The organism is Curtobacterium sp. PvP017, assembly GCF_054060195.1.
On the sequence record NZ_JBSSCY010000002.1, the window covers coordinates 561,448 to 619,118 of the forward strand.

Annotated in this window: 48 protein-coding genes (2 of these 48 only partly in view); 28 read left to right on the forward strand and 20 right to left on the reverse strand. The window is 71.3% G+C overall.

What is annotated here, in order from left to right:
* The 6 genes from ACVKXF_RS06785 to ACVKXF_RS06810 all read left to right on the forward strand — a co-directional run.
* Positions 1–1,991 carry the 3' portion of an ATP-dependent helicase gene (locus ACVKXF_RS06785; RefSeq protein ID WP_456795257.1) on the forward strand. The gene continues 454 nt to the left of window position 1, outside the view, so the window shows 1,991 of its 2,445 coding nt (coding positions 455–2,445); its start codon lies off the left edge, out of view; it ends in the stop codon at positions 1,989–1,991.
* A 231-nt stretch (positions 1,992–2,222) separates the two neighbouring features.
* On the forward strand, positions 2,223–3,581 hold the full coding sequence (locus ACVKXF_RS06790) for a pyridoxal phosphate-dependent decarboxylase family protein (RefSeq protein ID WP_456795341.1): 1,359 nt from the start codon (positions 2,223–2,225) through the stop codon (positions 3,579–3,581).
* Complete coding sequence (locus tag ACVKXF_RS06795; protein ID WP_456795258.1) at positions 3,578–4,951, forward strand: lysine N(6)-hydroxylase/L-ornithine N(5)-oxygenase family protein; 1,374 nt, start codon at positions 3,578–3,580, stop codon at positions 4,949–4,951. Before ACVKXF_RS06790 ends, ACVKXF_RS06795 begins: the two co-directional genes overlap by 4 nt.
* Entirely contained in the window at positions 4,948–7,323 is a 2,376-nt protein-coding gene (locus ACVKXF_RS06800; protein WP_456795259.1) for a GNAT family N-acetyltransferase, read from the forward strand. Before ACVKXF_RS06795 ends, ACVKXF_RS06800 begins: the two co-directional genes overlap by 4 nt.
* Positions 7,324–7,497: 174 nt before the next feature.
* Positions 7,498–8,037: a hypothetical protein gene (locus ACVKXF_RS06805; protein WP_456795260.1), complete on the forward strand. Its 540-nt coding sequence runs from the start codon at positions 7,498–7,500 to the stop codon at positions 8,035–8,037.
* Between the two features lie 393 nt (positions 8,038–8,430).
* A complete protein-coding gene (locus tag ACVKXF_RS06810; RefSeq protein WP_456795261.1) occupies positions 8,431–8,907 on the forward strand; it encodes a hypothetical protein in 477 nt (158 codons plus the stop codon).
* A 16-nt stretch (positions 8,908–8,923) separates the two neighbouring features.
* Here ACVKXF_RS06810 and ACVKXF_RS06815 read toward each other — a convergent pair whose 3' ends face one another.
* From ACVKXF_RS06815 to ACVKXF_RS06860, 10 genes are all read right to left on the reverse strand, one after another.
* On the reverse strand, positions 8,924–9,559 hold the full coding sequence (locus ACVKXF_RS06815; RefSeq protein WP_456795262.1) for a pyridoxine/pyridoxamine 5'-phosphate oxidase: 636 nt from the start codon (positions 9,557–9,559) through the stop codon (positions 8,924–8,926).
* Positions 9,560–9,577: 18 nt separating this feature from the next.
* Entirely contained in the window at positions 9,578–10,228 is a 651-nt protein-coding gene (locus ACVKXF_RS06820) for a hypothetical protein (RefSeq protein ID WP_456795263.1), read from the reverse strand.
* Positions 10,225–11,805 (reverse strand): nicotinate phosphoribosyltransferase, encoded by a 1,581-nt coding sequence (locus ACVKXF_RS06825; protein WP_123311829.1) that lies wholly within the window; start codon positions 11,803–11,805, stop codon positions 10,225–10,227. Before ACVKXF_RS06825 ends, ACVKXF_RS06820 begins: the two co-directional genes overlap by 4 nt.
* Complete coding sequence (locus ACVKXF_RS06830; RefSeq protein ID WP_456795264.1) at positions 11,802–12,653, reverse strand: phosphoribosyltransferase family protein; 852 nt, start codon at positions 12,651–12,653, stop codon at positions 11,802–11,804. Before ACVKXF_RS06830 ends, ACVKXF_RS06825 begins: the two co-directional genes overlap by 4 nt.
* 24 nt (positions 12,654–12,677) lie before the next feature.
* Positions 12,678–13,268, reverse strand: a complete 591-nt coding sequence (locus ACVKXF_RS06835; RefSeq protein ID WP_456795265.1) for a hypothetical protein — start codon at positions 13,266–13,268, stop codon at positions 12,678–12,680.
* A 5-nt stretch (positions 13,269–13,273) separates the two neighbouring features.
* The gene (locus tag ACVKXF_RS06840; RefSeq protein ID WP_340197742.1) at positions 13,274–13,954 is read right to left on the reverse strand and encodes a hypothetical protein; all 681 of its coding nucleotides are present in this window, start codon (positions 13,952–13,954) and stop codon (positions 13,274–13,276) included.
* On the reverse strand, positions 13,954–14,817 hold the full coding sequence (locus ACVKXF_RS06845; protein ID WP_456795266.1) for a hypothetical protein: 864 nt from the start codon (positions 14,815–14,817) through the stop codon (positions 13,954–13,956). The genes ACVKXF_RS06840 and ACVKXF_RS06845 overlap by 1 nt, the downstream gene beginning before the upstream one ends.
* Positions 14,814–16,700 carry a putative T7SS-secreted protein gene (locus tag ACVKXF_RS06850; RefSeq protein WP_456795267.1) on the reverse strand — a complete coding sequence of 629 codons (1,887 nt, stop codon included), beginning with the start codon at positions 16,698–16,700 and terminating at the stop codon, positions 14,814–14,816. The genes ACVKXF_RS06845 and ACVKXF_RS06850 overlap by 4 nt, the downstream gene beginning before the upstream one ends.
* 2 nt (positions 16,701–16,702) lie before the next feature.
* Positions 16,703–17,032, reverse strand: a complete 330-nt coding sequence (locus ACVKXF_RS06855) for a hypothetical protein (RefSeq protein WP_456795268.1) — start codon at positions 17,030–17,032, stop codon at positions 16,703–16,705.
* Between the two features lie 107 nt (positions 17,033–17,139).
* Entirely contained in the window at positions 17,140–17,436 is a 297-nt protein-coding gene (locus ACVKXF_RS06860; protein ID WP_071404660.1) for a WXG100 family type VII secretion target, read from the reverse strand.
* Positions 17,437–17,543: 107 nt separating this feature from the next.
* Here ACVKXF_RS06860 and ACVKXF_RS06865 point away from each other — a divergent pair, with 107 nt between their 5' ends.
* Positions 17,544–21,965, forward strand: a complete 4,422-nt coding sequence (locus ACVKXF_RS06865) for an FtsK/SpoIIIE domain-containing protein (protein ID WP_456795269.1) — start codon at positions 17,544–17,546, stop codon at positions 21,963–21,965.
* 12 nt (positions 21,966–21,977) lie between these two features.
* Here the strand turns inward: ACVKXF_RS06865 and ACVKXF_RS06870 are convergent, their stop codons facing one another.
* The 6 genes from ACVKXF_RS06870 to ACVKXF_RS06895 form a co-directional block, all read right to left on the reverse strand.
* Positions 21,978–22,586, reverse strand: coding sequence for an FHA domain-containing protein (locus ACVKXF_RS06870; RefSeq protein ID WP_456795270.1), 609 nt, complete (start codon positions 22,584–22,586; stop codon positions 21,978–21,980).
* Positions 22,586–23,194: a hypothetical protein gene (locus tag ACVKXF_RS06875; RefSeq protein WP_456795271.1), complete on the reverse strand. Its 609-nt coding sequence runs from the start codon at positions 23,192–23,194 to the stop codon at positions 22,586–22,588. Before ACVKXF_RS06875 ends, ACVKXF_RS06870 begins: the two co-directional genes overlap by 1 nt.
* Before the next feature lie 5 nt (positions 23,195–23,199).
* The gene (locus ACVKXF_RS06880; RefSeq protein WP_456795272.1) at positions 23,200–24,003 is read right to left on the reverse strand and encodes an oxygenase MpaB family protein; all 804 of its coding nucleotides are present in this window, start codon (positions 24,001–24,003) and stop codon (positions 23,200–23,202) included.
* Positions 24,004–24,095: 92 nt separating this feature from the next.
* Entirely contained in the window at positions 24,096–24,461 is a 366-nt protein-coding gene (locus tag ACVKXF_RS06885; RefSeq protein ID WP_456795273.1) for a hypothetical protein, read from the reverse strand.
* A 47-nt stretch (positions 24,462–24,508) separates the two neighbouring features.
* A complete protein-coding gene (locus ACVKXF_RS06890) occupies positions 24,509–24,802 on the reverse strand; it encodes a hypothetical protein (RefSeq protein ID WP_123311852.1) in 294 nt (97 codons plus the stop codon).
* A gap of 197 nt (positions 24,803–24,999) precedes the next feature.
* Positions 25,000–26,631: a RecQ family ATP-dependent DNA helicase gene (locus ACVKXF_RS06895; RefSeq protein WP_456795274.1), complete on the reverse strand. Its 1,632-nt coding sequence runs from the start codon at positions 26,629–26,631 to the stop codon at positions 25,000–25,002.
* 178 nt (positions 26,632–26,809) lie between these two features.
* On the opposite strand from ACVKXF_RS06895, the gene sucC reads away from it, so the two are divergent.
* The 8 genes from sucC (at position 26,810) to ACVKXF_RS06935 (ending at position 37,993) form a co-directional block, all read left to right on the forward strand.
* On the forward strand, positions 26,810–27,979 hold the full coding sequence (gene sucC / locus ACVKXF_RS06900; protein WP_456795275.1) for an ADP-forming succinate--CoA ligase subunit beta: 1,170 nt from the start codon (positions 26,810–26,812) through the stop codon (positions 27,977–27,979).
* 11 nt (positions 27,980–27,990) lie between these two features.
* Positions 27,991–28,878, forward strand: coding sequence for a succinate--CoA ligase subunit alpha (gene sucD / locus ACVKXF_RS06905; RefSeq protein ID WP_123311858.1), 888 nt, complete (start codon positions 27,991–27,993; stop codon positions 28,876–28,878).
* Positions 28,879–28,982: 104 nt separating this feature from the next.
* Positions 28,983–30,977: a cell division protein PerM gene (locus ACVKXF_RS06910; RefSeq protein WP_456795276.1), complete on the forward strand. Its 1,995-nt coding sequence runs from the start codon at positions 28,983–28,985 to the stop codon at positions 30,975–30,977.
* Between the two features lie 41 nt (positions 30,978–31,018).
* A complete protein-coding gene (gene purN, locus ACVKXF_RS06915) occupies positions 31,019–31,612 on the forward strand; it encodes a phosphoribosylglycinamide formyltransferase (RefSeq protein ID WP_456795277.1) in 594 nt (197 codons plus the stop codon).
* Positions 31,609–33,243: a bifunctional phosphoribosylaminoimidazolecarboxamide formyltransferase/IMP cyclohydrolase gene (purH, locus tag ACVKXF_RS06920; RefSeq protein WP_456795278.1), complete on the forward strand. Its 1,635-nt coding sequence runs from the start codon at positions 31,609–31,611 to the stop codon at positions 33,241–33,243. The genes purN and purH overlap by 4 nt, the downstream gene beginning before the upstream one ends.
* Positions 33,244–33,820: 577 nt before the next feature.
* Complete coding sequence (locus ACVKXF_RS06925; protein ID WP_340197729.1) at positions 33,821–35,629, forward strand: ABC transporter ATP-binding protein; 1,809 nt, start codon at positions 33,821–33,823, stop codon at positions 35,627–35,629.
* A gap of 92 nt (positions 35,630–35,721) precedes the next feature.
* Complete coding sequence (locus ACVKXF_RS06930; protein WP_123312225.1) at positions 35,722–37,530, forward strand: ABC transporter ATP-binding protein; 1,809 nt, start codon at positions 35,722–35,724, stop codon at positions 37,528–37,530.
* 37 nt (positions 37,531–37,567) lie between these two features.
* Positions 37,568–37,993 carry a DUF805 domain-containing protein gene (locus tag ACVKXF_RS06935; protein WP_456795279.1) on the forward strand — a complete coding sequence of 142 codons (426 nt, stop codon included), beginning with the start codon at positions 37,568–37,570 and terminating at the stop codon, positions 37,991–37,993.
* 39 nt (positions 37,994–38,032) lie between these two features.
* Here the strand turns inward: ACVKXF_RS06935 and ACVKXF_RS06940 are convergent, their stop codons facing one another.
* Entirely contained in the window at positions 38,033–38,380 is a 348-nt protein-coding gene (locus ACVKXF_RS06940) for an MGMT family protein (protein WP_260232983.1), read from the reverse strand.
* A 14-nt stretch (positions 38,381–38,394) separates the two neighbouring features.
* Entirely contained in the window at positions 38,395–38,850 is a 456-nt protein-coding gene (locus tag ACVKXF_RS06945) for a GNAT family N-acetyltransferase (protein WP_123311868.1), read from the reverse strand.
* 85 nt (positions 38,851–38,935) lie between these two features.
* Between ACVKXF_RS06945 and ACVKXF_RS06950 the strand changes: the two genes are divergently transcribed.
* The 3 genes from ACVKXF_RS06950 (at position 38,936) to ACVKXF_RS06960 (ending at position 43,780) form a co-directional block, all read left to right on the forward strand.
* Complete coding sequence (locus tag ACVKXF_RS06950) at positions 38,936–40,183, forward strand: ROK family transcriptional regulator (protein ID WP_396289477.1); 1,248 nt, start codon at positions 38,936–38,938, stop codon at positions 40,181–40,183.
* Between the two features lie 81 nt (positions 40,184–40,264).
* The gene (locus ACVKXF_RS06955) at positions 40,265–41,185 is read left to right on the forward strand and encodes a hypothetical protein (RefSeq protein WP_456795280.1); all 921 of its coding nucleotides are present in this window, start codon (positions 40,265–40,267) and stop codon (positions 41,183–41,185) included.
* Between the two features lie 150 nt (positions 41,186–41,335).
* Complete coding sequence (locus ACVKXF_RS06960; RefSeq protein WP_456795281.1) at positions 41,336–43,780, forward strand: lamin tail domain-containing protein; 2,445 nt, start codon at positions 41,336–41,338, stop codon at positions 43,778–43,780.
* A 159-nt stretch (positions 43,781–43,939) separates the two neighbouring features.
* Here the strand turns inward: ACVKXF_RS06960 and ACVKXF_RS06965 are convergent, their stop codons facing one another.
* Positions 43,940–44,449 carry a hypothetical protein gene (locus tag ACVKXF_RS06965; protein WP_456795282.1) on the reverse strand — a complete coding sequence of 170 codons (510 nt, stop codon included), beginning with the start codon at positions 44,447–44,449 and terminating at the stop codon, positions 43,940–43,942.
* Positions 44,450–44,620: 171 nt separating this feature from the next.
* Between ACVKXF_RS06965 and ACVKXF_RS06970 the strand changes: the two genes are divergently transcribed.
* The 8 genes from ACVKXF_RS06970 to ACVKXF_RS07005 all read left to right on the forward strand — a co-directional run bounded on the left by ACVKXF_RS06970 (position 44,621) and on the right by ACVKXF_RS07005 (position 55,058).
* Positions 44,621–45,463: a PhzF family phenazine biosynthesis protein gene (locus tag ACVKXF_RS06970; protein ID WP_456795283.1), complete on the forward strand. Its 843-nt coding sequence runs from the start codon at positions 44,621–44,623 to the stop codon at positions 45,461–45,463.
* A 190-nt stretch (positions 45,464–45,653) separates the two neighbouring features.
* Entirely contained in the window at positions 45,654–47,012 is a 1,359-nt protein-coding gene (locus ACVKXF_RS06975) for an extracellular solute-binding protein (RefSeq protein ID WP_340197723.1), read from the forward strand.
* Positions 47,013–47,119: 107 nt separating this feature from the next.
* Entirely contained in the window at positions 47,120–48,070 is a 951-nt protein-coding gene (locus ACVKXF_RS06980; protein WP_396289468.1) for a carbohydrate ABC transporter permease, read from the forward strand.
* On the forward strand, positions 48,070–48,969 hold the full coding sequence (locus ACVKXF_RS06985; RefSeq protein ID WP_456795284.1) for a carbohydrate ABC transporter permease: 900 nt from the start codon (positions 48,070–48,072) through the stop codon (positions 48,967–48,969). The genes ACVKXF_RS06980 and ACVKXF_RS06985 overlap by 1 nt, the downstream gene beginning before the upstream one ends.
* A gap of 37 nt (positions 48,970–49,006) precedes the next feature.
* Positions 49,007–52,129 (forward strand): alpha-mannosidase, encoded by a 3,123-nt coding sequence (locus ACVKXF_RS06990; RefSeq protein WP_456795285.1) that lies wholly within the window; start codon positions 49,007–49,009, stop codon positions 52,127–52,129.
* Positions 52,130–52,459: 330 nt separating this feature from the next.
* On the forward strand, positions 52,460–53,431 hold the full coding sequence (locus ACVKXF_RS06995) for a hypothetical protein (RefSeq protein ID WP_456795286.1): 972 nt from the start codon (positions 52,460–52,462) through the stop codon (positions 53,429–53,431).
* A 33-nt stretch (positions 53,432–53,464) separates the two neighbouring features.
* A complete protein-coding gene (locus ACVKXF_RS07000; RefSeq protein WP_340197719.1) occupies positions 53,465–54,205 on the forward strand; it encodes a histidine phosphatase family protein in 741 nt (246 codons plus the stop codon).
* Positions 54,195–55,058 carry an NAD(P)H-hydrate dehydratase gene (locus ACVKXF_RS07005; protein WP_123311890.1) on the forward strand — a complete coding sequence of 288 codons (864 nt, stop codon included), beginning with the start codon at positions 54,195–54,197 and terminating at the stop codon, positions 55,056–55,058. The genes ACVKXF_RS07000 and ACVKXF_RS07005 overlap by 11 nt, the downstream gene beginning before the upstream one ends.
* Positions 55,059–55,210: 152 nt before the next feature.
* Here ACVKXF_RS07005 and ACVKXF_RS07010 read toward each other — a convergent pair whose 3' ends face one another.
* On the reverse strand, positions 55,211–55,648 hold the full coding sequence (locus ACVKXF_RS07010; protein WP_456795287.1) for a YdeI/OmpD-associated family protein: 438 nt from the start codon (positions 55,646–55,648) through the stop codon (positions 55,211–55,213).
* A 198-nt stretch (positions 55,649–55,846) separates the two neighbouring features.
* On the opposite strand from ACVKXF_RS07010, the gene ACVKXF_RS07015 reads away from it, so the two are divergent.
* Both ACVKXF_RS07015 and ACVKXF_RS07020 read left to right on the forward strand, forming a co-directional pair.
* Positions 55,847–56,989, forward strand: coding sequence for an ABC transporter substrate-binding protein (locus ACVKXF_RS07015; protein ID WP_456795288.1), 1,143 nt, complete (start codon positions 55,847–55,849; stop codon positions 56,987–56,989).
* A gap of 5 nt (positions 56,990–56,994) precedes the next feature.
* Positions 56,995–57,671: the 5' portion of an ABC transporter permease gene (locus ACVKXF_RS07020; protein ID WP_456795289.1), read on the forward strand. It continues 304 nt past the right edge of the window; the window shows 677 of its 981 coding nt (coding positions 1–677); its start codon is at positions 56,995–56,997; its stop codon lies beyond the right edge, outside the window.

Genomic DNA, 57,671 nt, shown 5'->3' on the forward strand with positions numbered 1-57,671 from the left:
ACACGCTCGGGCTCACCGTGGGCGCAGCGGCGTCGAAGATCTCGAAGCTCAAGAACGAGCTGCAGGACATCGACTCCTACGCGCGCAACATCAACGTGAACGACCCGCAGGAAGTCATGTTCACCGAGGTCTTCCGTCGGTACACGAACGACCTGCGCCGGGCGAACGCCTTCGACTTCGACGACCTCATCGGCCAGACCGTCTTCCTGTTCCGGGCCTTCCCCGAGGTCGCTGCGCTGTACCAGCGGCGCTTCCGCTTCATCCTGGTCGACGAGTACCAGGACACGAACCACGCGCAGTACTCACTGATCCGCGAGCTCACGCGTCCGGTGCCGGTCGAGCAGGTCGACAAGCTCGAGGACTCCGGCCAGCACGTCGCCCGCATGCGCGAGCGCGACGGCTCGATCGCCGGGGCGTCCCTGACCGTCGTCGGCGACTCGGACCAGTCGATCTACGCGTTCCGCGGGGCCGACATCCGCAACATCGTCGAGTTCGAGCGCGACTTCCCGAACTCCAAGGTGATCCTGCTCGAGCAGAACTACCGGTCGACGCAGACCATCCTCGACGCGGCGAACGCCGTCATCGCGAACAACTTCGACCGTCAAGCGAAGAACCTGTTCACCGACGTCGGCGCGGGCGAGAAGATCGTCGGCTTCACCGGGTACACCGGCCACGACGAGGCACAGTTCGTCGCCGACGAGATCCAGCGCCTGCGTGAGGGCGGCATGGACTACCGCGACATGGCGGTGTTCTACCGGACGAACTCGCAGACCCGTGCGCTCGAGGAGATCTTCATCCGCGCCGCGATCCCGTACCGGGTGCTCGGCGGCACGAAGTTCTACGAGCGTGCCGAGATCAAGGACGCCATGGCGTACCTGATCACCGTCGCGAACCCGGCGGACCCGATGGCGCTCCGTCGTGTGCTCAACGTGCCGAAGCGCGGCATCGGGTCCGTCACCGAGACGACCCTGCAGCGCTACGCCGACGAGCACGAGACCACGATGCGCGATGCCCTGCGGCACGCCGACGAGCTCGGCTTCGGCCCGAAGGTCCGCAACGCCATCACGGCGTTCGCCGCGCTGCTCGACTCCGTGTCCGAGAAGGCCCAGACCCAGCCGGTCGTCGACACCCTGACGCAGTTGCTCGACGGCTCCGGCCTGCTCGAGAACCTGCGGAAGTCGCCCGACGCGCAGGACGCCGCCCGCGCCGACAACATCGACGAGCTCGTGGCGGTGACGCGCGAGTTCCAGAAGAACAACCCCGAGGGCACACTGACGGACTTCCTGACCGAGGTCTCGTTGGTGGCTGCGGCGGACGAGCTCGACGACTCGTCGGGCACGGTGTCGCTCATGACGCTGCACACGGCCAAGGGTCTGGAGTACGAGGCCGTGTTCCTGACCGGGGTCGAGGAAGACCTGCTGCCGCACCGGATGTCCGCGAACGAGCCGGGTGGCCCCTCCGAGGAACGCCGCCTGTTCTACGTCGGCATCACCCGCGCGAAGAAGGTCCTGTTCCTGTCGCTGGCGATGACGCGCGCGCAGTTCGGCGACGTCAACGTCGCGATGCCGTCGCGCTTCCTGCAGGAGATCCCCGAGGGGCTCATCGAGTGGAAGCAGTCGCCGGGCATGGCGAACAGCCGTGGTGGCACGCAGCCCCGCGCGCTGAACGCCAAGCGCGAGGGCGGCATCGGCGGTGGCGGCGGCGGTGGGTACCGCGGTGGCGGCGGTTGGGGCGGTGGCTCGTACGACCGTGCGGCGGCCGCGTCGAAGACCCGCCCGAAGACCGAGTGGGCGAACCGGGTGTCCGGCCAGGTCCGTGACAACGGGGACATGGAACTCGTCGCCGGTGACCGCATCAAGCACGTCGACTTCGGTGAGGGCACGGTGTCCGCGGTGACCGGCCAGGGCGCGAAGCGCATCGCGGAGATCGCGTTCGACTCCGCCGGTCGCAAGAAGCTGCTCATCAAGATCGCGCCGATCGAGAAGCTCTAGCCAGAGCCGGCTGAACGTCCGTACACCCCGCCGGTTCCCCGGCGGGGTGCGTTCGTCGTGGGCACGAGGACGTCGCGCCACGCCCGAGACCTGGGAGTCCACCCCTGTTCGGGTGACACCGAAAACGTGGTGAGGTTAGCCTTACCTAACGTGACAGCTCTCAATCAGACAGCCCCCATCGAGATCCTGACCGCGGCCACCGCCGAGCGCTACCGATCGACGGTCGGGTCGATGGTCGACCGGCTCGCCGACCGCTTCGCCACCGTGGACCGCCCGACGACCGCGACCGACCCGCGTGCGCTCCACGACCGGGTGCGCGCCGTCGACCTGGACGCCGCCCCGGTCGGGACGGAGCAGGCGCTCACCGAACTCGACGACCTGTTCGTCCGCGAGGCGGTGTGGTTCCACGACCCCGGCTACCTCGCGCACCTGAACTGCCCGGTCGCGCTCCCAGCGGTCGCCGCCGAGTCCGTCCTCGCGGCGGTGAACCCGTCGGTCGACACCTGGGACCAGTCCCGCATCGGCACGGACATCGAACGCCACGTGGTCGACTGGCTGGCCCGCCGGGCTGGGTTCGCTGCCGGTGACGGAGTGTTCACCTCGGGTGGCTCGCAGTCCAACCTGCAGGCGCTGCTGTTGGCACGCGAAGCCGTCGGCGTAGCCGGCACCGTGTTCACGACGGCGGAGACCCACTTCAGCATCGCGAAGTCCGCTCGGCTCCTCGGGCTCGAGGCCGTGGTCGACGTCGCCACCGACCACGCCGGTCGGATGCGGCCGGCAGCCCTCGCCGAGGCGATCGCCGTGACCCGGGCGGCGGGCGGGACACCGATCGCGGTCGTCGCGACCGCCGGCACCACCGACCGCGGGGTCATCGACCCGATCGAGCCGATCGCCGACGTGTGCGACCTCGAGGACGTCTGGCTGCACGTCGACGCCGCGTACGGCTGCGGACTGCTCGTGTCCCCGACGCGTCGGCACCTGCTCGCCGGGATCGAGCGGGCGCGCAGCGTGACGACCGACCTGCACAAGTCCTTCTTCCAGCCGGTGTCCTCGAGCGCACTGCTCGTCCGCGACCCGGCCGACCTGCGCCGGACGGCCTGGTACGCCGACTACCTCAACCCCGAGGACGCCGCCGAGCCGAACCAGGTCGACAAGTCGCTGCAGACCACCCGCCGCTTCGACGCCCTGAAGCTCTGGGCCACCTTGCGCGCGACCGGGGCCGACGCGATCGGCACCGCGTTCGACGCCGTCATCGACCTCGCCGCCGCCACCCACCGGATCGTCGAGGAGGACCCCGACCTGGTGCTCGTCGCCCCGACGCAGCTCAGCACCGTGCTGTTCCGCTGGCAGCCGGCCGGGGTGACCGACGACGAGGCCGACGCGCTCGTCGCCCCGATCCGCGCGGCCCTGCTCGCCGAGGGCCGGGTCCTCATCGCGAAGACCGTGATCGACGGCCGCCCGTGCAACAAGCTCACCCTGCTCAACCCCGAGACGACCCCGGCGCAGATGCGTGCCTCGCTCGACCACGTCGCCGCGACGGCAGCACGCGTCCGTGCGACCACCACCGCCCCGGAAGGAGCGACGCGATGACCACCGACCGCACCGTGCACGACCTGATCGGCATCGGCATCGGCCCGTTCAACCTCGGCCTCGCCTGCCTGACCGACCCGCTCGACGACCTCGACGCGGTGTTCCTCGACGCCGCCGACGGCTTCGCCTGGCACCACGGCATGATGCTCGACGACGCCACGATCCAGGTGCCGTTCATGGCGGACCTGGTGACGATGGCGGATCCGACGTCGCCGTTCTCGTTCCTCGCGTGGCTCAAGGAGACCGGCCGCCTGTACCCGTTCTACATCCGCGAGGACTTCCACCCCCTGCGCAGCGAGTACGACGCCTACTGCCGCTGGGCCGCCGACCAGCTCGACACCCTCCGCTGGGGTCGGTCCGTCACGGCGGTCGAGCACGACCCGACGACGGACGTGTTCACGGTGCACGCCGAGACCGATCAGGGTCCCGAGACGTACCGCGCACGCCACGTCGTCGTCGGCATCGGCACGGAGCCGTCGGTCCCCGCCCCGCTGCGCGGGATCGCCGGGCCGGCGATCCACTCCGCCGAGTTCCTGCCGAACCGGGACGCCCTGCGCGACGCCGGGTCGATCGCCGTCGTCGGCAGCGGGCAGTCCGCCGCCGAGGTCTACCGCGAACTGCTCGAGGACATCCGGCAGGACGGCTACCGCCTCGACTGGATCACCCGGTCGCCGCGGTTCTTCCCGATGGAGGACACGAAGCTCACCCTCGAGATGACGAGTCCGGAGTACACGGACCACTTCCATGCCCTGCCCGAAGCCGTCCGCGACCACCTGGGGCGCGAGCAGCGCGGGCTCTACAAGGGCATCAGTGCCGACCTCGTCGACGAGCTCTACGACCAGCTGTACCGGATCAGCGCACGTGGCCCGATCCCGACGAGCCTGCGCACCGAGACCAGTGTCGTCGACGCGGAGTGGCTCGCCGACCGGGGCACGTACCGGCTGACACTCCGCCACGAGCAGCTCGGCGCGACCTACGAGCACGAGGTCGAGCGGCTCGTCCTCGCCACCGGTTACCGCCCACGGGCGCCGCGGTTCCTCGATCCGGTCGAGCACCTCGTCGCCCGGGACTCCCAGGGTCGCCTGGCCGTCGCGCGCAACCACCACGTCGACACGCTCGGCGGGCGCATCTGGGTGCAGAACGCCGAGGAGCACACGCACGGCCTGACCGCGCCCGACCTCGGCATGGGCGCGTGGCGGAACGCGTCGATCATCCGGTCCGTCACGGGGCGCCCCGTGTACGGCCTGGAGGCCCGGATCGCCTTCCAGGAGTTCGGCCTGCCCGACACGGACCAGTCGACGGCCCCGGTCGCCGGCGCGCACCGCGCGCCGGACCGGCAGGTCACCGAGCGCGCGGAGGTGCCCGCATGAGCGCCGATGTGACGAGCACTGCACTGGCCGGTGCGCCCCAGGCGACGGTGTCCGCCGGAGCCGCTCCGGGCCTCCTGACCGTCGAACCCGTGGACCCGGAACGCGACGCCGCCGTCGTCCAGTCGTGGCTCGCCCACCCCGCGTCGTCGTGGTGGGAGATGGGGCAGCTCGACGTCGTGGAGGTCCGCGACTACCTGACCGGCGTGCAGGCGGACCCGGCGCAGGCCGCGTGGCTCGGCCGCCGCGACGGCGAACCGTGCTTCCTGGCCGAGACCTACGACCCCTCGGCCGTCCTGCTCACCGACGTGTGGGCGGCGGAGCCCGGCGACGTCGGCATGCACCTGCTCGTCGCACCGGCGCCGGCCGAGGGCCGCGTGCACGGACTGACGAGCGCCGTGATGCGCGCCGTCGTCGAGCACTGCCGCGACGCCCTCGGGGCACGTCGGGTCGTCGTCGAACCGGACGTGCGGAACACCGCGGTGCAGGCGAAGAACGCCGAGGTCGGGTTCCGCGCGCTGCGAGAGGTCGACGTCGACGGCAAGCGAGCCCTGCTGTCGGTGCTCGAGACCGACCGGATCGGTGTGTCCGACGACGACGAGCCGGCCGCCCACCTGCGGCCCGAACACCTGGAACCCGCTGAGCGGCACCTCGTCGCGAAGGCCATCGCGGAGTTCACCCACGAACGGCTGATCGCGCCCACGCAGGAGGGCGACGGCTGGCGGTTGGACGCGGGTGACTCCACCTACCGGTTCCGGGCGCGGCGGCACGTGCTCGAACACTGGGCGATCGACGAGACCTCGCTGACGCGGACCCGCGGCGGTGCCCCGGTCGCGCTCAGCGCCCAGGACCTCGTGCTCGAACTGCGCGACGTGCTCGGGATCCCGGACGAGCTGCTCGGCACGTACCTGGAGGAGATCGCCTCGACCCTGGCGAGTGCCGCCGCGAAGCACCGGCGGGGTGGGCCCTCGGCCGCGCAGTTGGCGCGCGGGCGGTCCGACGGCGGCGTCGCCGGCGCCACCGCGTCCTTCCAGGACGTCGAGTCGGCGATGACCGAGGGGCACCCGGCCTTCGTCGCCGCCAACGGGCGGATCGGGTTCGGCCTCGACGAGTACCGGGCCTTCGCGCCGGAGTCCGGCGGCCGGTTCCGCTACCGGTGGCTCGCCGCCCGACGCGCGCACACGCACCTGGCGCTCGCCGCCGACCGGACCGAGCAGGCGCACTGGGAGTCGGAGCTCTCCGAGACGGTCGTGGCCGGGTTCCGCTCCACGCTGGAACGTCGATGCCTGGACCCCGACGACTACGTGTGGATCCCCGTGCACCCCTGGCAGTGGCAGCACCGCATCGCCGTGACCTTCGCGCCCGACCTGGGACGGCAGGACCTGGTCGACCTCGGCGAGGGGCCCGACGAGTACCAGCCGCAGCAGTCGATCCGCACCGCGTTCAACCGCACCGATCCGACGCGCTCGTACGTGAAGACGGCGCTCGCCGTGCAGAACATGGGGTTCCTGCGGGGGATGTCGCCCGCCTACATGCGGAACACCCCGGCGGTGAACGACTGGGTCGCGTCGATCGTCGCCGCCGACCCGACGCTCGCGTCCGTCGGGTTCTCGGTGCTGCGGGAGCACGCCGCCATCGGGTACACCGGGGACGCGTACCACCGCGTCGACGTGTCGTCGCCGCAGCGCAAGATGCTCGCGGCACTGTGGCGGGAGAGCCCGATCCCGCGGCTGGCGGAGGGCGAACGGCTGCTCACCATGGCGGCGCTGCTGCACCGAGACGCCTCGGGCGACGCCGTCGTTTCGGCGCTGATCGAGGCGTCGGGACTTCCTGCCGACGCGTGGGTGCGGCGCTGGCTGGACGCCTACCTGTTGCCCGTCGTGCACTGCCTGACCGTGCACGACCTGGTGTTCATGCCGCACGGCGAGAACCTCGTGCTCGTCGTCCGCGACGGCGCCGTGGTCCGTGCCGTGATGAAGGACATCGGGGAAGAGGCCGCGGTGCTCGGGCGGCACGACGACCGTCCGGTGCCGGCCGACATCGACCGGATCGTGCACCCGGTGTCCGACGACGAAGCAGCGCTCGCCGTGTTCACCGACGTGTTCGACGGGGTGCTGCGGTTCGTCGCCGCGATCCTCGACGACGACGGGGTCCTGCCCGAGGGCCGGTTCTGGGAGGTCGTGGGGGAGTGCATCGACACGCACGCTGCCGCACACCCGGACCGCCGTCGACCGTTGGACCTGCGGGTACCGACGTTCGAGCACTCGTGCCTGAACCGGTTGCAGCTGCGGAACACCCTGTCGATGGTCGACCTGGCGGACCAGTCGGCGTCGCTCATCCGGGCGGGGGCGATGGCGAACCCGATCGGGCGGTAGGGCCCGCGCCTCGCCCCAGCCGGAGCGGCGACGAGGCTCTGGTCTTGCAGACGACCCCCGTTGCGTGGCTGTGTAACAAATGTATTTCAGAACATCACCGGTCAGTGGGTGATCCTCTACTGTCGTGCGCACAGGCCGCCGACGGTGGCGGCCCACGAACCGGTAGGGGACGCAATGTCGAAACTGCGGAACACGTTCACTGGTGCTGCGCTCGCTGGCACGCTCGTCGCGGGAGGGCTCGTTGCTGCGCCCGCGGCATCGGCAGCCGAGGTGCCAAAGCCCGTCGTCAATGTCGGAGCAGACCACCTGGAGGTCACGCCAGCGTTGGTGAACGAGGCCATCTCGGAAGCGCGTCGGGCGGGGGCAGTCAAGCGCGAGGACGTGCAACGGGACGGAACTCGTTCGGTCACCATCGACGGAGGCGACGGGTTCGAGTTCACGCTCAACGAGACAGACCCGCGGCAGCGCCTGGGCTTCGGGTCGGACAATCGCGGCGTCTACATCGCCTTCAACACGTTCGACCAGAACGTGATCATCGGCGGGACGGGCGCGGCACTGCTCGTCGGCATCTGCGCGCTCGGGCCGGCTGCTTGTGTGGTCGGCAACGCCGCGGTCATCCTCGGCGCCTCCTACCTCGCCACGCACAGCAAGTGCCCGAGCCCGAAGTCGGTTCGCGTGTACCCCGTCACCAAGAAGTCATCCCGTTGCGTCTAGGCGGAAGTCGGCACGCCGTGACGAAGATCCTGCGCAGCGTTCCGTTCGCTGTCGCGTTCGGTATCGCACTCGTCATCGTCGGAGCAGCGGTCGCAAGTGCCACGGCGGACACGCCGGGCCGTGCTCTCGGAGGTGTCGCCCTCGGGCTCGCAGTCGGTGGAGCCGGATGCTACGTCGGCTTGACGATCCGGTACCGTCGCCGACGCTGATCATCGACGGGAGCGCTCTGTGCTACTCGGCGCAGAGCGCTCTCGTCCGTGGACATGCCTGTGGTCCGCGTCGATGGCCCGCAGCTGGGAAGCTGGTGGGGTGCACACGAGTGGGGACGAGGTCACGGTCGACATCGGGGACGTCATCGACGCGGATCAGACCTTGCGCGGTGCATGCCGGCCAGTGGGGCGGATCCGAGGCGCCGGACTGTTGCTCGGCGGGGCGGTCCTTGTCGGGGGAGTCGTCGTTGCGGACCAGCCGAGTGACCGCGGTACCGCAGCGGTCCTGGTCGGCACGGTGCTGGTTGCCGCAGCGCTCATCGCCCTCGGGTACCTGGTCACGCGACGCCGGCTTCGGCTGGCCCGAGCCGCGCGGACGACGGCCGTCGATGCCGGTGTCGCCCGTGTCCTCACGCAGGCGCGGGCTGCTGGCGTCCCCGAACTCGACCCTGCCAGCGTTCGACGTGTGCTGGTCGAGACCGACAACGGACCGGGGCCCTGGTACGACCCGAAGCTCGGCCCGTACACGTGGCCGGTGTGGCGCATGCTGACCGCGGACCCCACGTCGACGGTGTTCGTGATGGCAAGGAAGTCCGACGACGCCCGGTCGCTGACGATCACCGTCGCGTCCGCGAAGCCGTCGTGGTGGCAGCGGGACTGACCGGGAGCGGACTCGACTACGGCTGCAGGCGGGTAGCCGACCAGACGCCGTCGGCGAGCACGTACTGCAGGCGGAGGTGCATCCGGTCGCGGCTGCCGTGCCAGAACTCCACCACGTCGGGCTCGAGCCGCCACGCCACCCACCCAGCCGGCCGTGGAACGGCGTCGTCGGACTCGTCGAGCAGCACGTTGGCGTCGTCGATCAGGTCCTGCAGCGTCCGGGGTTCGAGCACGGCGGACTGGTCGGCGATGGCGGTGGCTGCGCGGGACTTCGGTGAGCGGTCGGCGAACAGCGCGTCTGATTCGTCGTCGGACAGCTGCACCGCCCGGCCCTCGAAGCGGAGCTGCTGCATCGTCTCGCGCCAGTAGACCTGGAGTGCCGCGTGCGGGTTCTCGGCGAGCTGGCGACCCTTCGGGCTGAGCGTCGAGGTGCCGAACACGAGCCCCCGGTCGTCGAGCCGCTTCACGTCGACGGTGCGGGCGCTGACCCGGCCGTCCGCCCCGGCCGTGGCGAGGGTCATCGACTTCGGCTCGGAGACGTCGCGCTCGTCCGCAGCGTCGAGCCATTGCTGCGCAAGGTCGAGCGGTGACGCCGGAGGTGCGTCGAACTCGGGCAGGTGCAGGGAGTCGTCACCGGACAGGGAGGAGGACATGCGTCCACCCAACCGTGCTCAGTCCTGCCACGTCCAGGCTGCCGGGGGACGCCCACCCCGCGGCCCCGCGCTCGCAGTGGCGTCGACCCGCGCAAGCGCGGTGTTCGTGCGGAGCGTCCGGTTGAGGTTGCCCGGGTCCGGTATCGTCCCCGTCAGCGCGATCCGCAGCCGAGCGGCATCGGCCGTGGTGAAGGGGTCGCCGAGCAGTGCTCGTGTGAACGGCAGGTCGGACCAGAGGAGTACCCGGGCGCGCTCGAGGGCTGCGTCGACGATCCGGTCGTGGTCGAACGGCAGGCCGAGCGGCAGCGAGCCGACGTCGTGCCACGTCGCGTCGGAGTCCGCTGCCGGGTCGATGACCGCGAGGAACGCGATGCTGATCGCGGCGCTCCGCGGATCGCGGTCGGGTCCGTCGAACGCGCCGACCTGTGCGAGGTGGTTCACCGCCGTCGGCCCGACTCCGGTCTTGGCCCGCAGGGCGCGCCGTGCACCGTCGGCGAGGATCTCGGTGCCGTCGAGGAGCACGCCGGGGAGGGCCTGCTCTCCGGCGTACGGGGCGTACGCCCGCCGCGCCGTGGCGACCCGGAGACCGCCCGCCGTCGTGAACGACATCGGGACGACGTCGATCGCGATGAGCGGTTGGTCGCGGATCGCCGCTGCGGCGTCGTTCACGCGGTGGCCGCCCGGCGGGTGGCTCGGGCCGCGCGCTCGTGGCGGAGCGTCTGGCGGACGTCGGCGAAGGACTGGAGGCGCGTGAAACGTCCGTCGACCCACACCGGCTGGAGCAGGCTGGTCGCCTCGTCGTCGGCTGTGGCCTGGTCCGTCTGCCGGATCTCACCGGTCTCGTCGCGGTGCAGGGCGATGCGGCCCTTCGCGCTCTTCTTGCCGCTGCCGGTCTTCGGGTCCTTCTGGATGTCGACGGGCTCGCCGTCGACGAGTGCCCACGTGGCCTTGACCGCGCTGCCGAGGTTGTCGCGGGTCATGTACTGGTACGTGTACGAACCGATGCCGAGCACGATGTTGTCGCTCGAGTACCCCTTGGCGGCCAAGCGCTCGTAGATGCGACGGGCACGGTCGAGCGTGATGCTGTCGCCGTAGATGACACCGATGTGCTGGTCGAGGACCTTGAAGCCCTGCTCGTTCACGGTGTGCCCGAAGATCTCGTCGAGCAGCTCGACGACGCCCTTCTGCTCGTGGCTGCGGTCGGCCGCGAACAGTTCAGCGTCGTCGACGCCGTGCACGGTTCCGGTGACGATGTCGACCGGGTCACCCGAGTCGGGGCGGATGACGAGCTTGCCGTCACGACCGGTGATGCGGTCCTTGAGCTGCGGGAGGGTCTCGGTGATGACCTTGAACAGGTCGAAGCCGTCGCTGACCGCCGAGACGATGCCCGTCGGGTACACGTCGAGGATCTGCTCGAACGTCGCCAGCTCGCCGTCGGCGCCGCGGACGCACATCACGCTGTGCTCGGTGGCGGGCACGCTCGCGGCCACCCAACCGTTGTCGCCCGGGTAGTAGCGGTCGATGAAGTCGAGCGACGGCATCGAGTCGGTGCCGAGGAACGACAGGAGGTGGCCCGCGCCACCCGCTGCGGCCGATTCGATGCTCGACTGCCCACGGAACGAGAAGTCGTGCGCGGCGAAGTCGATGCCGGCCGGGACCGCGCCGGTGCGGGCGGCCCAGTCCTCCATCAGGTCGCGGTACTCGAGTGCCTTCGTGGCGACCGTCGACGGGTGCCAGATCGAGGCGGACAGCGCGGTCTCGATGTAGTTGGGCAGCCAGTAGAACTCGTCGATCGTGTTCTCGACCGTCAGGGTCGCGACGCCGATCGGTGCGAGGGTCCCCTCGGGCAGCGCACGGATCTCGAGGGGCAGGTAGCCGAGGCGGTGCAGGGCCCGGACGTGGTCGGTGCCGATGTGGTTCGGGCCGAAGTAGCTCTGCAGCGCTTCGTCGAACAGCCGGACGACCTCGTCTTCGTCGGCGGCGAAGAACGGTGCCCAGGCTTCGACGAGCGAGCGCTGGATGAACGCCTGCAGCCCGAAGACCACGGCGTGCGTCGACTCGGGCATGTGCGCGTTCGACCGGTTCGTCCAGTTGATCAGGATGCGGGTGGTGCCTGCCGGGTAGACCTGCCGGTGCGAGTGCTTGTAGCCGTCGACGGCCAGCAGCGGCGCGATCGGGCTCGCCGTGGTGATGCGCGGCTCGATCCCGGTGCTCGTGCTGGTCGTGGTGCTCGTGGTCTGCGTCATCGGATCTGCTCCGTCAGGTAGGGGGTGAGTGCGATCGTGCGCAGGCCGTCGATGGCGTTCTGCGCGGGGTACGAGTCGGTGGTGACGATCTCGCCGAAGTGGTCGGCGAGCTGTGCTGCCCGGCCGGAGAAGACGCCGTGCGAGACCCAGAGGCCGAGGCGCTCCTTGGGCAGGCCCGTCGAGCCCGCGAGCCCCATGAACGTGCCGCCGCCGTCGCAGATGTCGTCGACCACCAGGAACCGGCCGGTGTCGGGCAGGGGTTCGCAGGTGAAGCCGTCGAGCTTGCCGGTGTCGGGGTTGCGGTGCTTCTCGGCCCGGTAGAGCGGCAGCCCGCACGCCTCGGCGACCGCGGTTGCCCGGGGGACCGCGCCCTTGTCCGGAGCGATGATGCCGGTGTACGGGTCGCCGCCGTCGTGCTCGGGTGCGCCGACCACGGCGTCACGGACGACCTGCTCGCTCGTGACGACGGTCAGGTTGTCGACCAGGCCGACGATGACCGGCGAGTGCGGGTCGAACGCGATGACCTGGTCGAGGTGGAAGCCGTTGAGGACGTCCGCGTAGACCTTCGCGCCGAACGGCAGGCCGCGGTCCTGCCGGGCTCCGGGCAGGTAGGGGACGAGCGCGACGGACCTCGATCCGCGCTGCCGCACGGCGTCCGCCCACATGCCGAGCATGATCAGGTCGTCGCCGTTCGTGCCGCGCAGGGTCGCGATCTCGGTGAGGCCCCCCGGCTCGGCGGTGTCGTTCGCGACCTTGACGTGGGCTTCACCGGCGGGGAACCGCATGGTGGAGAACGTCGGTGTCGTCTGGTTGCCCTGGGCGTCCCAGGTGCTGAGTTCGACTGCCATGGCTCGACCGTACCACAGTACTTGTCAGAGCGACAAGAACGCGGCTTCGACGGCTGCGTGCGCTCCGGTCCGCCACGGACGCGGCAGCCCTCGGGCACCTTCGACCACGAAGATCGCCGGGTGCGGTCGGTTGCCGAGGGCGTGCACGATCGCCTCAGCCGTCGCTCGGGGGTGCTCAGTCAGCACCACGGGGAGCGACCACCGACCCGAACGGAGCATGAGCGACCGCCCGGGCGAGACGGTGTCGGCGGTGATCGCGGCCCAGAGGCCGGCGGCCGTCCCGAGCGGAGTCGACGTCACGGACCGGAGCGTGGCGAGCACCGGCGGCCGAGGAGGTGGGAGGAACTCCGTACCTGCGCGGGACGGGCCCGCCGGGTCGATGACGAACCGTACCGGGCCTGTGGCCTCGCGCTGGCGGAGCGTGTCGCTGGAGATGCACTGCGTCCCGGCACCGAAGTCGGTCGGACGGTCGGTCGGATCGCTGTAGGCCCACTGCACCGCGGCACCGCGGTCGGCCTGCTCCCGTTCCGGCCGGCCGAGCGAGTCGACGACCAGGTGCAGTTCAACCGGGACGCCGACCCGCTGGACCACGGCAGCCGAGCGTCCACGGTCCATCGATCTCAGCGCCGTTCGACGTGCGCGAGCGGCTGCTGCTGCCGGACCCACGTGGCGTGCTCGACGGGGAGCTCGTCGATCCAGGCGGTGAGGACCGGCACCGGGACGTCGTGCGCGCGTGCGACCTCGAACACGATCTCGGAGAAGGCGAACGCGGCGTCGCGATCCGTCGTCGCCAGCACGACCATCAGGTCCTCGGGCACGATGTCGACACCGTGGCGGAACAGCCACACCCGGACCACGCCCGGCGTGCGTGGCGCCCGTTCGGCGAGTGCGTCGGAGAACCCCTGGGACGCGGACGGTGCCGGGCGGAGCGTGACCTCGGCGCCGTCGGGGAACGGGCCGCCCGCGGCGATGACCGCCTGCTTCTCGTCGGGCTGCACGACCTGCGGGTAGGGCTGGTCGATGTCGAGCACGAGACCCCAGTCAGTCGGCAAGCCGGCGACCAGGCGCGACATCGGCAGCGACAGCGGCGTGGCAGCGACACCTGCCGGGATGCGGGCGACGGCCGCTGCAGGATCGGTGAACGCCAGCGCGAGCGGGGTGCCTTCAGGACTGACGACGCCGAGCGGGATTCCCTGCTCGTCGTGTCGGAGTGCGACGACCTCGGCTGCCGCGAACGCGAAGCGCGAGCGAACCATCAAGGCGCGTCGCTGTGCGGAGGTGATGTTCGTGGTGGTGCTCATCAGGAGAAGATCCTCGCGAACAGGCTCGGTCGTGCCGTCGACGGGGGTGTGAACACGAGCGCGAACGTCGGGTGCAGCGGGTCGCCGGGGTGGGGGATGTCGCGGATGATCGCGTACCCATCGGAGAGTACCTCCGAGTGGATGCCCGGCGGGAACACGAACCGGGCGAGCAGCTCGGTCCAGTCGTCGGCTCCGCGGATCTCGGTGCCCCACGTCGGGCGGACGACACCGGACAGCGTCGTGTACGCACCGAGGTCAGGACGGACGTCGAGCCCCAGTTCCGCGATCGTGCGGACGACCGGCGCGAGCCTGCCCCATCCCTGTTCGTACGGGCCGGTGGACGGCACGGTGTAGGTGCCGCGCCCGTCGACCGGCAGGGGTTCCACGGTCTTCTCGATGCGGGAGACCGTGGTCGGCACCACACCGGGTTCGTGGCGGTCGATCGCTGCTCGGTCCGGGCTCAACGTCGTGCGGAAGCGGCGCACTTCGTACTCGTTCTTCCAGCCGTCCTCGATGTTGACGTCGGTTCGACCGTCGACCGCGAACGATGCAACGTGGAACGAGTCCGCCAGGGCCACCGACTCGAGGACCGCGGGCGCGGACGGCGTGTGGACGAGTGCCGAGCGCGGGACGACGACCTGGCGCCCACGCTCGAAGAGCGTGCCGTCGAGGTCCTCGACCTCGTACCCGTCGGACGACAGGGCGTTGAGCAGTCGCAGGCTCGCGCCGTACTCCGGCCACAGCGGATCGACGGTGTCGGTGATGGTCCACCGGCCGTCCGCGGCGCGCTCGGGCAGGGCGTTCCAGGACGGTGACCGGTCCAGGAGCTCGTGACCCGCCGGGGTGACGCCGCTCCGGGTCACCGCAGTCGGTCCTGGACGGACTGCGTTGCCTCGCTGATGTCCCACGGTGCCGTCACGATGCCTGCCGCGACCGCCGGCCCACGGGCGCCGAGGTCCTGCAGCGCGTTCGCGTACTGGTGCGTCGTGAGGACCCCCGGCTGCGGACTCCGCGTGGCCGGGTCCATCAGCACCTGGTTCATCCCGTCGGGGACGACGTTCCCCGCCTGGTCGACCGGGCTGAGCACGCCGGCGTTCACGAGGTCGTTCGTCGACTTGTCCGTGAACAGCTGGTGCTGCCCGCCACCGCCGAACTGGGTGTTCGCCTGCGCGGTGCCCTCGGCGTGCGGCAGCGGCTGGTTCACCAGGTAGCTGTCGCCCGTGTTGCGGTAGTCGGAGTGCGTCTGTGCCCCTGCAGGCACGCCGTCGTGTCCGGCTGGCGACTGCACGCCCACCTGCACGGACTCGCTGTAGTTCGAGGCACTGCCACCGGCGTGCATGGTGCCGTCAGGGACGTAGAAGTTGCCGTGGCCAGGACCGCTGATCTGGAGCGTCTGCCCGACGAGCGAGTCGGCGTCGCCGTTCGCCCAGCGGTCGACACCCAGGTAGCCACTCTGGAAGCCGCCCTTGCCGCCCTGCCAGTGCCGTGCGAGTTCTGCGAGCGACGAGCCGCCGTTGTCCCAGTACGCCTGCGTCGCTTTGTTCGCGATCTCCGGCATCGATCGGACCGAGGCGATGAAGCCGTCCCCAGGGCGCCGGAGGGAACCGACCGCCGCCGACCCACCGTGGACGGCGAGGGCGCGGAGCGACTCGACCGAGCGCAGTGCGGCACCGTGGCGCAGGTTGTTGACCAGGTGCAGACCCGGTGCGAACAGCTGTCGGCTCTCCGATGCGACGTGCCGACCGGCTGAGCTGAACTTGGCGGCGAGCGAGGCGCCCTTCGCGAACTCCTCACCGATCTTCGCCGCGGTGGTGATGCCCTTCATCCCGGGGATGCAGTCGAGCAACGCGAAGGCGAGGTCCCACCCGTCGGCGGTGCCCTTCGACATCTTGTACAGGGTGTCGGCGAGCACGAGCAGGGCGGCGCCGAGGACGATCCAGGCGAGTGGCCCGCCGATGATCATGACGATGATGCCGCCCACGGCGACGACGACCTTCGCGATGGAGACGATGGTCTCCCACGCCTCGGACCCGAAGATCTTGTCCCACGTGGACTGCTTCCCGAGCCCCGCGTCAGCCGCTTCACCGATCTTCGTCGCGGTCCGCTGCTCCGCGTCCTGCCAGTCGCCCTTCGCATCGGCGACGAGTCGCTTCGCCGCGTCGATCCGGGACTGCGCCGCCGCGATGTCGCCCTGCGCGGACGACACGGAGCCCTGCGCGACGGAGGCGTTGTCGGACGCCGCCCGCAACTGCGCCGGCGAAGGAACGTCCACCCCGTCCGGCACCTCGGAGCCGGCCGGATACTTCTCCGCGACCTTCGACAGGTCCTTCGATGCCGACTGGTAGTGCGACAGGGTCGACTGCGCATCGGAGAGCCGGTCCTGCGCCGCGGCGAGGTCCCCGGAGGCGTCCTTAGCGTCCGCGAGCGCACCGTCGGCGCGGTACTGGGTGTCGTCGACGGTGTCCGCCCACCCCGACAACGCCGTCGCGGCCGCCTCGTACGAGGCCACGAGCTTGGCCAGGTCCGACGGGGTGTCCTCGATCGCGTCGACGAAGACGTCGGCGGCCTCGCCCTCCCAGTTGGTGAGCCACCCGGACCCCTTCACGGAATTCAACCGGGTCGAGGCATCATCGGCTGCGTCGGAGATGCGCTGGTACTCCCGCGACATCATCCGCAACGTCGACGGATCACCCTTGACCGGGTCGTCACCCTGATCGACGACGTCCCACCCCGATGGTCGCCCCATGACTACACCGCCCTCGAGGCAGCGGGTCCGCCGCTGCCGTTCTCGTCGTTGACCTGCAGCGCCTGTGCAAGCTGCGCGTCGGTCTCGGTGTAGGTCTCGACGGATGCGCCGAGCATGTCCGCCAACGCCTTCGTCGAGTCACTGATCTTGTCGCGCTTGTCGCCCCAGCGGTGGTCGAAGTCGTGCAGGGCGTTCTGGACCGTCCCCGACCCGATCTCGTCGTCGGACGCGTCGACGCGCTTGTGCGCCTGTTCGAGCGTGCTGTGCACGGTCGTCAGGTCGGTCTGGAGCTCCCCGAGCCCCATCAGGTCAACCAGCAGTCTGCCTGCCACGGAACAATCCCTCCCCGATCACGAACCGGCGCCGCCACGACGGCGCCACAGGAACCGCGACGACCCCGTGCCCCACGCGATCGCGGGGCACGGGGTCGACGACGGTCTCAGCCCTTGAGGCCGGAAGCGAGCGACTCGTCCGTCTCGGACAGGGTCTGCGACGCCTTCGACAGGAACGTCGACAGGCCCTCGAGGCCCTGGACGGTCTGGGTCACGCCACGGTTGAACTCGTCGTAGGACTCACCGAACGCGACGGACGACTTGTCGGTGACGTAGCCGTCGGAGATGAGCTGCTGGATCTTGCGCTGCAGTGCGGAGAGGCGGTCTTCGATGTCCGCCTGGCCCGCCTTGAGGTCGGAGGCTGCTGCCTCGAGGTCTGCGTACGAGACGTTGATGTTCGCCACGGTGTGACTCCCTTTCCCCGGAGTTTCGTCATGTCCCCCCAACGGGGCGTGTTGCAGGGGACACTACCATCGTCCTGCGACATGTAGTCAACGCTACGGGGGATGCCATGACCTTCACGTTCACGATGGTCGACCGCGAGAGCGGCCAGACCGCCAACGTCTACGTCGACGGGGACGACACCCGTGCGGTCGGCGAGCTCGTCGCCGAGGCCGAACGCCTCATCGCGACGGACGTGGTGGCATCCGGACGGACCCCGGCGTACTTCGTCGGCGAGCAGCCGCTCGACCTGGCCGCGACGGTCGCCGAGTCCGGTGTGCGCGAGGGCGTGGTGGTGGCGCGCAGCCTCGAGCAGGTGCCGCCGCAGCCGCTCCGTCCACTGACCGATGCCGAGATCCGGATCGTGTCCGGGCTGCACGCCGGGACCATCGTGCGGGTGGGCACCGGCACGGTGACGATCGGCACGGCGACGAACGCCACGGTCCGTGTGCCGGTGAGCACCACCGACGAGGTCGAGGCCGAGGCGTCCGGAGCCGACACCGTTCCGGAGGTCGCCCTGCTCGTCTCGGTCACGGCCGACGGCGCCAAGGTCCGTCCGGCGAACGGCTTCGCCGGGGCGGTGCTCGACGGTGCTGCCGTCACCGAGGAGACGGACTGGCCGGAGACCGCGCAGCTCGCGATCGGCGGGGTCCTGCTCGGGTTCGGTCGCGCGCCGGACCGCGGGGCGCACCTGTCGCTGGCCGACGACGGCATGTCGCTCGAGTACAACCGGCCGCCGCGCATCCTGCCGCCCGACGAGCACACCCGCTACCAGCTCCCGGCCCCGCCGACCGAGCCCCCGGCGCGGGCGCTGCCCATCCTGATGGCGCTGGCGCCGATGGGCATGGCCGTGATGTTCGTGTCGACCACCGGTCGCTGGATCTACCTGCTCATCGCCCTGCTGTCACCGATCCTGATGATCATCACGGGCCTCCAGGGCCGCCGGCAGGGCAAGAAGACGTACCGCCAGCGGATCGTGGAGTACGAGGACACCAAGGCGCGCATCGAGGCGGACGCGACCGAGAGCCTCCAGTCCGAGCGGGCGCGCTGGATCGCGAGCGCCCCCGACCCGGCTGCCGTCTACGAGACCGCGGTGACACCGCTGCCGCGCCTGTGGGAGCGACGCCGGACGGACCCCGACCACCTGCTCGTCCGTGTCGGCACGGCGACGCAGCGGTCCGAGGTGACCATCGAGGACCCGGAACAGCTGTCGCACAAGCGGACCGTCGCGTGGGACGCGACCGACGTGCCGGTCCGCATCCGCCTGGCGGAGCGTGGCGTGATCGGCATCGCCGGTCCGGACGACGACGCCCGCAGGCTGGCGAACTGGGTGGTCGCGCAGCTCGCGACGCTGCAGAGCCCCAAGGACGTCACCTTCACGCTGCTCACCGACACCACCCGCACCGCGCTGTGGGAGTGGATGTCCTGGTTGCCGCACGTGCGCCGCGACGGCGCCGACCAGCCGATGACGAGCATCGCGTCGAACGCCGCGACGACCGCGCGCGCCATCGCCGAGCTCGCCGCGATCATCGACGCCCGCAAGGAGGCGGGGATCGGCAAGAAGACCCCGCCGGCCGACGAGATCGTCGTCGTGATGGACGGTGCCAGGCGCCTGCGTGCGATGCCGTCACTCGTGCAGGTGCTCAAGGAGGGGCCGGCGGTCGGGGTCTTCAGCATCTGCCTCGACCTGGACGAGCGGCTCCTGCCCGAGGAGTGCGACGCCGTGGTCGTCGTCCGCGACGACCGGATCCGCGTCACCCAGCAGCGCAGCGAGCGCATCGACGACGCCCGACCCGACCTGGTCGACCAGGACTGGCTCGAGTGGGTCGCCCGCTCGCTGTCGCCGATCGTCGACGCCAGCCCGGACGTGCAGGACGGCGCCATCCCGTCGTCCGCGCGGCTGCTCGACGTCCTCCAGCTCGAACCGCCGACGTCCGAGGCCGTACAGGCCCGGTGGCTGCTCGGCGGGCGCAGCACGACCGCCGTCATCGGCGCGTCGATCGACGGGCCGTTCGCCATCGACCTGCGGAACGACGGCCCGCACGGACTCGTCGCGGGCACCACCGGCTCCGGCAAGTCGGAGCTGCTGCAGACGATCGTCGCGTCGCTCGCCGTCGCGAACCGGCCGGACGAGATGAACTTCGTGCTCGTCGACTACAAGGGCGGTGCGGCGTTCAAGGACTGCGTCGACCTGCCGCACACCGTCGGCATGGTCACCGACCTCGACACCCACCAGGTGGAGCGTGCGCTCGAGTCGCTCGGCGCCGAGCTCCGTACCCGCGAGCACGCCCTGGCCGAGGTCGGTGCGAAGGACCTGGAGGACTACCAGGACCTGCAGGCGAAGCGCGCCGCGTCGGGCGACGCGATCCCGAGCCTGCCGCGGCTGCTCATCGTCATCGACGAGTTCGCCTCGCTCGCCCGCGAGCTGCCCGACTTCGTCAAGGGCCTGGTCAACATCGCCCAGCGCGGACGGTCGCTCGGCATCCACCTCGTGCTCGCCACGCAGCGTCCCGGCGGTGTCGTGTCGCCCGAGATCCGCGCGAACACGAACCTCCGGATCGCGTTGCGTGTCACCGACCAGTCCGAGAGCCAGGACGTCATCGGCGCGAACGACGCCGCGCGGATCGCGAAGACCACGCCGGGGCGTGCGTACGTGCGGCTCGGTGCTGCCTCGTTGCTGCCCTTCCAGTCCGGTCGGGTGGGCGGCCGCCGGCCCGGCACGGACGACCAGGAGGCCCGGCCCGCCCTGGTCCGCGAGCTCACCTTCGCCTCGTACAGCGAACCAGCCCCCCGCCCGGCAGCCGTCGAGGCCGCCGCCAGCGACGTGGAGGTCACCGACCTGAGCGTCCTCGTCGCGTCGATCGGCGACGCCACCCGTGCCCTCGGCACCCCCGAGCAGCGGAAGCCCTGGCTGCCCCCGCTCGGCGCGGTCGTCGGGCTCGACGACGTCGAAGCCGCCGGTGCTGCCGACACCGCGGACCTGCCGCCGCTCGCCGTGGCCTGGGGCATCGAGGACCACCCCGGCGACCAGCAGCAGCGCCCCGCGGTGTTCGACCTCGACGCCGACGGGCACCTGTTCGTCATCGGGTCGCCGCGCTCCGGCCGCAGCCAGACGCTCCGCACCCTGGCCGGTGCGATGGCCCTGCGCCTCGGCGTCGGCGACGTGCACCTGTACGGGATCGACTGCGGCAACGGCGCCCTGCTCGCGCTCGGTGCCCTGCCGCACTGCGGTGCCGTGGTGCAGCGGCACGAGCCCGACCGGGTCTCACGGCTGCTCGGCATCCTGCTCCGCACCGTCCAGGAGCGCCAGGCGGCGTTCGCGAGCGGCGGCTACTCCTCCATCGCCGAGCAGCGGTCCGACGAGCACACCACCCCGCTGCCGCACGTCGTCGTGTTCCTGGACCAGTGGGAGAGCTTCATGGCGACCCTGGCCGACGCCGAGAACGGTGCGCTGCACGACGCCGTCCAGACGCTGCTGCGCGAGGGTGTCGGCGTCGGAGTGCACCTGATCGTCTCCGGCGACCGCACCCTGACCTCCGGCCGGATGTCGAGCCAGGTGGAGCGGAAGCTGCTGCTCGCCCTGGCCGACCGCGGCGACTACAACTACGAGGGCATCAACGGCAAGAAGCTGCCGGAGTCGATCCCGCCCGGCCGCGGCTTCCGGAACGCCACGGCGACGGAGACCCAGGTCGCCGTGCTGCCCGGCGGCCTCGGTGGACGCGACCAGGCGGCGGCGCTCCGCGGCATCGGCGACGAGGTCCGCGCACACGTCCCCGCGACCGTGCCGAAGCCGTTCCGGATCGACGTGTTGCCCAGGTCCATCACCTTCGAGGAGGCCGTGCGGTACCTGCCCTCTGCGGAGGCCTCGGTCGGCCGGGTCGCCCTCGGCGTCGGCGGCGACGAGCTCCGGCTGTTCACGCACGACTTCGTGCAGGACACCCCCGTGTTCATCGTCGCCGGCAGTCCGCGGTCCGGCAAGAGCACGGCGCTCGTCGCGATGGCCCGGCACGTGCTGTCGGCCGGTGGGTCGGTCGTCGCGGTCACGCCGCGGGACTCCCCGCTCCGCGCGCTCGAGGGCGCACCGCGCGCGACCGTCGTCACCGACGCCGGGATCGGGGCCGAGGGGCTCTCGGCCGCGGTCGACACCGGCTCGGACGGCTTCACGCTCGTGCTCGTCGACGACGCCGAGGCGCTCAAGGAGACCCCGGCCGAACCGGTGTTCCGGGCGATCATGGACTCCGACCGGGGCCGTTCGGTCGGACTCGTCATCGCCGGCGACGTCGAGGGCGTCGCGAGCGGGTTCCGCGGCTGGCAGGTCGACGCGAAGAAGGCCCGTCGCGGCATGCTGCTCGCGCCGCTCAGCACCGTCGACGGCGACCTGATCGGCACGAAGCTGTCGAAGAGCCTGGTGACGCAGGACCGGGTGCCGGGACGAGCGCTGCTCAACGACGCCGACCAGGCACTGCGACTCGTGCAGGTGCCCGCCGACTGACGCGAGGCTCCGTCAGCCGAGTGGGGCGTCGCCGACCAGCGCGGTCCGCGGTTCGGCGCGCAGGGTGTGCCCGCCGAACACCACGACGTCGCCCGGCTGCACCACCGTGCGCTGCGCCGGCGGCACCATCGTCGCCGGGAACCCCGGCCGCCGCAGCTCGACCCCGTTCGCCGACGCCGTGTCGAGCACCCAGAGCGAGCCCTCGGCGCCGAACCCGAACTCCAGGTGCGTGCGGCTGAGCAGCTTGTCGGGGTCCTCGAGCGCGATCACGTGCGCGTAGCCGCCGTCCGGGTGGGCGCTCGCCGGGTCGCGGCCGATCAGCCCGCCGCCGGACACGGTCACCCGCTGGTGGTCGTCGAGGACCAGGACCGCGGCAGCGGTCTGTCGCGCCGGAGCCGCGTCGCGTCGAGCCGTCCCACCGGCGGAGCCGAGCGGACGCCCGGGCAGCTGCGCGACGGTCGCCCGCACCCGGTCGGCACTGGCGCGGGGAGCCGGCGGCGGCGTGACGACCGCGCGCGCGAGTTCGCCGCGCTGCGCCATCCGCGCGAGGTCGTCGACGGTGACCCGCTCGACGACGGGCTCGACGGGCTTCCGGCGCTTCCGGAACGGCCAGATCCGCATCAGTCGACCCCACCGCCGACGGTGGCGGAGTCGATGAGCTCGAAGGTGTCGGTCACGGTCTCGAACAGTTCGTACAGGGGCTCGGCCAGGTCGGTCGCGGGCGAGGACACGCTCACCAGTGCGACCTGGTCACCGGCCGGCACGAACGTCTGCATGAGCACGACGTCGAACGAGCCGCGGCCGTCCGGTGCCTGCACGGTCGAGACACCCCAGACACGCGGCACACGGCCGATCCGGGGGACCTCGTGCACGTCGACGTGCATGTCGTCGTCGTCACCACCGAGCGCGGCGACGTGGTCGGTCAGGGCGGCGAGCGGGTCGCCGCCGGCCTCGGGCGCGGGCAGGACCGTGACGGTCAGGGCACCGGAGACGATGCCGTCCTCGCTCGGTTCGGCGAAGGCCGCGCAGTACCGGGCACCGCTGTCCCACGCCGACCGCGCGAACCGGCGGAGCGCCCGGACGATCTCGGTGCGGTGGTCCCAGAGCTCGCGTTGGTCCTCGATGCGCTCCTGCACGAGGGCGCTGATCCGGTCGTCGCGGCGTTCCGGCTCGACGGGCAGCTCGAACCAGGAGCGGGGGACCGTGATGGCGAAGTGGTCGACCGACATGCCCGCTACCGTACCGTGGCGTGTCGCCCGGCCGTCCGGCGCATCGCCCGGAGCAGCAGCGGGCCCGGCAGCCGCAGCAGTGCGCCGGGCAGGACCGATCGCACACCGCCGACCAGCGCGACCGTCCGACCGAACCGCCGCTGCTCGCGCGGCCCCCACGCGAACCCGTACGCGGCGCGCAGCTGCTCCGGCAGCATCCCCACCGTGACGATCCGGACCAGGGGCATCGCAGCGCGCACCCAGAGCGGCGCGAATCGCGGGTGCAGCAGGTCCCGCACCACCTCGCGGGCGTCGTCGGTGACCTCGAGCCGGTCGAGGGTGTCCGCCCAGTACCGGTCGAAGGCGGCGACCGACGTCGGCCAGCGATCGGCGGGCACCCGCAGCGTCGTCGCGATCGGGGCGTAGGCGGCGAGGACGTCCTCCGCCCGCTCCGCCGTGACGGGCACACCGAACAGGTCGTGCGCCCGACGTGCCGAGTCGAACAGGGTCGCGGCCACCCACAGCTGCCGGTCGACGTCGTCCGCGCCGGTCACGGGGACGTGGGCCCGGTTCACGAAGCCGGCGGCGATCGCGGCGTCCTGCTCCGTGCCGGAGACGACGGCGTACGCGAACATCAGGGTGTGGGCCAGCCGCTGCTGCGGTCGTCGTGCGAAGTCCGAGTGCCGGCGGACGCCCGCCGCGACGACCGGGTCGGCGATCTGCAGCAGGATGGCGCGGCCGCCCGCGGCCACGGGAGTGCTGTCGGCGAGGAACCGACGCAGATCGCGGTCGTGGACGCGACCGTGTTGCTGCCGGGAGGTGGGCCCCACCAGCCGGTTCCGGCGCACCGCGCCAGCGGGGTGACGGCCGTGCCTGGAGGGACGGTGCGGGCCCGACACCGGGCCTCCAGACCGTGGGGTGGTCACGGTCCACCCCGTCGGCGTCGCGCCCGCAGGACGGGGACGAGATCAGCGGCGATCGCCGCGAGGAGCGCGACCGCACCGGTCGCGAGGGCGATCACCAGGTACGTGCCGTCGACCCGGACGTCGCCGGTCAGGGCGAGCAGGGTGGCGACGAGCCAGATCGCAGGGAGCGGCCAGCGGCGGCTCGGTGCTCCGGTGACGACGGCTCCGACCACCGCGACCGCGAGGAGCGGGACCCATCGTCCCGCGGGCTCCGACTGCGCGGCGAGGTGCGCCGAGGCCGCGACGAGCAGCATCGCCGCGATCGCCACCAGGCGGGCGGCCGACGGCATGCTGCGGACGCTGGCACGGACACGACGGAACACGGCCCGATGCTACGGGCCGTGTTCCGCGGGTCCCTGGGGACCGCTGGTCAGAGCGGCTTGGTGCCGAGGTCGTTGCCCAGGTCCGGGCGGTCCTCGTCGGCGTCGTGCTCCCACAGGTCGGGCGACCCCTCGCGTGGGGAGCCGCCGGTCGGGCCGTCGTCGGTGCCGTCACCGGGCTGCGGCTCGACGGTCTCGCCCGCAACCGCGTCGTTCGTCACGGTCTCGAGGGACTCCTCGGACTCGTCCACCTCGTACGGGCCGACGTGCTCGCGGTCGATGTCGTCGTCGCGGCGCTGCTGGGCCTCGAAGTCGTCGACGGGGCTGATGCCGGGATCGCTCATGGTGGTTCCTTTCCGTTGCGGGCTTCCTGCCTACCCGCCGGCACCTGGCGACCGTCCGGTTTCGTGTCGCGTTCACCCGGAGGTCACCTGCCGGTCACACCGCCACGGCAGCATCGCCCGTGCTCGGGGGAGTGGAGCGCGGTCGCCGACGGGTGGTCGAGCGACCGCGCCTTCCCCCGCCGGTCAGCGCAGGGGCGTCAGACGCGCTGGAGCAGGTCGCGCTCCGCGACGTCGGCGAGTCCGAGCGTGCGGTACCCGGCGGACTCGAAGAAGACGGTGATGCGGTCCTCCTCCGTGCTCATCACCACGCCGGTGCCCCACTCGGCGTGCTCGACGCGGGCATCCGGCGGCCAGACGTCGTCGTTCGCGCCGTCGGCCACGTGGGCTCCGCCGTCGAGGGCCGTCCCCGACGAACAGGTGTCGCAGTTGCCGCACGGCTCCGGGAGCTCGTCGCCGAAGTAGCCGAGCAGGAACTGCCGTCGGCACCCGGTCGTCTCGGCGAGTTGGCGCATCATCGCGATGCGGGACTCCTCGACCCGTTCGCGCTCCGCCGCGCGGTCCGCCGTTGCGCGGGCCGCGTGGGCCGCGGTCGCCGGGCCGTCCGGCACCCGCGTGACCCCGTCGACGTCGTCGCGCAGGACGCCGGCGTCGAGCAGGGCGTTGAGGGCACGACCGGCGGTGCGTGACGACAGACCGGAGGCCTCCGCGAGCGCCGACCGGGCGATCGGACCGGTGGCCGGGACCGCGTCGAACACGGCGCGGACCGACGCGGGTCGGGGCGAACCGGACGCGAAGAACGTGCGCAGGCCGAAGTCCTCGGCCCGGTAGTGCAGGGTCGCGCCGGCCGGCTCGGCATCCCGGCCGGCCCGCCCGATCTCCTGGTAGTACGCGTCGACCGACTCGGGCACGTCGGCGTGCACGACGAAGCGGACGTCGGGTTTGTCGATGCCCATGCCGAACGCGCTCGTGGCGACCACCACGTCGACGTCGCCGTCGAGGAACCCCGTGTGGACCGCCTCGCGCTCCGTCACTCGCATGCCGGCGTGGTACGGCCGCGCGCGGCGACCGCGGGCGGCCATCGCGTCGGCGTACTCCGTCGTCGCGGCGCGGGTGGCGACGTAGACGACGGTGGCCCCGTCGAGTCCGACGACCTGGTCGACCACGGCCGCTCGCTTCTCGGCGTCCTCGGCGTGCCGGACCACCTCGAGCCGGATGCCGGGGCGGTCGAACCCCGAGGCGAGCACGAACGGGTCACGCATGCCGAGCCGTTCGACGATGTCGTCCCGCACGGGAGCGGAGCCCGTCGCGGTCAGTGCGAGCACCGGCGGCCGGCCGAGGCGTTCCACGACCTCGCCGAGCGCCAGGTAGTCCGGTCGGAAGTCGTGCCCCCAGGACGAGATGCAGTGCGCCTCGTCGACGGCGACGAGCGCGACACCGGCGTCGCGGAGTCGTTCGAGCACGTCGTCCTTCACGAGCTGTTCGGGTGCCAGGAACACGTAGCCGACCTCGCCCGCCGCGACCGCGTCCCAGGCCTCGGCGACGTCCCGGGCCTTCCTCGTGGCGTTCATCGCGACCGCGCGGGGAGCGTCCACGTGGTGCTCGAGTCCGACGACCTGGTCCTCCTGCAGCGCCACGAGGGGCGAGACGACGATGACGACGCCCTCCAGCTCGAGGCCGGCGACCTGGTAGATCGCCGACTTCCCCGAGCCGGTCGGCATCACGGCGAGCGCGTCGCGCCCGTCGAGCACGGCGTCGATGACGGACTCCTGGTCGGGGCGGAGGCGCCAGCCGAACACGTCGGCGGTGCGGGTACGGAGTGCAGCGTTCACCGATCCACCGTGCCGGGAGCTCGCTGGGGAACGGGCCGGGATCGCGCGCACCGGACGTTCACGGTCCGGCGCTAGGCTGGCTCCCGGCCGTTGTCTCGACATCGAGCGACCCTCGATGTGGAGTGCGCGACCGGGAAACCGATGCCGATCGCACGAACCGTGCGGGAAGAAGAACAGCGTGGATCTTTTCGAGTATCAGGCCAGGGACCTCTTCGAGTCCTACGGCGTCCCCGTACTGCAGGGGATCATCGCCGACACCCCGGAAGAGGCGAGAGCGGCGGCCGAGAAGATCGGTGGCGTCGTCGTCGTCAAGGCCCAGGTGAAGGTCGGTGGGCGCGGCAAGGCCGGCGGCGTGAAGGTGGCGAAGACCCCTGACGAGGCGTTCGAGCACGCGCAGGCCATCCTCGGCCTCGACATCAAGGGCCACACCGTCGAGCGCGTCATGATCGCGCAGGGTGCGGACATCGCCGAGGAGTTCTACTTCTCCGTGCTGCTCGACCGGGCCAACCGTTCCTACCTCTCGCTCACCAGCGTCGAGGGCGGCATGGAGATCGAGCAGCTCGCGGTCGAGAAGCCCGAGGCGCTCGCCCGCGTCGAGGTCGACCCGCTCACCGGGATCGACGCGGCCGCCGGTCGCGCGATCGCCGAGCAGGCCGGGTTCCCGGCGGAGCTCGTCGACCAGGTGGCCGACGTCTTCTCGAAGCTCTACGACGTCTACGAGGGCGAGGACGCCACGCTCGTCGAGGTGAACCCCCTCGTCCGCACGGGCAACGGCCAGATCCTGGCGCTCGACGGCAAGGTCTCGCTCGACGAGAACGCCGACTTCCGCCACCCCGCGCACAAGGACCTCGAGGACTCCGCCAGCGAGGACCCGCTCGAGGCCAAGGCGAAGGCGCACGGCCTGAACTACGTCAAGCTCGACGGCCAGGTCGGTGTCATCGGCAACGGTGCGGGCCTCGTCATGTCGACGCTCGACGTCGTCGCCTACGCCGGTGAGCGCCACGGCGGCGTGAAGCCCGCGAACTTCCTCGACATCGGCGGCGGCGCCTCGGCCGAGGTCATGGCCAACGGCCTCGACGTCATCCTCGGCGACCCGCAGGTGAAGAGCGTCTTCGTGAACGTCTTCGGCGGCATCACCGCCTGCGACGCCGTCGCGAACGGCATCGTCGCCGCACTCGGCATCCTCGGTGACGCGGCCACCAAGCCGCTCGTAGTGCGCCTGGACGGCAACAACGTGGAAGAGGGTCGTCGGATCCTGGCGGAGGCAGCGCACCCGCTCGTCACCGTCGCCGCGACCATGGACGACGCGGCCGAGCAGGCCGCCGAACTCGCCGCCGCAGCGGCCTGAAGGGACTGACCATGTCGATCTTCCTCAACAAGGACTCCAAGGTCATCGTCCAGGGCATCACCGGCGGCGAGGGCACCAAGCACACCGCACTGATGCTCAAGGCCGGCACCCAGGTCGTCGGCGGCGTCAACGCGCGCAAGGCCGGCACCACCGTCACCCACGGCGACGTGTCGCTCCCCGTCTTCGGCACCGTGCGCGAGGCCATCGACACCACCGGTGCGGACGTCTCCATCGTCTTCGTGCCGCCGGCCTTCGCCAAGGACGCCGTGCTCGAGGCCATCGACGCCGAGATCCCGCTCGTCGTCGTCATCACCGAGGGCATCCCCGTGCAGGACGCCGCCGAGTTCTGGGCGCACGCCAAGGCGAAGGGCGGCACGACCCGCATCATCGGGCCGAACTGCCCCGGCATCATCACGCCCGGTGAGTCGCTCGTCGGCATCACCCCGGCGACGATCACCGGCAAGGGTCCGATCGGCCTCGTCTCGAAGTCGGGCACCCTGACCTACCAGATGATGTACGAGCTGCGCGACCTGGGCTTCTCGACCGCCATCGGCATCGGCGGCGACCCGGTCATCGGCACGACGCACATCGACGCGCTCGCCGCGTTCGAGGCCGACCCCGAGACCGAGGCCATCGTGATGATCGGTGAGATCGGCGGCGACGCCGAGGAGCGGGCAGCCGAGTTCATCAAGGCGCACGTCACCAAGCCGGTCGTCGGCTACGTCGCGGGCTTCACCGCCCCCGAGGGCAAGACGATGGGCCACGCCGGAGCGATCGTGTCCGGTTCCGCCGGCACCGCCGAGGCGAAGAAGCAGGCGCTCGAGGCCGCCGGCGTCAAGGTCGGCAAGACGCCGTCCGAGACCGCCGCGCTGCTGCGCGAGGTCGTCGCCGCCCGCTAGCGACCACTGCCCGGCAGACGGCCGGGACGAAGCCGGGAGGCTCGGTGCGGGTTCCGCGCCGAGCCTCCCGTCGTTCCGGGGCCGGCTCACGTATCCTCACTGCGATGAACCGCCTGGGAACCGCTCTGCTCGCCGCGATCGAGGCGGTCGTGACGGTCGGCGTCGGCATCGGGATCGCACTGGTGCCGCTCACCCTGCTGTGGGGCTTCGAGTACGGCCTGCAGATCGACTGGGACGTGTTCTGGAAGGCCGCCGGCAGCGTCTGGCTCGTCGGCCACGGCGTCGACGTCTCGTTCCTGCTCGGGTCCGCGCTGGCGAAGAGCTCCGGGGTCAGCGGTGCCGCCGATCCCATCAACGTGACGCTGGCGGCGCTCGGCTTCGCGGTCGTGACCGCCTGGCTCGGCGCCCGTGCCGGTCGACGCTTCGCGGAGACCGAGCACCGCACCACCGGCCTGCTGGTCGGGACGGCGGTCGTCGCGGCGCTCGGCCTCGGCGTCGCGCTGTCGTCGACCTCCGCTGCCACGCAGCCGACGATCTGGCAGGCCGTGGTCTTGCCCGCGCTGTGGTTCGGGATCCCGGCGCTCGTCAGCTCGGAGGTCTGCCGACAACGGCGCGACCTGCCGGCGGACCCCGCCACTCAGCGTGTGCTCGACCTGCTCGACCGCGTGCCCGTGCTCTGGCGTGCGATCGCCGGGTTCGGTCTCCGTGCCGGGACCGCCGCCACCGGAGTCGTCGTCGCGATCGCCGGGGTCGTCGTCGCGTTCCTGCTCTTCACCTCGTTCGCCGAGGTCATCACCCTGTACGAGCAGTCCCACGCCGGTGTGATCGGCGGCATCGCCCTCACCGTCGGGCAGCTCGCGTTCCTGCCGGACTTCGTCGGGTGGGCGACGTCGTGGCTGATCGGCCCCGGGTTCGCCATCGGCACCGGTTCGAGCGTGTCCCCGATCGCCACGACCCTCGGCCCGATCCCCGGACTGCCGGTGTTCGGCGCCCTGCCGACCTCGGGCCACACCTTCGGCCTGGTCTGGATCCTGGTACCGGTGATCGCCGGCTTCGCGATCGGCGGCTCGATGCGCCCGCGACTCGTCCGTGCGCTGGGGAACGCCGACTCCGCACTCCACCGAGCGCTCGCTGGTGTCGCGACGGGCATCGTCGCGGGTGTCCTGACCGGGCTGATCGCCTGGGTGTCGTCCGGATCGTTCGGCCCCGGACGACTGGCCGACGTCGGCCCGCACGCCCTGGTGGTGGGTGGGTTCGCCGCGCTCGAGATCGGCCTGCCGGCGGTCATCGCCCTCGCCGCGGGCAGCGACCTCGTCCGCCTGCCGGACCGGGGCTGGACACGGGAGCGCTGGACCGAGACGGACGACGACGCAGACCGGACCGGAGCCGAGGCCGGGACGGGATCGCTGCTCGCCGCGCTCGACCAGGCCGGCGCGGGACGGACCACCGACGTGCACCGGTTCGTGGTCGAGGAGTCCCACGACGGGTCGACCGCTGCCCGCCCCCGAACCGCCGTGGACAGCCCGACGGAACCGATCGCCGACGAGCCGGTCGCGCCGGCGCCCGTCGCAACGCCTCGGACGCCCCCGCGCGATCCGGACCACGACGTGGAACTGCCGGCCTGGGCGAAGACCGACGCCGTCGCCTCGGAGCGCCTGGCCGACGAGAGCCCGAGCGAACCCCGTTCGTCGGGACGCGCCGCGATGGGTGCCCTCCGCGATCGACTGCACGGTGCCGCCGACGGTGCGCGCGAACGGGCCGGTGGACTCCGCGAGCGAGTTGGTGGACTCCGCGAACGGGCCGGTGGACTCCGCGACCGCGTGACCGGTGCCGACGCCGAGCAGCCGCGTCCGGCGGTCGAACCGGAACGGTCCGCCACGTCGACGTCCACGCCCGACCACACCGACGCGCAGCCAGCGTTCCCGTGGAGCACCGAGGAGTTCGTCGCCGGTCGGGACGACGTCGAAGACGAACCGGCCGCACCCGAGGCCCCCGCAGCCGCTCCCACCCGGTTGGCCCGTCCGACGAACTGGGACGTCACCGACCAGATCCCCGACGAGGAGCTGCCCTGGTGGCGCCGTCCGAAGGACGACCACTAGCGCCGACGTCACGACGCGCGGGTCCCGGTAGGGTTGGTGCCGTGCTCGAACTGGTCGTCCTGATCTCCGGTACCGGGTCGAACCTCCGAGCCCTGCTCGAAGCGACCTTCGACGCCGAGTACCCCGCCCGTGTCGTCGCCATCGGTGCTGACCGCGACGCCGAGGGCCTCGGTCTGGGCGAGGAGTTCTCGATCCCGACCTTCACGGTGCCGTTCTCGCGCTACGAGACCCGCGCCGAGTGGGGGCAGTCCCTCGCCGAGCAGATCCGCCCGTGGTCGCCCGACCTGCTCGTGCTCTCCGGCCTCATGCGCCTGCTGCCCCCGGCCGTGGTGTCCGAGTTCGCCCCGGGCATCATCAACACCCACCCGGCGTACCTGCCCGAGTTCCCCGGCGCCCACGGCGTGCGGGACGCCCTCGCGGCCGGCGTCACGGAGACCGGTGCGAGCGTCATCGCGGTCGACGACGGCGTGGACACCGGCCCGATCCTCGCCCAGGAGCGCGTCCCCGTGCTCCCCGGCGACTCCGAGTCGACGCTGCACGACCGCATCAAGCCGGTCGAGCGCCGCCTGCTCATCCAGACCATCCTCGACATCGCCAACGGCACCACCGAACTGAAGGGCACCCCGAGCGCATGAGCGTGCACGCAGCCGACCCCAGCCTCTACCGCGACCGTGACGTGGTGCCGGTCCGCCGCGCACTCATCTCGGTGAGCGACAAGTCCGGCCTGCTCGAGCTCGCCGGCGCCCTCGCCGAGTCGGGTGTCGAGATCGTGTCGACGGGCTCCACCGCCCAGACCATCCGCGACGCGGGTTTCGCCGTCACCGACGTCTCGAGCGTCACCGGGTTCCCGGAGTCGCTCGACGGCCGGGTCAAGACCCTGCACCCGTCGGTGCACGCGGGCCTGCTCGCCGACCTGCGCCTCGAGTCGCACGAGCAGCAGCTCGCCGACCTCGGGATCGCGGCCTTCGAGCTCGTCGTCGTGAACCTGTACCCGTTCGTCGAGACCGTGGCGTCGGGTGCCGACACCGCGACCGTGGTCGAGAACGTCGACATCGGCGGTCCCGCGATGGTCCGCGCCTCGGCGAAGAACCACCCGAACGTGGCGATCGTCGTGTCGCCGGCGTCCTACGCCGAGGTCGTGGAGGCGGTCCGCGCCGGTGGTACCTCCCTCGAGCTCCGCAAGCGCCTCGCCGCCCAGGCCTTCGCGCACACCGCGGCGTACGACACGGCGGTGGCGTCCTACTTCGCCAGCGACGTCGCCGTGGCCGCCGCAGCGCCGACGACCAGCGGGGACATCGCGACGCCCGGCGCGTTCGACGAGCACCTCAGCGTCACCGCCGACCTGTCCGCCACGCTTCGCTACGGCGAGAACGCGCACCAGGCTGCCGCGCTCTACACGAGCACCGACGGCACCGGTATCGCGCAGGCGACGCAGCTGCACGGCAAGGAGATGTCGTACAACAACTACGTCGACGCCGACGCCGCTGTCCGTGCCGCGTTCGACTTCGACGAGCCCGCCGTCGCGATCATCAAGCACGCCAACCCGTGCGGCATCGCGATCGCCCCGGCCGACGCCGCCGACCCGATCGCCTCGGCCCACGCCGCCGCGCACGCCTGCGACCCGCTGTCCGCCTTCGGTGGGGTCATCGCCGCGAACCGCCCGGTCACCGTGGCCATGGCGGAGACCGTGAAGGACATCTTCACCGAGGTCGTCGTCGCCCCCGGGTTCGACCCCGAGGCGCTCGAGATCCTGTCGCGCAAGAAGAACATCCGCCTGCTCACGCTGCCGGCCGACTTCGCCCTGGCGCCGCGTGAGGTCAAGCAGATCTCCGGCGGTTTCCTGGTGCAGGACGCCGACCGCTTCACGGCGTTCGACCAGTCGACCTGGACCCTGGTCGCCGGCGAGCCCGCCGACGACCAGACCCTCGCCGACCTGGCGTTCGCGTGGAAGGCGAGCCGTTCGGTCAAGTCGAACGGCATCCTGCTGGCGAACCAGGGCGCGAGCATCGGGGTGGGCATGGGCCAGGTCAACCGGGTGGACTCGTGCCACCTGGCGGTCAACCGTGCCGGTGACCGTGCGACCGGCAGCGTCGCGGCGTCCGACGCGTTCTTCCCGTTCGCCGACGGCCTGCAGGTGCTGCTCGACGCCGGTGTGCGCGCGGTGGCCCAGCCCGGTGGCAGCGTCCGCGACGACGAGGTCATCGCCGCAGCGAAGGCCGCCGGGGTCGCCATGTACTTCACGGGCGAGCGTCACTTCTTTCACTGAGGCGAGCGTCACTTCTTCCACTGAAGTGAACAAATCGTGGCACCCTATTGCGCGCTGCGAGTCACTGTGAATAGTCTGTAAGGCTCCGCGACAGGCAGCCGACGATCCCTCGGGACCGGTGGCACCGCGGACACAACGGTGACGAAGACGACGACTGGAGTGACGATGGACAACATGACCGGAACCGTGGCGACGGCCGCCCGCGCAGGTCTCGTGTCCGTCGTGGGGACCACTCCCGCACGGCGATCCCTGATCGCACCGCGACCGCGCGTCGCGGCCGCCGTCTAGCCAGGCCGTTCCCACGGCCTCGCGGCGCCGCACGACCAGCGTCCGCGAACCACCCGCCTGAACCCGGGGGACGTGTGTCTCCCGGTGCCCTCCGGCCCGACCGACGTCACGCGAGTGACGGCGGAGGCGCGACCACGCGCCCGGCCGATGATCACCACGCAACGCCACACCGAGCCTCCAGGTCGAGGCCGCGCACGCACCGCACGCCAGCCGCACGCAAGTACGCACGCAGCAGGCGGTACCGCGCAGCGCGACCCGGGGACCCGGCAGACGCATGAGGACGCAACGCATGTCCAAGTCGCCCACCACGGCGCGCCCGTCCACCTTCCGCGCGATCGCGCGGATCTACCCCTACGTGAAGCCCTACCAGGGGCGCCTCATCGGCGGCATGGCCGCAGCGATGGGAGCCTCCCTGGTGGCGCTCGCAATCCCCTACGTCCTGCAGTGGCTCGTCGACGGTCCGCTGTCATCGAAGGACGGAGCACAGATCTGGCCCGCCGGTCTCGGTGTGCTGGCCCTCGGTGTGCTCGAGGCGTTCTTCATCGCCTCGCGCCGCCGCATGGTGATGCGCCCCTCGACTCGGATCGAAGCGAGCATGCGGAACTCGCTGTACGCGAAGCTGCAGGACCTGCCCGTCGCGTTCCACGACCGGTGGGAGTCGGGGCAGCTGCTGTCCCGTTCCGTGTCGGACCTGTCGCTGATCCGCCGCTGGCTGGCCTTCGGTGTCGTCCTGCTCGTCGTGAACGTCGTGACGATCGTCGTCGGCTTCGTCGTGCTGTTCACCTTCGGGTGGCTGCTCGGGCTGATCTTCCTGATCGCGTCGATCCCGCTGTGGATCAACGGGCTGCTGTTCGAGCGTCGGTACTCCGTCGTCGCGCGCCGCAGCCAGGACCAGGTCGGTGACCTCGCCACGAGCGTCGAGCAGTCGGTGCACGGCATCCGCGTGCTCAAGGCGTTCGGTCGCGGCGGCGCGAAGCTCGAGGAGTTCAGCGAGCAGGCCGAGGCGCTCCGTGGCACCGAGATCAAGAAGGCGAAGGCCATCGCGAGCATCTGGCTGTGGCTGCTGCTCGTGCCGGACGTCGCGTTCGCGCTGTGTCTGCTCGCCGGCATCTGGCTGGCGTCGCAGGGGCAGCTCAGCGTCGGCCAGCTGTTCGCGTTCTTCGCGACGGCGACGGTGCTGCGGTTCCCGATCGAGTCCATCGGCTTCCTGCTCTCGATGACGTTCGACACCCGCACGGCGGTCGACCGCTTCTTCGAGGTCATGGACTCCGAGAACACGATCACGGATCCGGAGCACCCGAAGACGATCACGGAGCCGCACGGTGCGCTGTCGTTCAACGGCGTGCACTTCCGGTACCAGGACTCCGCGCCGCAGTACCCGGACCTGATCAACGGCGTCGAGCTGCAGCTGCAGCCGGGCGAGACCATGGCGCTCGTCGGGCTCACGGGCTGCGGCAAGACCACGCTGCTGTCGCTGGTGCCGCGCCTGTACGACGTGACCGGCGGATCCGTGACGATCGACGGTGTCGACATCCGCGACCTCACGCGTGAAGAGCTGCGACGCCACGTCGGGGTCGCGTTCGAGGACGCCACCCTGTTCTCGACGACGGTGCGGCAGAACGTGCTGCTCGGTCGTCCGGACGTCGAGGGTGACGAGGCCGAGGCGCTCATGCGCGAGGCCCTCGACATCGCGCAGGCGTCCTTCGTGGACGACCTGCCCGACGGCGTCGACACCCGTGTCGGTGAAGAGGGCCTGTCGCTGTCCGGTGGACAGCGCCAGCGTCTGGCGCTCGCCCGTGCGATCGCCGCCCGGCCGTCGGTGCTGGTGCTCGACGACCCGCTGTCGGCGCTCGACGTCGACACCGAGGCGCGGGTCGAGGCGGGCCTCCGCCGCGTCCTCGCCGAGACGACGTCGCTCATCGTGGCGCACCGTCCGTCGACGGTGACGCTGGCCGACCGGGTCGCCCTGATGGAGAACGGCGTCATCACCGCCGTCGGGACCCACCACGACCTGATGGCCACCAACGAGCACTACCGCTACGTCATCTCGTCGCTCGACGACGATGACGCCACCGCACGACAGGAGGCGATGGCATGAGCCAGCAGACCGACCAGAACCTGCCGGGAGGCGCGGCGTCCGTCCCGCAGGAAGCTCCGGACGAGCAGTCTGCCGCGCCCGTCACCGCCTCGATCACCACCCTGGGCGTGCGCGGCGAGGAGCGCGAGGACTTCACCAAGGCGGAGAGCAAGCGCCTGCGGCGTCGCTCCCTCGCCCTGCTCGGTTCCCTCGCGGCCCCGCTGAAGCTCCGCCTGGTGCTGCTCGGGATCGTCGTCGTGGTCTCCACGGCGGGAACCGTCGCGGGTCCGGCGCTCATCGCGTGGGGCATCGACAACGCCCTGCCCGCGGTGATGGACCAGAACGACTGGGTGCCGGCGTTCGGGGTCGTCGCGACGTACATCGTCGTGGCCGTCCTCGGTGCGGTGCTCACCGCCTGGTACACCGTGCTCGCCGCACGGATCAGCCAGGCGATCCTGTTCGACCTGCGGAAGCGGGTGTTCCTGCACACGCAGCGGCTGTCGCTCGAGTTCCACGAGACCTACACGTCCGGCCGGATCATCTCCCGCCAGACGAGTGACCTCGACTCGATCCGCGAGCTGCTCGACTCCGGGCTGAACCAGCTCATCCAGGGCGTGCTCTACATGGTGTTCACCGCCGTGGCCCTGGTGCTGCTCGACCCGACGTCCGGGCTCGTGCTCGCGGTGTCGCTCGTGCCGCTGTGGTTCCTGATCCGCTGGTTCCAGACGAACTCGCAGACGCTGTTCCGGGCCACCCGCGTCACCTCGGCGCGTGTGATCGTGCACTTCGTCGAGACGATGACGGGCATCCGCGCCGTGCAGGCGTTCCGCAAGGAGTCCCGCAACAAGGACGAGTACGGCGGCTTCGTCGAGGACTACCGGCTGGCGAACACGAAGGTGTTCAACCTGTTCGGGACGTTCGACCCGGTGCTCGTGCTCATCGGCAACGCCACGCTCGCGGCGGTCGTCATCGTCGGCGGCTTCCGGATCGTCGACGGGTCGCTCGAGGTCGGTGCGCTGCTCGCGGTGGCGCTGTACGCCAAGCGCTTCTTCGACCCGGCGCAGGAACTCGCGATGTTCTACAACGGGTACCAGTCGGCCTCGGCGGCGATGGAGAAGATCTCCGGCGTCCTCGAGGAACGGCCGAGTGTGCCGGACCCCGTGAAGCCGACGAAGCTGGCCGACGCCACGGGGAAGATGGACTTCGACGACGTCGTGTTCGCGTACAACGCGGGCAAGGTCGTGCTGCCGGAGTTCGACCTGCACATCCCGTCGGGGCAGACCATCGCGCTCGTCGGGTCCACCGGCGCCGGCAAGTCGACGCTCGCCAAGCTCATGGCGCGCTTCTACGACCCGTCGCAGGGCTCGGTGAAGCTCGACGGCGTGGACCTGCGCGACCTCGACACGAAGGACATGCGCCGCGCGATCGTCATGGTCACGCAGGAGGCGTACCTGTTCTCCGGCACGGTCGCGGACAACATCGCGCTCGGCAAGCCGGGGGCCTCCCGCGCCGAGATCGAGGCGTCCGCGAAGGCGGTCGGCGCGCACGAGTTCATCATGGCGCTCCCCGACGGGTACGACACCGACGTGAACAAGCGCGGCGGTCGTGTCTCGGCGGGGCAGCGACAGCTGCTCTCGTTCGCACGGGCGTTCATCGCGGACCCGAAGGTGCTCATCCTCGACGAGGCGACGGCGTCGCTCGACATCCCCTCGGAGCGGCTGGTGCAGGAGGGTCTCGAGACCCTGCTCGCCGACCGGACCGCGGTGATCATCGCGCACCGCCTGTCCACCGTCGCGATCGCCCACCGGGTGCTCGTCATGGAGCACGGCAAGATCGTCGAGGACGGCACCCCCGCCGACCTCATCGCCGGCACCGGGCGGTTCGCCCAGCTGCACGCGGCCTGGCGCGACTCGCTCGTGTAGGACGCGGCCGGGCTGCACCACGTGGTTGGCTTGCTCCATGAGCAACGACAGCGTGCAGCCCGGCGGCGTCGCCCTCCGCGACCCCTTCTACGGCGCACCCTTCACCGAGGCCGTCCGGCGGTTCTGGCGGAAGTACACCGTGTTCACCGGTCGGGCCTCGCGCGCCGAGTTCTGGTGGTGGTGGCTGACGTCGCTCGCGATCGGCCTCGTGCTGCAGCTCGTCCCGCAGGCGTTCACGCCGGACACCGCGCTGTTCGAGAACCCCGTCGGGTCCTACCTCTTCGTGCTCTGGGGCCTCGCGACCCTGATCGGCTCGCTCGCCCTCGGTGCCCGACGGCTGCACGACGCCGGCCTGTCCGGCTTCTGGCAGTTCCTGCACGTCGTGCCGGGCATCGGTTTGCTCGTCGTGTACCTGCTGTGCCTGATCCCGACCAGCCCGAAGGGCGAGCGCTTCGAGCGCTGACCGCTGCCGGGCTGTCGGCCGACCTGCGCGGGCCGGCCGTCAGAACGGGTCGTCCGCGTCCGTGGACGGCGACCAGCGCGCGCGACGCATGTCGAGCCTCCAGGCCGCCGTCCCCTGCACGAGCGGCGTGCCCTCGGCGCGGTAGTGCTGGAGCGCACGGACCTCGTGGTGCAGCGGCGGGTGCCCACCCGCGCGCACCACGCGCCACCACGGCAGGTCCGCGCCCTCGTGGGCCATCACCTTGCCGACCGCACGGGACGCGCGGGAACCGAGCGCCGCGGCGACGTCGCCGTACGTCATGACGTGACCCGGCGGGATCATCCGGACGACCTCGGCCACCGCTGCCCCGAAGTCGGGCTCCGGCGTGGGGATGTCCACGTCGACCACGTCGTTGGTGGGTACTACAGCGTCAGGACCGCGAAGTGGTCGCCGTACTGGGTCTCGCGGACGACCTCGAAGCCCACGGCGCGGAAGAACGCCTCGGGGCTGTCGTCGCCACCGGGCTCGTAGACGACCGTCAGGCGTTCCTGCCCACGGCTGCGGGCCTCGTCCGCAAGGCCGTGCACGGCGAAGCGGCCGACGCCGCGACCCTGCGCGGAGCCGGCGACGTTGACCCGCCAGATGGCGCTGCGCAGTTCTTCCTGCGCATTGTCGGCGTCGAACGAACCGATGATGAGGCCCAGGACCTCGTCGCCGTCGAGGACCACCCGGGTCCACGCGGAGCTCGGCTTGACGTCGGACTCGGCGACCCCGTAGGTGGTCGGCTGCACGAACTGTTCCTGACCCGGCTTGAGCGTCAGGGAGTTCGCCGCGGCAGCGGTCTTCGCGGAGAGTGGTTCGAGACGCAGGTCGGCCATGCCGCCAGGGTAACGGTGCGACCCGTGCGGGGGCCAGCGCGGACCGGAGACCGAGACCGCACCGTTGCCGCGGTATGGTCGCGGAATGGCAGAACATCGGCGTGGGGCGAACCTCCCGTCGATCGGCGGGTTCAACCGCACGGTCGTGCTCGATGCCGTCCGACGCTCGCCGGACGGCCTGAGCCGCGTCGAACTCGCCTCGCGCACCGGCCTGAGCGCGCAGACCGTGTCGAACGTCACCCGGTTCCTGATCGAGGCCGGCATGATCGTCGAGTCCGGCACCGTCGTCGCCGGCCGGGGCAAGCCGCGCACCATCCTGCGGCTCGAACCGGGCAGCCGCTACGCCGTCGGTGTGCACGTCGACCCGGCCGTGGTCACCTACGTGCTGCTCGACCTCGCCGGCACGGTCGTCGCGGCGTCCACGACATCGACCCCGACCGCCGACGACCCGTCCGAGGTCGTCCGCACCATCGGCTCCGCCGTCGACGGCCTGATCGCCGACGCGGGCGTGGACGTCGACGGGGTGCTCGGCGTCGGGATCGCCAGCCCCGGCCCCATCGACGTCGACGCCGGCATCGTGGTCGACCCGCCGTTCCTGCCCCGGTGGCGGGACGTGCCACTGCGCGACGCGCTCGCCGAGGCCACGGGCCACCCGGTGCTGCTCGAGAAGGACGTCACGGCCGCAGCGGTCGGCGAGATGTTCCTGGCGGGGGAGTCCTCGGCCCGGAACTTCGCGTTCGTGTACTTCGGCACCGGCTTCGGCGTCGGGCTCGTCGTCGACCACGAACCCGTGCGCGGGGTCGGGTCGAACGCCGGGGACGCCGGGCACATCATGGTCGACCAGCGGTCGCTCGCCGGCACCCCGGACGGGTCCGGCACCCGGGGCGAGGTCGGCGCCGCCGTGGCGCCGGACCGGCTGGTGCGGATCGCGCGGGAGCGGGGTGTGGCGTTGACCGCCGGGTCCGAGGGATCGCTCGACGCGGTGGACCGGGCCTGGGACGAACTCGCCGAGGCCATCGACGCCGGGGACGAGGCCGCCGTCGCGCTCGCCGCCGAGGCCGGCACCGTGATGGGCGACGCCGCGGTCGTCATCGTGAACCTGCTCGACATCGACCGGGTCGTCTTCGGCGGACCGTTCTGGTCGCGCATCGCGAGTGCGGCGTTGCCGGCCGCCCGTGCCGCGATCGTCGGGTCGCCGTTGCTCGTCCCGAAGCACCCCGTCGACGTGGTCGAGAGCGACCGCGGTGCCGACGTCGCCGCGGTGGGTGCCGCGTGCCTGGTGCTCGACGCAGCGTTGTCCCCGCGGGCGAGCGGGCTGCTCATCCGTCGCTGACCACGGTCGAGGACCGCCGCCACCTCCCGCTACGCTGCGAACGACGTATCCGCCAGGTGCGCGGCGAACGACGGGGGACAGATGACGGACAACGGGACCGACGGCACGATCGACCGACGCTGGGCGAAGGTCCGACCGCTCGTCTTCCGCACGATCATCGGCGCCGTCGTCGCGGCCGGGCTCGTCGGGATCGTGGCCGTGCTGCTCGGCGACTTCGGACGGGTCGCGGTGCAGCTGCTCCTGACGATCGTCGTGGTCGTCGTCTTCGCGCTGCTGTCCTGGTACGACGCCGACGTGTCGTCGCGCCGATCGGGCACCTTCGCGTTCGCCAGCATCGTGACCTCGATGTACCTGCTCGTCGCCGGGCTGTACAAGGTCTGGCTCGCCCCGACGAACCCGTCCGGTGGGGACGACCTCTGGCTCGTCGCCGAGCGGTTCTGGCACTGGATCTGGCTCGTCGGCGTCGCCCGGGTGGCGCTCCTGCACGTGCACCTGCTGCTCGTCATCCACCGCCGGTACCCGACGCCCGCGCTCCAGGTCGTCGCCAAGGCCACCGTCGGCGTCATCGCGCTGCTCGCGCTCCTGCTGTCGATCCCGCTGCTCGCACCCGACGTGGACTACGCGCGGGGGTACTGGCGACTCGTGTGGGTGGTGGTCATCCTCGACCTGCTCGGAACGGTCGTCGTGCCGCTCAGCAACGCGCTGTTCCGCCCGAGGGGCACCGCGTCGGCGCCGGCGGTCGGTTCGTGGCCGACGCCGGAAGCGCAGCCGGCAGTGCCCCAGATTGCGCCCGCGGCGCCCATCGCGACGTGGGGTGCCACCCCGGTGCCGGACGCCCCGACGGCTGCCACGGCCGTCGGTCCGGTCGGCGGGGACCGGTACCGGTACGAGCCGCGTCCGGCGTCGTCGCGTGCCCTGGCGTGGCCGCGGTACGTCGACGGCACGCCGCTGCCGGCGCTGCCCGACGGGTCGCCGGACTTCTCCGGGGTCGCGCAGGGCTGAGCGTTGCGCGCGCTGAGCGGTCGCGGTCGCTGAGGGGTCGCGGCGCTGGGCCGCCGCGCGACACCTGTCGTTCACCGTCCGGCCACCGGTCGGACGCGCAGGTGCTGAACAGTCGTGCAGGTCTCCCCTCCCCTCCCGAGAAGGACCTGCATGCGCACTCCTGCCCTGCGCCCCCACTCCCTGCGGCTCGGTGCCGCGGTCGTCACCGCGCTGGCCGTCGGTGCCGGCATCGTCACGGCCAGCCCGGCCCTCGCCGCCGTCGGTGACGACGACCCGAGCGTCGGAGCGGCCGCCGCGAACGGCCTCGTCGTCAACGAGGTCGAGTCGAACGGCGACGACACCGACTGGGTCGAGCTGCAGAACACGTCGCCGGCGTCGATCGACCTGACCGGCTACGCGTTCCTCGACGACGACAGCACCCACGACGCCTACGTCCTGCCCGCCGGCTCGACGATCGCCCCCGGCGGGTACTTCGTCATCGACCAGCTCTCGGCCACCGCACCCGGGTTCGACTTCGGGCTCGGCGGCGCCGACACCGCGCGGGTGTACGACCCCGCCGGCGACCTGGTGCTCCGGTACTCGTGGACGAGCCACGCGGTCGTCACGTACGGCCGGTGCGCCGACGGGTCCGATGCGCTCGTCGACACCACCACGTCGACGAAGGGCACCGCCAACGACTGCTCCTCACCCGTGCGCATCAACGAGGTCGAGTCGCAGGACGGCACCCCCGGCGACTGGGTGGAGCTGACCAACGTCGGCAGCGCCACGGTCGACCTGGGTGGGTACGTCCTGCAGGACAGCGAGGACGACCACGCGTACACGATCCCCGCCGGTACGACCGTTGCGGCCGGTGGCTTCACCGTCCTCGACGAGGCGGACTTCGGCTTCGGGCTCGGCAAGGCCGACTCCGCCCGTGTCGTCGATCCGCGGGGTGCGCTGGTCGACTCGTACTCGTGGACGGCCCACGCTGCCGCCACGTACGGCCGCAACCCGGACGGCACCGGCGACTTCGCCGACACCGCCGAGCCGACGAAGGGAAGCGCGAACCGGTTCGCCGGAGTCGTCACCGCCGAGCCCTGGCCCGGTGGCCCGGACGAGACCGTGCTCGACGACGAGGACACCTTCACCGGTGACCTGAGCGGCATCGACTGGACGACCTCCAAGAGCTCGCGGGACGGCCAGCTCTGGGCCGTGCAGAACGGCGACGGCCTGCTCTACCACCTGACCTCGGACGGCCAGGGCGGCTGGGCGCCGTCGAACGCGGCGGGCACGGACCTGCGGTACGCCGACGGCACGGCGACCCCGGACGCCGAGGGCGTCACCGTCACGAGCGACGACCCGGGCGCCGTGTACGTGTCGACCGAGCGGGACAACGACGTGTCGAAGACCAGCCGTCCGTCGGTCCTGCGCTACGCCACGACCGACGGGTCCGAGTCGACCCTCCGCGCCACCGACGAGTGGGACCTCGCCGCGGACTTCCCCGGGCTCGGCGCGAACGCCGGGCTCGAGGGCGTCACCTGGATCCCGGACACCTGGCTCACCGCGCACGGCTTCGCCGACGAGCAGACCGGCGCGGCCTACGCACCGTCGACGTACGCCGGACACGGCGAGGGGCTCTTCTTCGTCGGCGTCGAGGGCACCGCGACCGTGTACGCGTACGCCCTGATGGCGGACGGCTCGTTCCAGCGCGTGGCCACCATCGGTACGCCGTTCGCCGTCGTCGCCGACGTGCAGTTCGACCCGACCCTCGACGCGCTCTGGGTGGCGTGCGACGACGCCTGCGCCGGACGCACCGCGCTGTACGAGCTGACCGACGGTGCCTTCACCGCCGCGAAGGTCTTCGAGGCACCGTCGAACGCCGACCGGAACCTCGCCAACGAGGGCTTCGCGGTCTCCGGCGTCTGCACCGACGGGGAGCGCGCAACGTTCTACGCCGACGACAACGACACGGACGGGTTCTCGCTCCGCACGGGGACCTACCCGTGCGAGGGCGGTGGCACCGACCCGGGCACGGAGCCCACGCCGACCCCGACCCCGGGCACGGAGCCCACGCCGACCCCGACCCCGGGCGACGGCGGCACGACGCCGACCCCGACCCCGGGTGGGACGCCCACCGCGGGCCCGACCCCCGGACCCTCGGCTGCCCCGGCTGCCCCGGCTGCCCCGGTTGCTCCGGTGGCGCCGTCGGAGTCGCTGCTGACGGAGGCGAACCGTGGCGGAGTGTCGGCTCCGGCGTCGGCTCGTGCGGGGGAGACGATCACGGTGACGGTCGGCACTGCGTCGGCCGGTGACGTCGTGGACGTCTGGCTGTTCTCGACCCCGACCCTGATCAGGACCGCCGTGGTCGCATCCGACGGGACGGTGCGGGTGACGATCCCGGCGGACACGATGGCCGGTGCGCACCGGTTGGCGGTGACCGCTGCGGACGGGAGTCTGATCGGGTGGACCCCGCTCACGATCACCACGGATGGGCAGCTCGCGTTCACGGGTGCTGCGGGCCTCGGTGCCGGTGCGCTGGTGGCGTTCCTGTTGCTCGCGGCGGGCGCGGGTGTGCTGGTCGTGCGTCGCCGACGTGCGGCTGTGGCTGCGGAGTAGTCCCCAGTCCCCGCGGGCGCACTTCGTGAGCAGGAATGGTCGGGTTCGCACAGCGGACCCGACCATTCCTGCTCACCATGTGCGGTGGGCGCGACCGCGGGGCGGACGGGAGGCGCGGTGCGGGACCGCCACGGGCCTCCCGTCCGCCCTGTGGGTGCGTCAGCCGTCGGTGCGCAGCGTGTTCGAGTCGTCCTGACCCGGGATGGCGTCCTTCGTGGTCCAGCCGTACCAGCGGCCGTCGATCTCGGTGACCGCGCGGCCGTCGCCGCAGGTGACGAGGCCCTTCGTCGGGAGCTCCTCGGGCAGGAAGTCGGCGGTCATCGCGGTGCCGCCGTACGACTCGTCGAGCGGCGTGCACGCGTCCGTGTCGACGCCCTCCTTCGAGGCGAACCCGATGACGTACCCGGGTGCCGAGGCGTTGAGGCGGACGTCGATGTCCTTCGCGTCCTCGGGCACCCACTCCGGCATGAAGAACGCCATGTCGTCCGACTCGCCGGAGCGCGGCGCGTCGGAGTACGTGGCGAAGTGCTTCTGCGGGGTCTTGTTCGGCACGATGTCCTGGATCGCGCTGCAGCCAGCGGTCAGCAGCAGGGCGGACGCCGCGGCGGAGGAGGCGAGGGCGATGCGGAGGGTCCGGCGGGCGGTGGTGGGGCGCGTGTCGATGCTCATGCAGCAAGTCTCGTGACGGATCACCTGCTGAAACATCACGTGCACACCCGGAGTCGTGCGGGGGTTACCCCCACCTGTCGAGTCACCCGAACCTCGGGCCACCCGAACGTCGGGCCACCCATCGCCGATCGGCCCGCGCGGACGGCCCCGGCCCCGCAGTAGCGTCAGGGCATGCAGCAGGAGATCCTCCGGTACACCGCCTTCGCCGCCGAGCCCGGAGGCGGCAACCCCGCTGGGCTGGTCCTCGATGCGGCGGCGCTGTCCGACGACGACATGCTCGCGATCGCCCGCGAGGTCGGCTACCCCGAGACCGCGTTCGTCGTCGGCGCCACGGCGACGGGCCTGCAGGTGCGTTACTTCTCGCCGGGTGCCGAGGTGCCGTTCTGCGGGCACGCGACGGTGGTGCTCGCGGTGGCGCTCGCCGAACGCGACGGGCTCGGCCGCCGGGTGTTCACGACGGCAGCCGGCGAGGTCGCCCTCGACGCCACCACCGGTCCGGACGGCGCGGTGCAGGTCGCGATGACGAGCGTCGAGCCGGCGACGCGGGACATCGACCCGGCCCTGCTGGCACGGCTGTTCGACCTGCTCGGGCTCGAGGCCGCGGACATCGCTTCGGGCTTCCCGGTGCTCGAGTCCTTCGCCGGCAACTGGCACCCGGTGCTCGTGCTGCACGACCGGGAGCTCTTCCACCAGTTCCGCTTCGCACCCGGGCCCCTCGCCGACCTGCAGCGCGAGGCCGGGTGGGAAGGGACGGTCACGGTGCTGCACCGGACCGGGGAGCGTGAGTACGAGGCGCGGAACCTGTTCCCGGTCGGCCGCATCACCGAGGACCCGGCGACGGGCTCGGCGGCGGCCTCGACCGGGGCGTACCTGCGCGAGGTCGGTGCCGTCGAGCCGGGGGACCGCGTCACGATCCGGCAGGGTCGCCACGTCGGCCGCCCGAGCCTGCTGCTCGTTGACGTCCCCACGTCCGGCGGGATCACCGTGACGGGGAGCGCGACACCGATCGACTGAGCCGCAGCGCGCGGGATGGAATGCCGAATCGGGCGTACCTGGTCGAAACTTCCGACCAGGTACGCCCGATTCGGCAAGGTGCGCCCGAACCAGCGCGAGAAACTCCTTGACACGGATAAGTCCATACGCTGGACTAATCCTGCGCGCGGGCGATGGAGCCCGCGGACGTCACCCGTGCAAAGGAGCACCGATGAAACGCACCCGCATCATCGCCGGACTCGCAGCCGTGGCCGTCGCCGCGGTCGGCCTGGCAGGCTGCTCAGCCTCGGGGTCCGCCTCGAGCGACACGATCAAGATCGCGTACCAGAAGTTCGGCGCCTTCCAGCAGCTCGACGCCCAGATGAAGGTCGTCAAGAAGGAGTACGAGAAGGACAACCCGGGCAAGAAGGTCACGCTCGTCCCGATCCAGGCCCAGGGCAACGACTACTACACGAAGCTCGCGCTCATGAACAAGGCGCCCGCGACGGCTCCCGACGTCATGTACGAGGACACGTTCCTCGTCAAGGCCGACGCCGAGGCCGGCTACCTCCTGCCACTCGACAAGTACACGGCGAAGTGGAAGGACTGGGACCAGTTCTTCGACAACGCCAAGCAGGCCGGCCAGGGTGACGACGGCAAGATCTACGGCGTCCCGATGGGCACCGACACCCGCGCGCTCTGGTACAACAAGGACATCTTCAAGTCCGTCGGACTGCCCGTGCCGTGGGAGCCGAAGACCTGGGACGACGTGCTCGCCGCGGCGAAGACGATCAAGGACAAGAAGCCCGACCTGATCCCGTTCAACATCTACTCGGGCAAGGCGCAGGGCGAAGCGTCGACCATGCAGGGCTTCGAGATGCTCCTCTACGGGGCGGACGGCTCCGGCAACACCCTCTACAAGGACAAGAAGTGGGTCACGGGCTCGGAGCAGTTCGTCGACTCGCTGCAGTTCGTGAAGGACGTCTACCAGGGCGGCCTCGGCCCGACACCGCAGCAGGCGCTCGACACGAACGTCGGCACGACCATCGCCCAGACGTGGCTGCCGAAGGGCAAGCTCGCGATCGACCTCGACGGTTCGTGGCAGTCCGGCACGTGGCTGAAGTCCGGCACCGCGCCGTGGGCCGAGTGGAACGACGTGATGGGTCAGGCGCCGATGCCGACGCAGAACGGTCAGGACCCGGGATACAACTCGATGTCCGGTGGTTGGACCCTGGCGGTCGGCGCGAAGTCGAAGAACCCGCAGGCGGCGTTCGACTTCATCACGAGCTTCCTCGACAAGGACGGCTCGCTGAAGTACGACACCGAGAACAGCCAGATCGCCGTCCGCAAGGACGTCGCGGACGACACCGCCTACACCGACGCCAACCCGACGTTCAAGTTCTTCTCCGGACTGGTGGAGAACACGAACTTCCGCCCGGCGACGAGTGACTACTCGCAGGTGTCCAACGCGATCCAGGTCGCGATGGAAGCGGTCATGACCGGGCAGCAGACGCCGAAGCAGGCGGCTGCCGCGTACGACAAGGCCGTCACGCAGGTGGTCGGCAAGGAGAACACCGTCTCCGCTGGTTGACGGACGTCACCCACTGACGGACTGGAGGCGCGGGGCGGTCCCGCACCGCGCCTCCCGTCCGTCCTTCCCCACCTTCGGAACCCCTCCGCACCCGGAAGGCACCCATCGTGTCCAGCACCCCCCTCGCGCCGACGCTGTCGGCGCCCGGTGCGCCGAAACGCACCGATCCACCTGTGCCGCGCAAGCGGCGACCGCTGCGGAACGTCGGCCGAGCGGTTCCGCTCCTGCCCGCCCTCGTCCTGCTCGTCATCTTCCTGCTCGGCCCCGTCATCTCGTCGTTCTACGGGTCGTTCACGAACTCCGCGCTCACCGGCGCCGGCGCTGCCGACCAGCAGTTCGTCGGCTTCCAGAACTACGTCGAACTCTTCCAGGACCCGGACTTCCCGAAGTCCGTCATCCTGACCATCGTGTTCCTGCTCGCCTCGGCAGTGGTGGGCCAGAACGTGCTCGGGCTCGGCCTCGCGCTCCTGATGCGGTCCGCCAACAAGGCCGTCCGGGCGATCGTCGGCACCTTCGTCGTCGCCGCCTGGGTGCTGCCCGAGATCGTCGCCTCGTTCGCCGCGTACGCCTTCTTCAACGACGAGGGCACGCTCAACAGCTTCCTGGCGTCGATCGGCATCAGCGGTCCGAACTGGCTCTACACGTTCCCGATGTTCGCCGTGATCCTGGCGAACATCTGGCGCGGGACCGCCTTCTCGATGCTCGTCTACTCGGCCGCCGTGCAGGAGGTCCCCGAGGAGATCACCGAATCGGCGGAGGTCGACGGCGCGACCGGATGGCAGCGTCTCGTGTACATCACGCTCCCGGTGATCCGGCGGAGCATCTCGACGAACCTCATGCTGACGACGCTGCAGACGTTGTCGGTGTTCACCCTCATCTTCGTGATGACCGGTGGCGGACCGGGCACGAACTCGTCGACCCTGCCGATCCTGGCGTACCAGGAGGCGTTCAAGTTCTCGCAGCTCGGCTTCGGGACCGCGATCGCGACCATCCTGCTCGTGGTGGGGGCGGTCTTCTCGATCATCTACATCCGCGCGCTCAAGCCGGAGGTGGACTGATGGCCATCACTGCCCCGTCCCTCGACCCGACCTCGACCCGTGCGGTGACCGCTCCCGGTTCGCTGCACATGACGTCACCGCGCGGCCGCACGATGCGGTGGGTGGCGAACGTCGTGCTGCTCGTCATCGCGGTGTGCTTCGCGGTCCCGCTGCTCTGGCTCGTCCTCGCCTCGGTCGACACCCAGGCGTCGCTGTCGGTGAAGCTGCCGACGCAGTTCACGCTCGACAACTTCGCGAAGGTGCTCACGCCCGAGCTGTCGTTCATCCCGCTCGCGAACAGCCTGCTGCTCTCCGGCGGGACTGCGGTTGTCACCGTGGTCTTCGCACTGCTCGCCGCGTACCCGCTGTCCCGCTACAAGATGCGCGTCAACAAGCCGTTCCTGTACAGCATCCTGTTCGGGACCGGCCTGCCGATCACCGCGATGATGGTGCCCGTCTACGCGCTGTTCGTGTCGCTCAACCTGATCGACAACGTGTGGGGCTGCATCTTCTTCCTCGCCGCGACCAGCCTGCCGATGGCGATCTGGATGGCGAAGAACTTCATGGACTCGGTGCCGATCTCGCTCGAAGAAGCAGCGTGGACCGACGGGGCGTCGATGATGACCACCCTGACGCGGATCGTCGTCCCGCTCATGCGTCCGGGCATCGCGGTGGTGTTCATCTTCGTGTTCATCCAGGCGTGGGGGAACTTCTTCGTCCCGTTCGTCCTGCTGCTCTCGCCCGAGAAGGTGCCCGCCGCGGTGAGCATCTTCAACTTCTTCGGACAGAACGGGGCGGTCGCGTACGGACAGCTCGCCGCGTTCTCCATCGTCTACTCCGTGCCCGTCATCGCCCTCTACGTGATCGTGTCCCGAGGCCTCGGCGGCGGCAACGCCCTCGCCGGCGGCATCAAGGGCTGATCTGCTGGCCCCGGCCGGCTCACTCGAAAGGAACCACATGCACAAGGACGAACCGCTCGTCGAGGCCCGGATCGCCCGCCTCGTCCGCGACCGTGTCGACCCCGCCGTCCACCGCCGCTCGGCGCCGGTCACGATCGAGGCGTGGGAGGTGCCGGGTGAGCCGGTGCCGTTCGACTCCGCCGTCCAGCAGGCGTACGAACCGTTCACCGTGGGCAGCGCCTGGGGTGGCCGGCCGTGGGGGACCACCTGGTTCCGCATCACCGGCACCGTGCCGGCGGACTTCGGTACCGCGCCCGGGACCACCGCGGAGCTGCTCGTCGACCTCGGGTTCACGAAGCGGCACCCGGGGTTCCAGGCCGAGGGACTGGCGTACCGCACCGACGGCTCCACGATCAAGGGCGTCGAGCCGCGGAACGACACCGTGCCCGTCGAGGTCGGGCCCGGGGAGTCCTTCGAGCTGTACGTCGAGGCCGGTGCGAACCCGGACATCGGCGGCGACTCGTTCCAGGGGGCGACGCCGCTCGGGTCGCGCTCCACGGCGGGCGACGAGCCGATCTACCGCGTGCGTTCCCTCGAACTCGTCGAGCGCGACGACACCGTGTGGGAGCTGCAGCAGGACCTCTGGGTCCTGCGCGGCCTGATGGCGGAACTCCCGACGGACGGGACCCGCGGCGCGGACGTCCTGCACGCACTCGAGCTGGCCGCCGACGCCCTCGACCCCGACGACGTCGCCGGCACCGCCGCCGACGCCCGCGAGGTCCTCGCTCCGGTGCTGGCCGTCCCCGCGAGCGCTGCCGCACACCGGGCGATCGCCGTCGGCCACGCGCACATCGACTCCGCCTGGCTCTGGCCGGTGCGCGAGACGATCCGCAAGTGCGCCCGCACCTTCTCGAACGTGCTCGACCTGATGGACCGCGACCCCGACTTCACGTTCGCCTGCTCGTCCGCGCAGCAGTACGCGTGGATCCGGGACGGCTACCCGTCGATCTGGGCCCGGATCAAGCAGCGCGTCGCCGAGGGCCGCTGGATCCCCGTCGGTGGCATGTGGGTCGAGTCCGACACCAACCTGCCCGGTGGCGAAGCCCTGGCACGACAGTTCGTCGCCGGCAAGCGGTTCTTCCTCGAGGAGTTCGGCATCGACACCCCCGAGGCCTGGCTCCCCGACTCGTTCGGTTACTCCGGGGCGCTCCCGCAGATCGTCCGAGCGGCCGGCTCGAAGTGGTTCGTCACCCAGAAGCCGTCGTGGAACGAGACGAACGTCATCCCGCACACGTCCTTCCACTGGGAGGGCATCGACGGCTCCCGCATCCTGACGCACCTGCCGCCGGCCGACACCTACAACTCCGACGTCTCCGCCGCCGACCTGCACCGCGGTGAGCGGAACAACAAGGAGCGCGGCGTCGCGAACACCTCGATGCTGCTCTACGGCTTCGGCGACGGCGGCGGAGGCCCCACCCGCGAGATGGTCGCCGCAGCCCGACGCCAGCACGACCTGGACGGCTCGCCCCGCGTGCAGCTCGGCACCCCCGCCCAGGTGTTCGAGGAGCTCGAACGGGTGCTGCCGACCCCCGGCGTGTGGTCCGGCGAGATGTACCTCGAGTTCCACCGCGGCACCTACACGTCGCAGATCCGCACGAAGCAGGGCAACCGCCGCTCCGAGCACCTGCTGCGCGAGGCCGAGCTCTGGGCATCGACCGCAGCCGTGCGCCTCGGGCTCGACTACCCCTACGAGGAACTCGAGCGCGCCTGGCACACCGTCCTGCTGCAGCAGTTCCACGACATCCTGCCCGGGTCCTCGATCGCCTGGGTCTACGAGAACGCCGAGGAGAACTACGCGCAGATCGCCGAGGTCCTCGAGGGGCTGATCGGCAACGCGACGACCGCGCTCGCGAACGGGGGCGCTGCGGCGCTCGCCGGGGTCGGTGCGTCGTCGTCGACGGCTGCGGGCGGCAGCGGCGGCGGCGGCTTGGTCGATGCGCCGTCCGGCTCCGACGCCGTCGGTGGCAGCGGCTCGTCCGGCAACGTCGTGCGCTTCAACGCCTCGCCGGTCGCGGCAGGAGACGCAACCGCCCTGGGCGGTTCGCTCGGCTCGGCGCCGCGACCCGTGCCTCCCGTCCGCTCCGGCGACCACTTCGTCTTCGACACGGGCGTCGTCACGGCGACCATCGACGCAGCCGGCCACGTCGTGTCGCTCGTCGACCGCGCCAGCGGCCGCGACGCGATCGCACCGGGCGCGGCCGCAGCCGAGTACACCGTGTTCCGCGACACCCCGAACCAGTGGGAGGCATGGGACATCGACCGCGCGTACCAGCGCAACGGCACCGTGCTGACGGCCTCCTCGGTCGCGATCCACGGCTCCTCGCTCGTGGTGGAACGGTCGTTCGGGTCGTCGACGCTCACGACCCGGTACTCGGCGGTCGCCGGGCTCGCAGAGCTGGTGATCGAGACCGAGGTCGACTGGCACGAGCACCAGAAGCTGCTGAAGCTCGCGTTCCCGGTGGACGTCCGTGCGTCGTCCGCCTCGAGCGAGATCCAGTTCGGCCACATCGACCGGCCAACCCACCAGAACACCTCGTGGGACCACGCCCGCTTCGAGACCTCGGCGCACCGCTGGGTGCACGTCGCCGAGCCCGGGTTCGGCGTCGCGGTGGCGAACGACTCCACCTACGGGCACGACATCACACGCTCGACGCGGCCGGACGGCGGGACCACGACGCTCGTGCGCGAGTCGCTGCTGCGCGGGCCGACGTTCCCGGACCCGAACGCCGACCAGGGGCACCACGTGTTCCGGACCGTGCTGCGGGTGGGGGCGTCGGTGCTCGACGCCGCCGACTCCGGGTACCGGCTCAACCTGCCGGTCCGCACGGTGGAGGGGACGACCACGGTCGACCCGCTCGTCTCGGTGTCGTCGCCGCAGGTGTTCGTCGAGGCCGTGAAGCTCGCCGAGGACCGCTCCGGTGACGTGATCGTGCGCCTGTACGAGGCCTCGGGCGGTCGGGCGACCGACGTCGGGGTGTCGTTCGGGTTCGACGTCGCGTCCGTGACCGCCGTCGACCTGCTCGAACGCCCCGTCGACGCATCGTCGTGGCGGGCCGGGGAGCCCGTCGTGCTGACCCTCCGTCCGTTCGAGATCGTGACGGTGCGGGTGCGTCGGGCCTGAGGCAGCGGGCCCCTCGGTCCCCCTCGGGGGGAGAGACCGCGGCGCCGGACGGGACACGGGTGCGTTCCGTCCGGCGCCGTGTCGTGTGCGGGTGGGTGGGTGGCCTGGTGGTTGGGTGGGTGGGTGGCCGGCCTGGTCGTTTCGGGCGTAGGTGGTCGTTTCGGGCGTACCTGGTCGGAAGTTCCGACCAGGTACGCCCGATTCCGCTTGGGATCGCGTCCGCGCTGGGAAGGAACGTTCTCCCTCCACAGGCGGGCAGGCCTGGAGGCCCGTCCACAGACCTCGACATCGGCCGCCTGGGCGCGTGGCCGGTCGGGCATCGTCTCCTCCATGAACGAACCGCTGCCCATCCTCCGGGCCTCGCCCACGCGTGAGGCCGGCCTCGACGCCACCACCCTGCGCCGCCGGACCCGGCTCCACGGTCCGGGCAGACTCGTCCGGGCAGGGCCGAACGCGTTCGTGGACGGGGCGGCGTGGGATGCGGCCGGGCCACGGCAGCGGTACGTGACCCGTGTGCACGCGCGGCTCGGTCGGCTCGGCACCCGCGCGACGGCGTCGCACGAGTCCGCGGCCGCGGTGCACGGGCTGCCGGCGCTCGGCGGGTGGAGCGTCCCGGTACACGCCACCGTGCCGGAGTCGATGTACCGGGGCAGGACCGCCGAGCTGGTCCTGCACACGCGACCGGTGTCCGGCGCCGAACGGGTACGGGTCGGCGACCTCGCGGTGACCGCGGTCCCACGGACGGTGATCGACATCGCGATGGCCGGCGACCTGCGGACCGGGGTCGTCGTGGCAGACGCCGCGCTGCGCAGCGGGATCGCCGCGGACGACCTGTGGCGAGCGGTGCACCCGAGTGCTCGCGGGCGTGCCCGGGCCGCACAGGTGCTCGACCTGGCCGACGGGCGTTCGGGTTCCCCGGCGGAGTCACTCGCGCGCGTGGTCTTCCGCGAGCTCGGGCTGCCCGCTCCCGTGCTGCAGCAGGAGTTCGTCGTCGACGGTCGCCGGTCCGCCGTCGACTTCTGGTTCCCGGCCGAAGGCGTCGTCGTCGAGATCGACGGGCGCGCGAAGTACACGCAGGAGCGCTACCTCGGCGGCCGCAGCCAGACCGAGGTGTTCCTGGACGAGAAACGTCGTCATGCCAGGCTGCTCACGGTGCCGGGTGTCCGGACGATCATCCGGCTCGAGTGGCGTGACCTGTTCGACCTCGATGCGTTGGCACTGCGACTCCGCGCCGCCGGGCTGCCGTGCGCGATCCGCCCGGTCCGGAGCGCTCGGTCCACCGCGGTCGGTGGGCGTCGGTGAGCCGGCTCAGCGCGGCCTGGTTAGCGTGGCGGCATGGCAGTGCAGGAGATCTGGCTCGTCCGCCACGGTGAATCGCTCGCGAACGTCGCCGCCGCCCGGGCCGAGGCCGCGGGCGACGACGTCATCGACGTCGAGTACCGCGACGCCGACGTCCCGCTCAGCCCGCTCGGTGAGGCCCAGTCGCGGTCGCTCGGACAGGAACTCGCCGACCGCGGCATCGACGACGTGCCCGTGGCGCTGTGGGTCTCCCCGTACCTGCGCGCGCAGCAGACCATCGAGATCGCGCTCGGGGCCGGCGGGCTGGCCGAGCCGGAGAGGCGGGTGGACGAGCGGCTCCGCGACCGCGAACTCGGAGTCCTCGACCTGCTCACCCTGCAGGGTGTCCGGAACCGACACCCCGACGAGGAACGTCGCCGGCAGTGGCTCGGCAAGTACTACCACCGGCCTGCGGGCGGCGAGTCCTGGGCCGACGTGATGCTCCGGCTCCGGTCGGCTCTGAGCGACGTCGAACGGATCGAGGGCACCGAGCGGCTCGTCATCGCGGCGCACGATGCCGTCGTGATGCTGGTCGTGGCGGTGTGCCTGGACCTCGACGAGCCGACGCTCATGGAGTTCGCCCGGACGCACGCGGTCGCGAATGCCTCCCTCACCCGGCTCCGCCGCGACCGTGCGGGTGCACCGTGGGTGCTCGAGGAGTTCTCCTCCGTCGGGCACCTCGACGACGACGAAGTCACCGCGCACACCGGACGGAAGGACGACGAGCATGCCCGCTGAACCCATCACCCCGAACTTCCTCCGTGACTGGCCACTCCCCGAGGCCGGTGCCGGCAAGTACGGGCGCGGGCAGGTGCTCGTCGTCGGCGGCGCCGCGCGGACACCGGGAGCCGCGATGCTCTCGGCGCTCGCCGCACTGCGGGTGGGAGCGGGGCGACTCACCCTCGCAGTGGGACGGAGCATCGCGAACGAGGTCGCCGTCGCCGTGCCCGAGTCCGGTGTCGAGCCGCTCGACGAGGACGCGGACGGTCACGTCGCCGTCGGCGCGATCGAGGGGATCGCGGACTCGGCCGCGAGCGCGGACGCGGTGTTGGTCGGCCCGGGACTCGACGATCCCGACGGCACCCGTGACCTCGTGGCCGGACTCGCCGGCGTCGTCGGACCGCAGACCACGATCGTGCTCGATGCCTTCGCCCTCGGGGTGGCGGCCGACGTCCGGGAGCTGCTGGAACCGCTCCGTGGTCGGCTGGTGATGACGCCCAACTCCGGCGAAGCCGAACGGCTCCTCGGTCGGGAGGGCAGCGACGACGACGTGGCCGACGCGATGGCGATCGCGCAACGGTTCGGGGCGGTCGTTGCCCTCGGTGACGCCATCGCGACTCCTCGGGGGCGTTCCTGGATCAAGGGCACGGGCTCCGGTGGGCTCGGGACCAGCGGGAGCGGCGACGTCCTGTCGGGTGCCGTCACGGGTCTGCTGGCTCGTGGTGCGGAACCGGCGCAGGCGGTGGCGTGGGCGTCCTACGTGCACGCTGCCGCGGGGGACCGTCTCGCGGTGCAGGTCGGGCCGCTCGGCTACCTGGCGAGCGAACTCGTGACCGAGATCCCGCGCGTGCTCGTCGAGCTCGGCGCCTGACCGCGCCGGTTCGTTCCCAGAACGCGCGCGATACCTCACGCTTTCGGGCGTACCTGCCAAGAACTTCCGACCAGGTACGCCCGATTCGACCAGGTACGCCCCGCCCCGCCAGCCCATCCGCCAGCCCAGCCGCCAGCCTCGCCCGCCCCACCTCAGCCCTGCAGCGCCTCCACGGCCTTCGCGATGCGCCGCGCTCGGGTCTCCGGCGCCTTCGCCTGCGACACCGGGTCGGCGAGCGCTCGCTGTCGCGAGTTCGACAGGGTGTCGAACTCCGCACGCACGCCGGCGTCCTGCAGCGCCGCCGCCAGGTCGTCGGGCAGGTCGATCGTCCGGGGCTGCGTGTCGACGACGAGCGTGACCTCGACGGTGTCGCCGGCAGCGATCCCGGCGGACTCGCGGTGTGCTGCGGACAGCGGCACCAGGAACTGCTCGTCCATGACCCCGACGGTGGACCGGTAGGTGTAGCCACCGTTGATCGTGACGACCACGGGCGGGCGCTTCCCCGAGCCGAGCGCATCGATCACGGACGACGGGACCGGGAGCCCGGTGGCCGTCTTCCTCGCCAGCAGGACCGTCGTCGTGAACTGCATCCGTGCCTCCAGGCCGATGTGGGCGCGACCGTGCACCCGTGGTGGGAAATCAGCAGAACCGTACAGGCGTACCCGCTGTTCCGCCACCGTTCACCGCGGCAGCACGGGACGGAAACCGGCCGCCTCCACGATCGTCCCGGGCCGACAACCCCGGCTCCACCCGAAGGACCCGCAGCACCCACCCGAAAGGCACCTCCCGTGCAGCACAAGCGCACCATCGCCGGCATCGCCCTCGCCGCCGCAGCGATCGTCACCCTCGCCGGATGCTCGGCCACGAGCTCGGCCAGCACGACGAAGGACGACACGAACTGGAAGACCGCCACGAGCGCCGAGGCCTCCGGTGGCATGGACGCCCTCGTGAAGGCCGCGAAGGCCGAGGGGCAGCTCAACGTCATCGCGCTGCCGCCGTCGTGGGCCAACTACGGCAAGATCATCGACGGCTTCACGAAGAAGTACGACATCACGGTCAACTCCGCGAACCCGAACGGCTCGAGCGCTGACGAGGTCGCCGCGGTGAAGTCGCAGAAGGGCCAGTCCACCGCGCCCGACGTGCTCGACCTCGGCAACGCCGTGCTGCAGGAGAACCTCGGCCTGCTCACCGACTACAAGGTCGCGAACTGGGGCGACATCCCCACCGACCTGAAGGACGAGGACGGTGCCTGGACCCGCGACTACACCGGCCTGATGTCGATCGGGTACGACTCGTCGAAGATCTCCGATGCCCCGAAGGACCTGAACGACCTGCTCGGCTCCGAGTACAAGGGCAAGGTCTCGATCGCGGGCGACCCGACGCAGGCGAACCAGGCCGCGTCGGCGGTGTACCTGGCTGCGCTCGAGAACGGCGGCTCGGCCGACGACATCACGAAGGGCGTCGACTACTTCGGTGACCTCAAGAAGGCCGGGAACTTCCAGAACGTGCTGCCGACGCAGGCCACGGTCGCCTCGGGTGAGACGCCCGTCGTCATCCAGTGGTCGTACAACAACCTCGCGTGGGGCCCCGCAGCGGGTGCGAGTGGCAACCAGAACTGGAAGACCGTCGTGCCCGAGGGACAGGCGCTCGGCTCCTACTACTCGCAGGCGATCAACAAGGACGCCCCGCACCCCGCCGCAGCCCGTCTGTGGCAGGAGTACATCGCCAGCCCCGAGGCGCAGAACCTGTACCTGCAGGCCGGTGCGTTCCCCGCGACCCTCGCCGCCATGGAGCAGTCCGGCAAGGTCGACCAGGACGCCCTCGACGCAGCCGGTGGCGCGCCGAAGGACTACGTCGAGCTGACCGACGCGCAGGTGGCGGACGCCGCGAAGGTGCTGTCGGCCAAGTGGTCCGCCACGATGGGTTCCTGACCAGCATGACCACCGCATCGGCGGGCGCGCCCGCGCCAGCGGCGAGCGCACCGGCGACGAGCGCGACGAACCCCGTGCTCCCGACGTCCGCACGAGCGTCCGCCGATGCCGTCCGACGCGGCGCCGGACCCCGCGTCCGGCGCCGCGTCGGCCTGGCCTGGCTCGGCCTCACCCCGTTCGCCGCGTACGTCCTGCTCTTCCTCGCCGTCCCCGCGGTGATCGCGGTCGGCAGCGGGTTCTTCACCGACGACGGCGCGTTCACCCTCACGAACCTCGCCGCGTTCGCCGATCCGTCGGTCCTGCGGGCCTTCGGCGGCTCGTTCGGCCTGTCGGCCGTGTCCGCGGTGATCGGCGCCGTCATCGGAGCGCTCGTCTGCTGGGCGCTGTCGGCACTGCGGCCCGATGGGCTCGTCCGGTCGATGATCGACTCGGCCGCGAGCGTCCTCGCCCAGTTCGGCGGCGTCATGCTCGCCTTCGCCTTCATCGCCACGATCGGCGCGCAGGGCCTCGTCACCACGTGGCTCGTGGCCGCCTTCCACGTCGACCTCAACGCGGACGGCGCCTTCCTGTACACGGTCCCCGGACTCGTGATCCCCTACGTCTACTTCCAGGTTCCGCTGATGGTCCTCACGTTCATGCCCGCACTGGAGGGCGTCAAGACCCAGTGGGGTGAAGCCGCCGC

Bases quoted from the DNA above. Each gene is read 5' to 3' on its own strand.
- ACVKXF_RS06935 (WP_456795279.1), top strand. From the start codon at position 37,568: ATGAGCAACGACAGCGTGCAGCCCGGCGGCGTCGCCCTCCGCGACCCC.
- ACVKXF_RS07000 (WP_340197719.1), top strand. From the start codon at position 53,465: ATGGCAGTGCAGGAGATCTGGCTCGTCCGCCACGGTGAATCGCTCGCG.
- ACVKXF_RS06795 (WP_456795258.1), top strand. From the start codon at position 3,578: ATGACCACCGACCGCACCGTGCACGACCTGATCGGCATCGGCATCGGC.
- ACVKXF_RS06955 (WP_456795280.1), top strand. From the start codon at position 40,265: ATGACGGACAACGGGACCGACGGCACGATCGACCGACGCTGGGCGAAG.
- ACVKXF_RS06875 (WP_456795271.1), bottom strand. From the start codon at position 23,194: ATGTCGGTCGACCACTTCGCCATCACGGTCCCCCGCTCCTGGTTCGAG.
- ACVKXF_RS06970 (WP_456795283.1), top strand. From the start codon at position 44,621: ATGCAGCAGGAGATCCTCCGGTACACCGCCTTCGCCGCCGAGCCCGGA.
- ACVKXF_RS06950 (WP_396289477.1), top strand. From the start codon at position 38,936: ATGGCAGAACATCGGCGTGGGGCGAACCTCCCGTCGATCGGCGGGTTC.
- ACVKXF_RS06985 (WP_456795284.1), top strand. From the start codon at position 48,070: ATGGCCATCACTGCCCCGTCCCTCGACCCGACCTCGACCCGTGCGGTG.
- sucD (WP_123311858.1), top strand. From the start codon at position 27,991: ATGTCGATCTTCCTCAACAAGGACTCCAAGGTCATCGTCCAGGGCATC.
- ACVKXF_RS06925 (WP_340197729.1), top strand. From the start codon at position 33,821: ATGTCCAAGTCGCCCACCACGGCGCGCCCGTCCACCTTCCGCGCGATC.
- ACVKXF_RS06975 (WP_340197723.1), top strand. From the start codon at position 45,654: ATGAAACGCACCCGCATCATCGCCGGACTCGCAGCCGTGGCCGTCGCC.
- purH (WP_456795278.1), top strand. From the start codon at position 31,609: ATGAGCGTGCACGCAGCCGACCCCAGCCTCTACCGCGACCGTGACGTG.
- ACVKXF_RS06870 (WP_456795270.1), bottom strand. From the start codon at position 22,586: ATGCGGATCTGGCCGTTCCGGAAGCGCCGGAAGCCCGTCGAGCCCGTC.
- ACVKXF_RS06830 (WP_456795264.1), bottom strand. From the start codon at position 12,653: ATGGCAGTCGAACTCAGCACCTGGGACGCCCAGGGCAACCAGACGACA.
- ACVKXF_RS06995 (WP_456795286.1), top strand. From the start codon at position 52,460: ATGAACGAACCGCTGCCCATCCTCCGGGCCTCGCCCACGCGTGAGGCC.
- ACVKXF_RS06825 (WP_123311829.1), bottom strand. From the start codon at position 11,805: ATGACGCAGACCACGAGCACCACGACCAGCACGAGCACCGGGATCGAG.
- ACVKXF_RS06790 (WP_456795341.1), top strand. From the start codon at position 2,223: ATGGTCGACCGGCTCGCCGACCGCTTCGCCACCGTGGACCGCCCGACG.
- ACVKXF_RS06890 (WP_123311852.1), bottom strand. From the start codon at position 24,802: ATGAGCGATCCCGGCATCAGCCCCGTCGACGACTTCGAGGCCCAGCAG.
- ACVKXF_RS06835 (WP_456795265.1), bottom strand. From the start codon at position 13,268: ATGGACCGTGGACGCTCGGCTGCCGTGGTCCAGCGGGTCGGCGTCCCG.
- ACVKXF_RS06865 (WP_456795269.1), top strand. From the start codon at position 17,544: ATGACCTTCACGTTCACGATGGTCGACCGCGAGAGCGGCCAGACCGCC.
- ACVKXF_RS06805 (WP_456795260.1), top strand. From the start codon at position 7,498: ATGTCGAAACTGCGGAACACGTTCACTGGTGCTGCGCTCGCTGGCACG.
- ACVKXF_RS06960 (WP_456795281.1), top strand. From the start codon at position 41,336: ATGCGCACTCCTGCCCTGCGCCCCCACTCCCTGCGGCTCGGTGCCGCG.
- ACVKXF_RS06990 (WP_456795285.1), top strand. From the start codon at position 49,007: ATGCACAAGGACGAACCGCTCGTCGAGGCCCGGATCGCCCGCCTCGTC.
- ACVKXF_RS06800 (WP_456795259.1), top strand. From the start codon at position 4,948: ATGAGCGCCGATGTGACGAGCACTGCACTGGCCGGTGCGCCCCAGGCG.
- ACVKXF_RS06945 (WP_123311868.1), bottom strand. From the start codon at position 38,850: ATGGCCGACCTGCGTCTCGAACCACTCTCCGCGAAGACCGCTGCCGCG.
- ACVKXF_RS07010 (WP_456795287.1), bottom strand. From the start codon at position 55,648: ATGCAGTTCACGACGACGGTCCTGCTGGCGAGGAAGACGGCCACCGGG.
- ACVKXF_RS06815 (WP_456795262.1), bottom strand. From the start codon at position 9,559: ATGTCCTCCTCCCTGTCCGGTGACGACTCCCTGCACCTGCCCGAGTTC.
- ACVKXF_RS06965 (WP_456795282.1), bottom strand. From the start codon at position 44,449: ATGAGCATCGACACGCGCCCCACCACCGCCCGCCGGACCCTCCGCATC.
- ACVKXF_RS06910 (WP_456795276.1), top strand. From the start codon at position 28,983: ATGAACCGCCTGGGAACCGCTCTGCTCGCCGCGATCGAGGCGGTCGTG.
- ACVKXF_RS07005 (WP_123311890.1), top strand. From the start codon at position 54,195: ATGCCCGCTGAACCCATCACCCCGAACTTCCTCCGTGACTGGCCACTC.
- ACVKXF_RS06840 (WP_340197742.1), bottom strand. From the start codon at position 13,954: ATGAGCACCACCACGAACATCACCTCCGCACAGCGACGCGCCTTGATG.
- ACVKXF_RS06850 (WP_456795267.1), bottom strand. From the start codon at position 16,700: ATGGGGCGACCATCGGGGTGGGACGTCGTCGATCAGGGTGACGACCCG.